Source organism: Bradyrhizobium nanningense (assembly GCF_004114535.1).
Taxonomy (GTDB): domain Bacteria; phylum Pseudomonadota; class Alphaproteobacteria; order Rhizobiales; family Xanthobacteraceae; genus Bradyrhizobium; species Bradyrhizobium nanningense.
Map to the genome: position 1 here is coordinate 624,998 of NZ_LBJC01000024.1, position 45,102 is coordinate 670,099.

Here is a 45,102-nt window from a genome sequence, read left to right on the forward strand (position 1 = left end):
GCCGGCGGCCACGAGCGCGCGGGGCGCGCCGAATCGTTCGCGGAAAAGTCTCAAGCCGACGTTCAACCGGTCGGCAGTCGAATCGAGCACGGTGGCCTGGAAGCTCGCGCAGAGATCGCGGATGTCCTGCGGCGTGATCTCAGCGAGCCGGCTCGCCTCGGTGCGCACCGCCGTCTTCAATCCCGACAGCGAGAAATTGGCGTCGGGGCGTCCTTGCATCGGCCGCGGGAATGCAAAGCGCGTGGCATCGCCGCTTGCCGCCGCGCGCTCGACCTGCGGTCCGCCCGGATAGGGCAGTCCCAGCATCTTCGCGACTTTGTCGAAGGCCTCGCCGATCGCATCGTCGACGGTGGTGCCGAGCCGCACATATTGGCCGACGCCGGTGACTGCGACGATCTGGGTATGGCCGCCGGAGGCGAGAAACAGGCAATAGGGAAATTCGATTCCGTCGGTGAGGCGCGGCGTCAGCGCATGCGCCTCCAGATGGTTCACTGCGACCAGCGGTGTGTCGTGCACCATCGCGATCGCCTTCGCGGTGGTGAGCCCGACGATGACGCCGCCGATCAGGCCCGGCCCCGCGGCGGCCGCGACGCCGCCCAGCTGGGCGAAGCCGATTCCGGCCTCGCGCATCGCGCGATCGACGATACCGTCGAGCAGGTCGACATGGGCGCGAGCGGCAATCTCCGGCACGACGCCGCCGAAGCGGGCGTGCTCCTCGATCTGCGACCTTACGATGTTGGACAGGATCTTGCCGCTGCCGTCCGATGCGCGCTCGATCACGGCCGCGGCGGTCTCGTCGCAGGTGGTTTCGATACCCAGCACCAGCATTGGCGAATTGTTATCCAATTTGCGCCCTTGCGCTCATCCGTAAAGCAGAGTTCTGGTACGTCCGGTAGCATTCCGGGGCCAGATTGCGCAATCGTCACGTAGCAATCCGTTCGGGTCATGCGTCACCGCCAATTGGTTCGGGAACACCAGCGATGTCCATTCTTGTCACACGGCCGCATCCCGACAATGAGGCGACGGCGGAAAGTCTGCGCGCGCGAGGGCATGCGGTGCTGCTTGCGCCGGCGCTCAAGTTCGAGCCGGTCGCCTTCCATGACAAAGCTGAAGCTCCCTACGGTGCCATCCTCGTCACTTCGGCCAACGCGATCCGTGCCGTCGCGCCGCAATCGCGCGACCTTGGTCTCCTGAAGCTGCCGTTGTTTGCGGTCGGCGAGCATACGGCCGCTGCGGCGCGCGACGCCGGCTTTGTCCGGGTGATCGTCGCCGGCGGCGATGCCGCGTCCTTGCGCGACACGGTGATGCAGAGCGCACGCGACAAGGTGCTGAAGAAGAAGAGCACGCTGCTGTATCTCGCGGGCGCGGATCTGTCGCGCGACCTCGGCGGCGAGCTCGACGCGGAGGGTTTTTCCGTGGTCACGCAGACGACCTATCGCATGGCGCCGGTCAAGCATCTGCCGCGCGAGGTCTGCGAAGGCTTTGCCGCCCACGGGGTCGAGGCGGTGCTGCACTACTCCAGGCGCAGCGCCCGCGCGTTCCTGGACGCGGCGCGGGACGAAGGCGTCGAAATCTCGGCGCTGGCCATACCGCAATGCTGCCTGTCCGAGGCGGTTGCGAGCGCGCTGCGCGATGCCGGCGCGTCGCAGGTTCTGGTCGCCGCGACGCCGGACGAAAATGCCCTGTTTGCCACCTTGGAGCGTGCGTTGCGCACCCGTTTGGCGTAAGAGGTCGGGCCCGAATCCGACACAATCTGGTCCACCCTGGTATGGAAGTGTGAGGAACCGTCACGATGGCCGACGACAAGCCTGAAGACGCAGGATTGGCGCCCGACAGCGGTCGTGCCAAGCGCACTCCGCCCACCATTGATCTCGAAGCCACCGAAGTCTCGACCCAGCCGCAGGAGACCGCGGTCGAGCCCGAGGCTCAGCCGGCGCCGGAGCACGCCGCGCCTGAACAGGCAGAATCCGACAAGCTTGACGCGGAGCCGGAGCGTATCGAAGCGCAGGCTCCGGCGTCGTCGATTTCGCCCTGGGTCATTGCGCCGTTCTCCGGCGCTGTCGCAGCTGCGGTCGTGATCGCGGTCGGCTGGATGCTGGGTTGGCCCGCGGTGCAGGCGCCGCCCGCCGCCCCGCAAGTCACCAGCGCGACGGTCGATGCGCTGAGCGGCCGCGTTGCGGCGGTCGAAGCCAGGGCCGGCAAGCCCGTCACCGATCCGGCCATGGCGGCGCGGATCGATGCGCTGGAGAAATCCGCAAACGGCTTGCGCGGCGACGTCGCCAATCTGCGTACGCAGTTCGACAAGACCGCGAACGCACTGAGCGGCACGAAATCCGCGCCAGGCCCCGCCGCGCCCGATCTTGCCGCGCTCACCGACCGCATCGCGCAGCTCGAGCGCGCCAGCAGGACGGAGCGGGCCGAGCTCGCGCAGCAGGGCGAAAAGATCGCCGATGCGAAGGCGAAGGATGACAAGCCGCTGCGCTTTGTGGTGGCGGCGGCCCTGCTCGACGTCGCCGTTCGCCACGGCGACCCCTATCAGTCGCAGCTGTCCGCGGCGCGGTCGCTCGCCGCCAAGCCCGACATGCTGAAGCCGCTCGACACGTTTGCATCGTCGGGCATCCCGACGCCGGTCGCGCTGAGCCGCGAGCTGCTCACCATCGTGCCGAAATTGTCGCCACCGGCGGAAGCCCCGGCCCCGAGTGCCGGCATCGTCGAGCGTCTTCAGGCGGGCGCGTCAAAACTCGTCCGCATCGAGCGCACCGACGGCGTCGGCAACGATCGCGGCGCGATCGTTGCGCGAGTGACGGCGGCGGCGCTTCGCAACGATTTCGTCGAAGCGCGGCGCGAGCTCAAGACGCTGGCGGAGGCTGATCGCGCTCCGGCACAGGCCTGGCTCGACAAGGCCGATGCCCGGGACGCTGCGCTCGCCGCGTCCCGCAAATTCGCCGACGATGCGATGGCGGATCTCGCCAAATCTGATCCGGCCAAGCCTGCTCAATAAGATTCGCGCAACAATCGGCGCGTATAGGGATCGTCATGCTTCGCATCGTCCTCTTCCTCGTCCTGATCGCGCTGGCGGCGGCCGGCGCGGCCTGGGTTGCCGACCAGCCTGGCGATCTGGTCCTAACCGCAGGTCCTTTCCGCCTCTCGACGACGTTTCCCAGATTCGTGTTCCTGCTCGGCCTCTTTGCCGCGGCCGTCGTGCTGGTCTGGAGCATTTTGACGATGATCTGGCGCACACCGGGGCGCCTGCGGCGGCGGCGCCACGACAAGCGCCACGCAAGGGGCCGCCACGCCATCACGCACGGTCTGCTCGCAGTCGGTCATGGCGACACGGCGCTCGCCCGCCGTCACGCCGAGGCGGCGCGGCGGCATGCGCCGAACGATCCGCTCGCGCTGCTCCTGCACGCGCAGTCGGCGCAGCTCGAAGGCAATCGCGACGAGGCGCGGCGCGTCTTCCGCGCCATGGCCGAGCGCGAGGACACGCGCCTGCTCGGCCTGCGCGGCCTGTTCATAGAGGCGCAGCGCGCGGACGATGCGGTCGGCGCGGTGATGATCGCGGAGGAAGCGATCAAGCTGTCGCCGTCCTCGACCTGGGCCTCGCATGCGGTGCTCGGCTTCCGTTGCGCGCGCGGCGACTGGGGCGGCGCGCTCGCGATCCTCGATTCGAATTTGTCCGCAGGCCTGATCGACAAGCCGGCCTATCGCCGCCAGCGCGGCGTGCTGCTCACGGCGCGCGCGCTGGAGCTGCAAACCATGGACCGCGACGTCGCGCGCGAGAGCGTGATGGAGGCGATCAAGCTTGCGCCGACCCTGGTGCCGGCCGCGGTGCTCGCCGCAAAGTTCGAAAGCGAGGCGCATCAGGTGCGCCGCGCCATGAAGCTGGTCGAGGCCGCCTGGCTCGCCAATCCGCATCCCGATCTCGCGGACGCCTATGCCCATGTGAAGCTCGGCGATTCCGCGCGGCAGCGCCTGCAGCGGGTCGAGACGCTCGCGGCCAAGACGCCGGCCGACAAGCCCGGCCATATCGAGGGTCAGCTCGCAATCGCGCGTGCTGCGATCGACGCCTCCGAGTTCGGCCGCGCCCGCGAAGTGCTGGCGCCCTATGTTGGCGACCCGACCCAGCGCGTCGCGCTGCTGATGGCCGAGATCGAGCGCGCCGAGCATGGCGATAGCGGCCGCGCCCGCGCCTGGACCTTGCGCGCGGTGCGCGCCCGTCACGATCCGGCCTGGACCGCGGACGGTTACGTCAGCGACCGCTGGCGCCCGGTCTCCCCGGTCACCGGCCGCCTCGACGCCTTCCAGTGGCAGACACCGGTTGCGAGCCTGCCCTCGGACAAGGGCACCACGATCGAATCTTCGGCCTTCGAGGAAGCCATGCTGGCGGCCCCACCGCCGAAGCGTGTGACGGTGGCTCCCAGCGAAAGCCCGGTGGAACCGCCCGCGGCTGAGCCAGTCCCGGTGCCGGCCGCTCAGGACAATTCGCCCCCGATCGCCAAAGAAGAGGAGCCGGCCGCTGTGACCGCCGAACCGGTCCAACCGGCCTCCGAGCCCGCCGAATCATCGCCTCCGCCGGCAACACCGGTGTTCCGGACCCGGGCCGATCTCGGCAAACCCGCGGCAGCCCCGATTCCCGCGGTCATCCCGATCATCCGGCCCCCCGACGACCCCGGGATCGATGACGACGAGGGTCCGAGCGATGAATTCACGGAACAAATCGGCACACCGAAGGCCCAGGCCGGGGGCTGGCGCGGATTCTGGTCCCGCTGGGGCGCGTGAGCCGCAATTCGAAGTCGGCTTGTCCTTGCCAATTCGGGCCATGCCCGATATCAGGAGCGCGCGTATCGGGGCCGGCATCGCCCGGGCCCCGGCAGGGTTCGCCGCAATAGCTCAGTTGGTAGAGCACGTCATTCGTAATGACGGGGTCGGGGGTTCGAATCCCTCTTGCGGCACCAGCCTTTCGATTGTCCATCCAGTCCTTGCAAGCCTGCGCTCTGTTCACTGAGGCCGGCTTGCGCGTGCGCTCCGCCCTTGTGTCACTACGATGCGTTGCCGATGAATGCGCGCAACGGGCAAGCGGTGGATGCGGAGACGACGGCCAGAACGGATTGGAACGCGTGGCTGCGAATTTCCGGCCTCGTCATTCTCGCCTGGAGCATTACCGCCGTCATCGCCGCAAGATCGCTCGAAGCCTCATAGCTGCACGGGCAGTTATCCGTTCCTCCGCTTTACGAGGACGTCTCCTATTTTCTGGACGCCGTCAGGTGGATGAATGCGGTCGACGACCGGAGCATTCGCCATCAGTGTCTGGGCATCTGCTGGTAAGCCGCTCGCCCAAAGCAAATGGCCGGGCACAAGCCCGGCCATGATGCAAGAGCTTGGATCTGATCGATGGCGTTTACTGCGACACCGTCTGCACCACGCTCGAGATCGGACGCGTATTCGTGCCCGCGGTCGGCACCTTCAGCTCCTTCAGCAGCGCCTCGTCATATTCCGGCAGCGTCTGCAGCGTGGTCTTGGCCTTCATCTGGACGACCTTGTAGCCACCGGCCTTCAGCCGCGCGAGCAGCGCCGGCAGCGCTTCGCCGGTGTGCTTCTGGAAGTCGTGCATCAGGATGATGCCCTTGCCGAGCTTGTCGAGCCTGTTCATGACGGTCTCGATGATCTTCTCCGGCGTTGCACCCTTGCGGAAGTCGAAGGAGTCGATGTCGGTCGAGAACATCGCGACGTTACGGGTGCCGAAATAGCTCACGATCGCCGGATTATGCTGGAGCTGCGGGAAGCGGAAGAACGGCGCCGGGTTGGCACCCAGAGCGAATCTCACCGCGCTGATGCCCTTTTCGACCTCGTCCTTGGCCATCTGCTCGGTCATCTTCTTGCCGTTCAGATTGACGTGGGACCAGGTATGGGTGCCGACCGTATGGCCCTGAGCCAGCACCTGGCGCAGGATTTCCGGATGATAGGTCGCATGCTTGCCGACCGAGAAGAACAGGCCCTTGGTGCATTCGTCCGCGAGCGCCTTCAGCACCGCGGGCGTGTTGACCGGCCAGGGGCCGTCATCGAAGGTCAGCACGACCTCCTTGTCGGTGAGGAAGTCGAATTGCTTGAAATGGTCGAAGCCGAAGCCGGGGCCGCCGGTGGTGTCGATCTCGACCACGCGGGAGACGCCCAGCGCGTTCGGATTGGCGCAGGCCTGCTTCGGCTGCGCCGGCATAGCCGGGGCGGGCGTGGGAGCCTGTGCCTGTGCAACTGCCGCCGGCTTGGCCGCGATCGCCGCGGTGGTCTCGACGTCATCCCTGGCAGCGAGCTTCGCCGGTGCCGGCAATGGATCGGCGGCACGGGCGGCAATTGTCTTGGGAGCGCCCTGATCGGCGCGTGCGGAATAATAAAACCAACCGCCGGCGGCGATCACGACCGCCGCAACTACACTGGCCAGCATCAGGCCCAACGCATTACGCATCGCTACTCTTTCCAATTACGCAACCAAACCTGCGGAATTTCCCGCGCGACGTGCCATTAATGCGAACCAACAGTTAACGTGACACCAACACGAATGCGGTTGTGGAGGAATTTCAGGGCGGTGCGCCAACGTGACCGAGATCACAGTCGGGGCAGGGCGCGTGACGGTCATCACGGTGGAAACTGTTTTGCTGGAACATCGTAGTTCCCATCAACAACGGGCCCGCTCCGCGCGGTGCCAATGGGAGCTTCAAATGACCAAGTCCTTTTCTGCCACTATCCGCGACACCAGCCTGGCTCTGGGCTTTGCCGCCATCGTCTCGATCGCTTCGACGAGCTCGAGTCTCGCCTTCTCGGCCGAGGCGCAGCAGATGTGCACCGGCGATGCCTTCCGCCTGTGCTCGTCGGAAATCCCCAACATCCCGAAGGTCACGGCGTGCATGATGAAGCATCGCTCGGACTTAAGCGCCGGCTGCCGCGCGGTGATGGACAAGGATCTCGCCAAGGGCGCCTCGCGCAAGGTCGCTGACGCCCAGGACAGTCAGTAAGAGCTCACAACGACATCGTTTGCGTCGGTTAGCTCCCTTCGCGATGTGCCCCGGCTTCGAGCCGGAGCCACGCGGCGATGTTGGTCCCGCTCGGCAATAAACCCGTTGCGGCTTCGGGATCGTCGCACTAGCTTCGCCCGCTCATATCAAGCGGTACGAGGCATTACGCGATGACCAGATTCCTTTTCATCATTCCTTTGCTTCTGTGCGCCTCGGTCGCATCCGCGCAGCAGCAACCCGGCCATGACGCCTGCGCGCGCGATGTCAGCCGTTTCTGCCGCGCCGTGATGAACAATGGCGACAGCGCCGTGCTCGCTTGCCTGAAGCAAAATCGCACGCGGCTGAGCAAAGGCTGCGACAAGGTGCTGACCGAGCACGGGCAGTAGCGATGTCGTCGTCGCCCGGATGAGCGAAGCGATATCCGGAACTCCTGACCCCGCATGTCGCTTCGCTCATGCGGGCTACTGCTCGCAAGAGCCTACGTGCTGCTTCCTGCCGCCGTCGCGACCACTGGCAGCACCTCGGCGCCGGCGCGATCCGGCGTCTCGTCCTTCCAGCGCACCGAGCCGAACGGGCGCTCCAGCATGCGGCGGATACGCACCGGCTCCGGGCCGAGATGGAAATCGATCGCCTGCTGATGCAGCGCGCGTTCCGACTGGGTCGAGCGGTTGCGCTGACGCAAGTAGTCGAACCAGGTCGGGCAGTGATAGCGCTCCGTCCACAATTCAGGATCGGCGATGTCGCGGGCGATCGACCAGCCGTAGGCGCCGTTGCGCTGGCGGGAGAGCTGCACGTCCTGCATCACGTTGTGGAAGGCGCGCGCGTTCTCCTGCGCGACGCGATATTCGATCTCGACCACCAGCGGCCCGCTGCGCCCCGTCAGGGACAGCTTCACCTCGGGATCGGCCAGCACATCGGCATCCTCATTGCGGGCACCGACGCGCGGCATCGTGAGCCAAATCCCGAGCAATGGCGAGATCAGCATCAGGCCGGCCGCGGTCAGCAGTGCGACCTCGACACCGGCGTAGTCGGTGAGATGGCCCCAGCCCCAGGCGCCGATGGCGATGCCGCCGGAAATCGAGGCCTGGAACGCCGCGAGCGAGCGGCCGGCGACCCAACGCGGCGCCGAGAGCTGCACGCCGATATTGAACAGCGCAATCGCAGCCATCCAGACCGCGCCGGCCAAGACCAGCGCCGCTGCCGTCAGCACCGGCTCCGTGCTGAGGGCGAGCGCAGCCATCGCGAACGCCATCGAGACGGTGCAGGCGCGGATCGCGGCTTCGCCGCTCATGCGCTTGCGCAGTTCGTGGATGTTGAGTGCGCCGATCACGGCGCCCATGCCGAAGGCGCCGAGCATGATGCCGTAGGTCTGCGCGCCGCCATGCAGCAAGTCGCGCGCGACCAGCGGCATCAGCGCCATGATGGCGCCGCCGATCAGGCCCATCACCAACGTGCGCAACAGCACGATCTTGATCGGTGGCGAATTGGTGATGTAGCGGAAGCCCGAGACCATGGCGCGGTTGAGCTTTTCCCGCGGCAGCCGTGAGGGCTCGACCGAGCGACGCCACAACAACAGCACCACCAGCAGCGGTATATAGAGAATCGCGTTGCAGGCGAAGGCAGCCACTGCGCCGAGCGCGGCGACGATGACGCCGCCGACTGCCGGGCCGAAGCTGCGCGCGATGTTGTAGCTGATGCCGTTCAGCGCGACGGCCGAAGGCAGCGCGTCGGGCGGCACCTGTTCGCTGACCGAAGATTGCCACGCCGGGCCGAACAGAGCGTTGCCGCTGCCGACCACGAAGCAGAAGGTCAGCAGCAATTCGGGGGTGATCAGGTTGAAGCCGGCCAGCACGGTGAGCGCGCTCGCGCCGATCAAGGCGATCGACAGCGAGACCAGCGTGACGATGCGACGGTCATACATGTCGGCGATGGCGCCGGCCGGCATCGAGATCAGCATGATCGGCAGCATCAGGGCGGTCTGCACCAGCGCCACCTTATCGGCCGATGCCGCCATTTGCGTCATCGCCCAGGCTGCGCCCACGCCCTGGATCAGCAGGCCGAGATTGGAGAGCAGGCTGGCGAGCCAGATGCGCCGGAACACGGTGTAACGCAGCGGCGCGGTGATGCCGTCGGCGGCCATTTTCTGACGGTTTGGCTGCTCGGTCATATCCCCTTCCATATGGGCTGGCAGAAGTGGTCTTGGAGCTCTCTTTGGGCGATTCCGGCAAATTCAGTGATGCCTGCGAAAGTCATTCGCTGTCCAGTGGTTAGGCCGCTATAAGCGGTGCAAAGAGGGCGGTTGCCGGGGAGGAACAGATGAAGCTGTCGCGACGGATGATTTTGTTGGGGGCCGGCAGCTTGCCCTTCGCAACTGCGAGCTTGCGGACGGCGGCGTTTGCCCAGGCCGCGCCGGCTACGCCGGGCAATGAGGTGCCGCCGATCTTGTTCGTGCACGGCAATGGCGACTATGACGCGCTCTGGATGACCACCTTGTGGCGGATGGAATCCAACGGCATCGCGCGCGATCGCATGATGGCGATCAATTTCACGGATCCCAATGCGCGCACCGACGACACGGTCGAGCAGGCGGGCCGCTCCTCGACCGAGGACCAGCGCCGCGAACTCGCTGCTGCCATCGCCGAGTTGAAGCGCCGCACCGGTGCGCCTCGCGTGGCGCTGGTCGGCAGCTCGCGCGGCGGCTATGCCATTCGCAACGTGATCAAGAATGGCGGCGCCGGCGACGTCAGCCACGCCGTGTTGTGCGGCACGCCCAATCACGGCGTGTTCGCGACTGACGACCAGCCCAATAGCGAGTTCAACGGCCGTGGCCCGTTTCTGCGCGGCCTGAACGAAGGCGGGAGCGAGGTGACGCCGGGCGTTGCCTTCCTGACGCTGCGCAGCGACGGCATGGACAAATACGCGCAGGCCGATGGCCGCTTCATCGGCAAGCCCGGCACGCCGACCGGCATCACCGCCGAGGGGCCGGAGCTGAAGGGCGCCACCAACCTCGTGCTCGGTGCGCTCGACCATCGCGAGGTGGCGTTCCATCCACGCGCGTTCCGGGAGATCTACAAGTTCATCGCCGGACGTGAGCCCGCGCGCATCGCGATCGTGCCGGAGGTGGCCGTCAAGCTCAGCGGCCTCGTCACGGGCACGCCCGGCGGGGTGTCGAGCAATCGCCCGGTGGCGGATGCAACCGTCGATATCTTCCGCGTCGATCCCGATACCGGAGAGCGCAAGGGAGGCGTTGTGCATAGCGCAAAAACCACCGCCGACGGCCGCTGGGGGCCGGCGCAGGTCGACCCCTCCTGGTCGCTCGAATTCGTTCTGACGTCGGCGGGCGCGCCGATCACACACATCTATCGCTCGCCGTTCCCGCGCTCGTCCGACGTCGTCCATTTGCGCGCCGCACGGCCGCTCGGGTCGGCCGACAAGGACGCCGGCGCGGTCGTCATCATGTCGCGGCCACGCGGCTATTTCGGTCTGCCGCGGGACGTGGTGTTGCTGGACGGCAAGGAGCCGGCCGACGTCAAACCGGGCGTCCCGACGGATTCGACGGCAACATTGCGGCTTGCGGCCGGCGAGGTTGGACGTAACATCGTGGCTCAATTCGGCGAAGAACGGATTGTGGCGCGGGCCTGGCCCGCTTCCGAGAACAGGATTGCGATTGCCGAGCTGACTTATTAGCTGTTTGCCTGCGTACCTCTGCGGGAGAGAGCCATGAATATCGCCAGCGTACGTCGGCCCATCATCCCTCCGGCTCCCCCGCGTGCGCCCGACGACATGTCGTTCTTCGGCCGGCTTGCCGTGATCCGGCACAACATGATCGCGACCTGGGGACAGCGCGCCTATGAGGAAGACGTCATCAAGGGGCGCTTCTTCCTCCGCAACAGTTTCATCCTGAACCAGCCGGACGCGATCCGGCATGTCCTGCTCACCAATTACGAGAACTATACGCGCACGCCGGCGGGCATCCGCATGCTGCGTCCCGTGCTGGGTGACGGCCTTCTGATCGCCGAAGGTCATTCCTGGACGTTTCAGCGCCGCACCCTTGCGCCGGCCTTCACGCCGCGCGCCACCGCCAATCTCGTTCCGCACATGACGGCGGTGCTCGACGAGACCATCGCCAAGCTGGATGCGCGCTCGGGGGAAGAGGTCGACCTGCGCGAGATCATGCAGCGCATGACGCTGGAGATCGCCGGGCGCACGATGTTTTCGTTCGGCATGGACCGGCATGGTGCGACCTTGCGCAACTTCATCATGGAATATGCCGCCCGGCTGGGACGGCCGTACTTTCTCGACATGCTGCTGCCGGTGTCGTGGCCGAGCCCGATGGATTTTGCCCGCGCCCGTTTCCGCAAGCGCTGGACCGAGTTCGTTGCCATGCTGATCGCCGAGCGGCGCGCGGCCGGCAAGAAGGACGGCGCGCCGCCGCGGGACCTGTTCGATCTCATGGACGCAGCGCGCGATCCTGAAACCGGCAAAGGCTTTTCCGACGAGCAGCTTGTTGACGAGGTCGCGACCATGATCCTTGCGGGTCACGAGACCACGGCGACGGCGCTGTTCTGGGCGCTGTATCTGCTCGCGCTCGATCCGGACACGCAGGAAGAGGTCGCCTCCGAAACGCGCGGTGAACATCTCGACAGCATCGCCGACATCGACCGGCAGAAGTTCACCCGCGCGGTGATCGAGGAGACGATGCGGCTCTATCCGCCGGCGTTCCTGGTCGCGCGTGCCGCGCGCGAGAAGGACAATGCGGCCGGTATCGAGATCGGCAAGGGCGACATCATCATGATCGCGCCCTGGCTGCTGCACCGGCACGAGAAGCTGTGGGATCAGCCGAACGCCTTCATTCCAAAGCGCTTCATGACGAAAGAGGCGCCCGACCGGTTCGCCTATTTGCCGTTCGGCGCGGGTCCGCGCGTCTGCGTCGGCGCGCCGTTCGCGCAAGCCGAATCCGTGCTGGCGCTGGCCCGGTTGATCGGAGCCTTCCGTGTCGAGCTCGCCGATCAGGCAAATTCCGTGGTCCCGCTCGGCGTCGTCACGACCCAGCCGGACCACTCGCCCATGTTCCGCATCACGCGTCGGTGAGGGCCTTTCGTCTGGCCGATGACGTGATCCACCCTAGATAGAGTCTCGTCATGAGCGACATCCAGGCCCAGTTTTCCGTACTGAAGCAGACCGCTGATCCCGTCGTCGTCGAGGCCATCGCGCAGCTGATCGCCAACGGTCACGATCGCGATCTGAATCGCATCAATGCGCTCGATTTTGCCAATCGTACCGGGCTCGATCAGGAGAAGGTCATTTCCGGATTCCTGCATGCCTCCCGGCTCGGCCTGTTCGACATGAGCTGGAACGTGCTGTGTCCCGGTTGCGGAGGAGTGCTGGGTGCGCATGCAACGTTGAAGTCGTTGAAGCACGAAGACTACAATTGCGCGCTCTGTGCAGCCGGATATGAGGCGTCCGTCGACGAAATGGTCGAGGTGGCCTTTACCGTGAGTCCGCGGGTCCGCCGCATCGGTGCTCATGATCCCGACACGCTGCCGATCTGGGAGTATGTGCGGCAGATGTTCTGGAGCTCCGGAGTCGATCTCAACGAGGAATCCTTTTCCCGCCTGATCGACGAAGTGACGCTCGAAGCGCTCGAATTGCCTGCCGGCGAGAAGGCGATCCTCTCGCTCAACCTGCCCAGCCAGTTCATCATCGTCTTCGAGCCAGTGACCCATTCCGCTCATTTCCTGGATGTTCAGGGCGAGCCGACGAGCGAACGTCAGCAGCTCTCGATCATGTTCAACAGGCTGGAGGCCCCGACGGGGACCACCGTGATGCGTCCCGGACCGTTGCGTCTCACGCTCGAGAACCAATCGGACAATCGCGTGCTGCCTTCAGTCTGGATCGCCGCCGACGCGTTGCATGAGATGATCGGCAAGCGCAAGCCGATCCTGACCGCCAAGCGAATGCTGTCCAATCAGACGTTCCGCGACGTCTTCAAGGCCGATAATCTCAATGTCGACCAGCGACTGAAGATCACGTCCTTGACGTTCCTGTTCACCGACCTGAAGGGATCGACGGCGCTGTATGAGCGGGTCGGCGATCTCACTGCCTTCGATCTCGTGCGAGCGCATTTTCGTGCGCTGCTGGAGATCATCGCCGCCGAGAAGGGCGCCGTTGTGAAGACGATCGGCGATGCTGTGATGGCGACCTTCGTCAAACCGGAGCACGCCATCACCGCGGGACTGCGCATGCGTGCAGCCATGGACGAATTGAACAAGCAGCGCGGCGCCAACGACCTCGTTCTCAAGATCGGCATCCATGAGGGTCCTTGCCTCGCGGTGATGCTCAACGAGCGGCAGGATTATTTCGGCCAGACCGTCAACATCGCCTCCCGCGTGCAGAGCCTGTCGACCGCGCAGGAGATTCACATCACCGGCCCGGTGCTGGACGCGCCGGCGGTTGCGGAAATACTCCAGCAGCGCGAGATCAAGCCGATCCAGAAACAGGCGGCGCTGCGTGGCATCGCCGACAAGATGGTGGTGTACGAGATCCCGTGAGGGAAGGTCGTCGGCCGCTCCAAACCCCCGTCATTGCGAGGAGCCCTTGCGACGAAGCAATCCAGACTGCGTCTGCGGAAAGATTCTGGATTGCTTCGCTACGCTCGCAATGACGGCGTGGAGGCGGATGCGCGCCACACTCCCCGTCATGCCCGGGCTTGTCCCGGCCATGACGCCGCCCCCAATATTGCCGAAACGTAATGCGGCGCGCGGAACTGACGCACGTTGCGCCGGTTGAGTTTCCTGCTCATATAATGCTGGCAACAGCCGCGCTCCTCGCGGCTGCATCGATTTCGGTAGGATCTTATGCTCGACGGCCTGCGCCAATTCATCGCCGACATTGTCGCCCCGCAAGATCAGCACCGCACGTTCGGTGACAGCGATTATCGGTTGGCGGCCACCGCGCTGCTGGTCCACGTGGTCTCGTTGGATGGCCAGCCGACGGCGGCCGAGCGGCGCAAGCTGCACGGCCTGATCGAAAGCCATTTTGGGCTCGATCACGGCACTGCGGATCGTCTGATCGCGGACGCCACCGAGGTCGAGGGCGAGGCGGTGGACCTCTATCACTTCACCAGCGTCATCATGCGCTCGCTCGACGAAGAGGGTCGCAAGCGCATCGTTCGGATGATGTGGGAGCTGGTCTTTGCCGACGGCCAGGTCAGCGAGTTCGAGGACAACGTGGTCTGGCGCGCCTCCGATCTGCTCGGGATTTCCCAGCGGGACCGGATCGAGCTGAAGCATATTGTGGCGGAGCGCGTCGGTGGTCAGGTGAAGGATGACGCCGTCGGCGGCTGACCCGTCCGGCCCGGTGATTGCCGGACCTGCGAACCACATGACGAAACTTTAATGTAATCCCGGGCCGCCCCCGCTTTGGCGGATTCGCCTGCAAATACCTGTCCTTCCTGTCCCCCTGTCGCCCGCTCAAGGCGCCATTCCGCCAGTGCCGCTTGCCTGTCGCGCACGGCTTATGCTCTCGTTCCGCCATTGCGGGGCCAAAGACTTCAATTCAAGAGACTTGGATCAAGAGACTTGGATCGTGACTGAGCGCGTAACGTTGATCACCGGTGCCTCGGCGGGCATAGGCACGGAGTTGGCGCGTGTATTTGCCGCCAACGGACATCGCCTGGCATTGACGGCGCGGCGCGCGGATCGATTGGAGGCGCTCGCGCGCGAGCTCGCTGCCAAGGGCGGCAAGAAGCCGATCGTGATCGCCTGCGATCTCGAGGACCCCGCCGCCGGCGAGACGATCGCAGCGGCGCTCGCCGCCGAAGGCGTCGAGCTCGATCACCTCGTCAACAATGCCGGCTTCGGCGTATTCGGCGATGCAATCGAGCGCGATCGCGACGAGCAGATCGGCATCGTCGACGTCAACGTGCGGGCCCTGACGGATCTGTCGCTGCGCTTTGCCGATCAGCTGATCAGGAACAAGGGCGGTCTTCTCAATGTGGGCTCGGTCGCGGGCTTCCTGCCTGGTCCCGGCATGGCCGTCTATTATGCGTCCAAGGCCTATGTGATTTCCTTCACCGAAGCGCTCCGGGCGGAGCTTGCGCCGCGCGGCGTTCGTGTCACCGTGCTTTGCCCGGGCCCCGTGCCCACCGAATTTCAGGCGCGCGCCGGCGTCGGGTCCCAGCACGATACGGCCCTTCTGAATGTTTCAGCCGCCGATGTCGCGCAGGAGGCCTATCGTGGCCTGATGGCCAACAAACGGGCAGTGCTGCCGGGTCTTGGCATCAAGATTGTGCCGCTTGCGCTGCGCTTTTTCCCGCGCGGCTTCATCCTGGCCGCTACGAGCCGGTTCCAGAGGCGCAGGCAATAGAGAAATCCTGGAGCTCCCGTAGTGGCCCGGAGCTTGCTTCACGTTCGATGTGTGCGCGAACTCACACGATGTTAACCATCGCTTAGCTATGCTGGCGGTCTGAACCGATAGCACTCGCAGAGGCCATGTCGTTCCGGTCGGACAGGTTTGGTGGCGCAGAATTGGTGCCCTTCCGAAGGAAGGCGCCGAGCACTGCCGCCTCCGAAAGCCGGTTGCCGGTCTTGATCGTCCTGCATCAGGAATGCTCGACCCCGGGCCGCGTCGGCAACGCGCTCCGCGCGCTTGGCCACGCCTTGGACATTCGCCGTCCCCGCTTCGGCGATCCGCTGCCGGAGACGCTCGATGAGCATGCCGGCGCCGTATTCTTCGGCGGTCCGATGAGCGCCAACGATCCCGACGACTATATCCGGCGCGAGATCGACTGGATCGAAATTCCGCTCCGCGAACAGCGGCCGTTCCTCGGCATCTGCCTTGGCGCCCAGATGCTCGCGATGCAGCTCGGTGCGCGCGTCGCGCCGCATGCCGATGCGCTGACCCAGATCGGCTACTACCCGATCCGTCCGACCGCCGCGGGCCACGCGCTCTGCCCGGCCTGGCCGGCCCAGGTCTATCACTGGCATCGCGAGGGCTTCGAGCTGCCTGTCGGCGCCGAATTGCTTGCGGAAGGTGACGATTTTCCGGTGCAGGCATTCCGTGTCGGCAATGCTTTCGGCGTGCAGTTTCATCCTGACGTGACCTACGCGATGATGCATCGCTGGACCACGCGCGGCTATGACGGTTTCAGCGCGCCCGGTGCGCGGCAGCGGCACCATCATTTCGCAGATCGCGCCGTCTACGATGCCGCAGAGCGCGCCTGGCTCGACCACTTCATCAACGGCTGGCTGGCGCGCCGGCCGCTGCTGGCGCAAGCCGCCGAGTGATCGCGCCGTTGCGCAGGTCCTTGGCGCAGGTTCTTGGCGCAAGTCCTCGCGCCTCCCCCTGATATGCTAGGCTCTCCGCCAACGAGCGCGCACCAATGCGTGCCGGCAGACAAGGGAGAGCGTCATGGCCTACGAGCACATTCTCTACGACGTCAGCGACAAGATCGCGACCATCACGCTCAACCGCCCCGATCGCATGAATGCGTGGACGCCGACCATGGAGCGCGACGTGCGTCAGGCGATGGAAGCGTCAAGCGCCGATGACAATGTCCGCGTCATCGTGCTCACCGGCGCGGGCCGCGCGTTTTGCGCCGGCGCCGACATGGATGCGTTGAAGGGGCTCGATCCCGATGACGTCAGGCGCGCGTCGAACCTGCCGCCCTTCGACATGAACCGCCGTCCGGACTGGCAGACGCGCTACGGCTATTATCCGTCGATCAAGAAGCCGGTCATCGCCATGCTCAATGGCGCCACCGCGGGCATCGGCCTCGTCCACGCGCTCTATTGCGACCTGCGCTTTGCCGCCGACAACACGGTATTCACCACAGCCTTCGCGCGGCGCGGTCTGATCGCCGAGCACGGCATTTCCTGGATGCTGCCGCGCATCGTCGGTCATGCCAATGCGATGGATCTGTTGCTCTCGGCGAGACGTGTGTCGAGCGACGAGGCTCTCCGGATGGGCTTGGTGAACCGGCTCTGCGCGCCGGAGAAGCTGCGTGAAGAAACCTATGCCTACGCGCGCGATCTCGCCGATTTCGTCTCGCCGAGCGCGATGGCCGTGATCAAGCGCCAGCTCTACGAGGTGCCGTTCCAGACTCTGGCCGAGGCGACGATCGAGGCCAACCACGAGATGATGGTGGCGCTGGCCGGCAGCGATTTCCGCGAGGGGGTGGCGAGCTTCATGGAGAAGCGGCCGCCAAGGTTTACGGGGAGGTAGGGGGAGAATTCGGAGGAAGCCCGCCGTCGCCCTTCGGGCGATGGCGCGGCAGCCTTCGCTCGCTTCGCTACGAGAGACTTCCCAAGGTTTGCCTAGCCGTAGCTCGCGAACTGCATGTTTGTGGATGAAGCCCGTCTTCGCCCTGCGGGCTACGCCGAGGCAGCCTTCGCTACGCGAGGGCTTGCCCAGCCGAAGCAGGCGCAGCCTGCGAAGGCTGGTGGAGCCAGGCGGGATCGAACCGCCGACCTCGTCATTGCGAACGACGCGCTCTCCCAGCTGAGCTATGGCCCCTTTGCTGACCGCTCTGGTAAACGCGGCCGACAACCGGGCGCCATTTAAGTCCCCGCCAAGGTCAAGTCAAGGACGGGTGTTACCCGGTTTTAGCCATTGGGGGCGCCGACTTCCCTTGTTTGGGAGCGGGGGAACCGATATCTAGCGGAAGGCGTCACTTCCCACCGCAGCCAGTCTTCAAAAGCCAGAGTCTTCAAAAGCCATGCGTGCCGTTCTCGACATCGTCATCATCGTGCTCGACCTCTACGTCTGGCTGCTGATCGCCTCCGCGATCCTGTCCTGGCTGATCGCCTTCAACGTCGTGAACACCCGCAACCAGTTCGTGTCGGCGGTGGCGGAGTTCCTGTACCGGATCACCGAGCCGGTGCTGGCGCCGATTCGCAATCTCCTGCCCAGTCTCGGCGGCCTCGACATCTCGCCGATCATCCTGATCCTGCTCATCATGTTCATCGAGCGGGTGATCCTGTACTACGTCTACCCGAACGTGATCTGAGCGGGCTGGAGCGCCTTGGTCGCGAAAGAGGCCTCTAGGGAACCCTGGCGTTATTCGGCCGCAGGACTCAGCATTGCGTTGCGCGTGACGCCGCGTGGCGGCCGCGACGACATCGACGGAATCGAGCAACTGGCCGATGGCCGCAGCGTGCTCAAGGTGCGGGTGCGCGCGATCGCCGATGGCGGCGAGGCCAACAAGGCCGTCTTGGTCCTGTTGGCGAAATCGCTTGGCGTCCCCAAGGCCAGCGTGAGGCTCCTGTCCGGAGCCACCTCGCGGCTGAAGCAGATCGCGGTCGACGGCGATCCCGCACGGCTCGGCGAAGCCCTGCGCCAGCTCGTCTCGGCCAAATCGGGAGACTGAGGGAACTGACATGACCGCCAAAATCATCGATGGAAAAGTCATCGCCGCGGAGCTTCGGGCGCGCGTCACTGAGGAGGTCGCCCGGGTCAAGCGCGAGCACAATCTGGTACCGGGGCTTGCAGTGGTCCTGGTCGGCAACGACCCGGCCAGCGAGGTCTATGTCCGCTCCAAGCACACCCAGACGCAAGGCGCCGGCATGGCCTCGTTCGAGCACAAGCTGCCCGCCGACGTCTCGCAGGCAGATCTCCTGGCGCTGGTCGCAAAGCTCAACCGCGACCCGGCCGTGCATGGCATCCTGGTGCAGCTGCCGCTGCCGAAGGGGCTGAACACGGAAGCCGTCATCAACGCCATCGATCCCGCCAAGGACGTCGACGGCCTGCATCCGAACAATGCCGGCCGGCTCGCCGGCGGATTCCAGGCGCTGTCGCCCTGCACGCCGCTCGGCTGCATCATCCTGACCAAGAGCGTGCACGCTTCGCTGGAAGGCATGAACGCGATCGTCATCGGTCGCTCCAATCTGGTCGGCCGCCCTTTGGTGCAATTGCTGCTGAACGAGAACGCCACGGTGACGATCGCGCATTCGCGCTCGCGCGACCTGCCCGGCCTCGTGAGGAAGGCCGATCTCGTCTATGCCGCGGTCGGCAAGCCGGAGATGGTACGCGGCGACTGGCTGAAGCCGGGTGCGACCGTGATCGATGTCGGCATCAACCGTATCCCCAAAGAAGACGGCAAGACGCGCCTCGTCGGCGACGTCGCCTATCAGGAAGCGCTTGGGGTGGCCGGCGCCATCACGCCGGTGCCGGGTGGCGTCGGTCAGATGACGGTGGCCTGCCTGCTGGTGAACACGCTGCGTGCGGCCTGCGCGATCGCGGGGCTGCCGAAGCCGGCGGTGTAGGTGAGCTCTCGTGTCCCGGACGCGGCGCGGCATGAAATGACGCGACGCTGAGCCGGGACCCAGGGCGCCATTGTACTGGGCCCCGGCTCAGCAGCGCATCGTTTCACGCTGCGCTGCGTCCGGGGCACGGAAGCCTAGTCCTTCTTCTTCTTCGCGCGGTCCATGCCTTCCAGGATCAGCTTGTGCGCCTCCTCCGGGCCGCCCCAGCGCAGGATCTTCACCCATTTGCCCTTCTCGAGATCCTTGTAGTGCTCGAAGAAGTGCTGGATCTGCTGCAGCGTGATGTCGGGCAGGTCGGAGTACGATTTCACCTTGTCGTAGCGCTGCGTGAGCTTCGACGACGGCACCGCCAGAATCTTCTCGTCGCCGCCGGCTTCGTCCTCCATGAACAGCACGCCGACCGGGCGCACGCTCATGACCGCGCCGGGAATGATGGCGCGGGTGTTGACGATCAGGACGTCGCAGGGGTCGCCGTCATCGGACAAGGTGTGCGGAATGAAGCCGTAGTTACCGGGGTAACGCATCGGCGTGTAGAGGAAGCGGTCGACCACCAGCGTGCCGGCCTCCTTGTCCATCTCGTATTTGATCGGTTCGCCGCCCACGGGGACTTCGATGAGGACGTTGACTTCGTGTGGTACGTTTTTCCCGATCGAGATCGCATCGATACGCATTCAAGGCTCCGTTGTTGCCGAGGTAAAATCGCGCCCGGCAGCCGATTTTGGCGCTGTCATACGCGGGCTTGGCCCGCTGATCCATCGCGTTTTTGTGAAATAATGAATCCGGAAATCACCGGCTCAAAGGCAACGGTATCGACGGATGGGAAACGCTGCCGCTTCAGCTTTCAGCAGCTTAATTGGTCCAGGCGAAGGCAACCTTGTCGAGCGACTTCGGTCCGAACCGCTCCGACGAGCGCGCCACCATACGGCCCCCGAGCGCCCGGTAGAACTCGGTCGCCGGGTCGTTGTCCGAGAGCGCCCACACCACCATGCTCTTCAGCCCGCTCTGCATCAGGTCGCGGCGGGCAGAGGCAAAAAGGCGACGGCCGAAGCCGAGGCCCTGGAATTCCGGGCGCAGATAAAGCTCGTAGATCTCGCCGTCGAAATGCAGGCTGCGGGCGCGGTTGCGACCGTAGTTGGCGTAGCCCGCGATCTTGTCGCCGAACACCAGCACGCTGACGCGGCTGCCCTTGCGGATCGCGCTGTCCCACCATTGCGGGCCGCGGCGGTTGATGAGCTTTTCCAACTCGGCGCCGGGAATGATGCCCTGATAGGCCGAGCGCCAGGCTTCGTCATGAGTGGACGCCACTGCAGTTGCATCTGCAGTTTTGGCCGGCCGGACCTCGATCAGGGTTGTGCTCATGGATGCAATCAAATCAAGTCGCCGCCTCGGCGGCAAGACCTATCGTTAATTATCGGTTAACGTGTGGACTTTGTGCATCAGTATCTTGACCAGATTGTACCGAAAAAAGACAGGACGCCAACTCAAACAGCACCGGCATGCCGTGCGTCAGTGCAAAACTCTCGTCGCGGCAATGAATGAACGGCAATGGCAGCGCAGAAAGTCCGCCCATAGTGATTCGTTCCTCTAATGTGACGGTCGCTGTTCATGTTGGTCCTCGGCCAGTCATGCGATTCCTCAACACCATCGCGCTCCTGTCTCTGCTGGCCTTGCTGACCGCGCCGCCTCTGTACGCACAGGTCAGGTTTGGCCCATCGGGCGAGGAGGGCGAACCGCTTCGCCGACAAGAATGGCTGGTGCCGTCGCCGGATACCGATGTTGCCTCGCATGCCGTGCTGTTTCGCCCCGCCGGCGCAGGTCCGTTCCGGCTTGCAATCGTCGCGCACGCCTCGACGCAGAACGTATTGCGTCGTGCGCAAATGCCGCAGCCGGAATACCGTCCACTCGCCGCCTTTCTCGTCTCGCGCGGCTATGCCGTGCTGGTGCCGGAGCGGCTCGGCCATGGTGCGACCGGCGGCCGCTATGTCGAGGACCAGGGCGGATGCGACGAGGCCGACTATGCGCGTTCGGGCCGTGCAACGGCCGAGCAAATCCAGCTCGCGCTGGACCATTTGCGAAAGCAGGATTTCATTCGCAAGGAGGCCGCCATCGTGATCGGCCATTCCGCCGGCGGCTGGGGTGCGCTGGCGCTCGCCAATGCCGATCCGAAGACGATCTCGGCGATCACAGTGTTTGCACCGGGGCGCGGCGGCCATGCCAATGACGAGCCGAACCGGATCTGCGCGCCACACGCGCTGCTTGCCGCTGCTGCAGAGTTCGGCAGGGGCGCGCGTATCCCCGTCACATGGCTCGTCGCGGCCAATGAGAGCTACTTCTCGCCGGCATTTTCGAAGAGGCTGGCTGCGGCGTTTCGCGGCGGTGGCGGCAAGGCCGACTTTCACGCCTTGCCGGCCGTCGGCAGCGAGGGGCATTGGCTGATCGAGAGCGAGGCCGGCGTCAAAGCCGCAAGCAGCGAGCTCGCGCGTGTGCCGAACCTGTCCGGGCCAGCGCCTGCCAAGAAGCCACGGGATGATCGCTAGTGAACAAATGGCCCGACGATGACGTGATCCTGTTCGACGGCGTCTGCATTTTTTGCTCGCGCTGGGTCCGCTTCGTCGCCAAGCGCGATAGCGCAAAGCGGTTTCTGTTCACGCCGATCCAGTCGGATTACGGCGCCCGGCTTGCGCGCGCGTTCGGCATCGACCCCGCTGACCCCGATACTAACGCCGTGGTCCATGGCGGCGAGGTGTTCATGAAGTCCGACGCTGCACTGACTGTGCTGTCGCAGCTTCCTGGCTGGGGGTGGGTACGCGCGTTGTTTGTCGTACCGAAGCCGCTCCGAGATTCCGTCTACAGCATGGTCGCACGCAACCGCTATCGCATCTTCGGGAAGTACGACGCTTGCTTCGTCCCCGATGATGATTTGCGGGCGCGGGTGATCGAGTAGCCACGTCATTGCGAGGAGCCCGCGACAAAATTGCGAAACAATTTTGCGCTGGTGCGACGAAGCAATCCAGACTGCCTCCGCGGATGGTTTCTGGATTGCTTCGCTGCCCTCGCAATGACGGAGTGTGCGGCTAGCGCTTCCCCAAAGCCGCCAGCACTTCCCCCGCCGCGCGCTCCCCGCTGTCCCGCGCTCCATGCGCCGTCGTGAAGAAGGTTGGCGACGTCGCCTCGCCGGCAAAGAACAGCCGCCCGTCAACCGGTGCCGCCAGCACGGCGCGGTCGCCGGCGTGGCCGGGCAGCGCGTGCGAATAGGAGCCGCGCGCAAACGGATCGTGCGCCCAGCGCGACTCGTAGAGCGGCTTCAGCTTGCGCCTGATATCGTTGCCGAGGAAGCCCGCGATCTCGCTGATAGCTTGCGCGGCGATGGCGCCTTCGCCGGATTCTTCCAGCGTGCGGGCGAAGCTGCCGCCGAAAAAACCTTCGATGCAGGGCTGGCCGAACGGGCGGATGTGGTAGGTGCCCATCTCGGTGCGCATGGTGGCGCCGCGCAAATTGCCGTCCTTCGGGAAGGCTTCGGCGCCGTCGAGCGCCAGAGTCACCTTGTCGTCGACGCCGAGCGGCAGGCCGGCGGCAGCGTCGACCTTGGACGGCAACGGCGGTGAAAAACGGATCGTCCCATCGGCGATCAGATTGGTCGGCACGGTGACGATCGCCTTGTCTGAAGTCAGCGTGCCCTGCGATGTCTCGATGCGGATGCGCTTGTCCGAATGATCGATCAGCGCGACGTTGCAGTTCAGCGCCACCGGGCAGGGCGCGCCATAGGCTGAAACAAGCGCGCCATAGCCGCGGCGGACGCGCCAGTTGAGGTCCGTGTCCTCATAGGCGTCCCAGTCCAGCGTGGACATGTCCTTCAGCTCGCAGCCGTTGATGTAGGTCGAGATCGCGTCGATCATGGGATTCCAGCGATTGCCCATCTCGAGGCTGAGGCTCGCGGGTTCATCCCTGCCCTTTTGCGCGGCCTGCCAGAGGCGCTGATAGAACGCGTCCATCGCGCGCATGAATTCGTCGCGCTCGCTTTGCGGAAACGCGTTGCCATAAACGCGCTCGCGCCAGGGCGGCAGGTCCTTGTTGAGCTCGAAACCGAGCTGCTGCGCGATCGCGACGAAGGAGTTCGTGTCCGCCGAATGCAGCCAGCCGCAACCGACGTCGAAGGTCACCTCGGGCGAGGCCCGCACCGTCCAGGCGCGGCCGCCGAGCCTGTTCCGCGCCTCCAGCACGATCGCCGCGAGGCCGCAGCCCCCGAGGGCATGCGCGGCGCCGAGGCCGGCGGCACCGGCGCCGATGATCGCGACGTCGACGGAAGAGGGAAGGGAGGTCATGGCCGGGCTCTAGCACGTTCGTGGAGAGTGCTGAAGCCGGCCAGATATGCAGCTCTCGTGTCCCGGACGCGCTGCAGCGCTCTTGCGCTGCTGCGCAGAGCCGGGACCCAAGGCGGAAGGGCACAAGAGGCGAGATGGGCCCCGGCTCAGCAGCGCATCACTGCGTGCTGCGCTGCGTCCGGGGCACCAGAGAGCGGCAGCTTACGCCACCGCTTCCTTGGCCTTTTCCGCGCGCTTGCGCTCGTTCGGGTCGAGGTGCTTCTTGCGCAGGCGGATCGACTTCGGGGTGACCTCGACCAGCTCGTCGTCCTCGATATAGGCGAGCGCCTTCTCCAGCGTCATGCGGATCGGCGGGGTCAGGCGCACGGCCTCGTCCTTCGAGGTCGTGCGGATGTTGGTGAGCTGCTTGCCCTTGAGCACGTTGATCTCGAGATCGTTGTCGCGGGTGTGCTCGCCGACGATCATGCCTTTGTAGACCTTCCAGCCCGGCTCGATCATCATCGGGCCGCGATCTTCCAGCTTGAACATGGCGTAAGCCACCGCTTCGCCCTGGTCGTTGGAGATCAGCACGCCGTTGCGGCGGCCCTGGATCTCGCCCTTGTACGGGGCGTAGCCGTGGAACAGGCGGTTCATGATCGCGGTGCCGCGGGTATCGGTGAGCAATTCGCCCTGGTAGCCGATCAGGCCACGGGTCGGCGCGTAGAACACCAGGCGCTGACGATTGCCGCCCGAGGGTTTCATCTCGATCAGCTCGGACTTGCGCTCGCTCATCTTCTGCACGACGACGCCGGAATGCTCCTCGTCGACGTCGATCACGACTTCCTCGATCGGCTCCAAGGTGGCACCGGTGGCCTCGTCCTTCTGGAACACGACGCGCGGCCGCGACACCGAGAGCTCGAAGCCCTCGCGGCGCATGGTCTCGATCAGGATCGCGAGCTGCAATTCGCCGCGGCCCGAGACTTCCATCGCGTCCTTGTCCGCGGCTTCGACCACGCGCAGCGCGACATTGCCTTCGGCTTCGCGCAGCAGGCGGTCGCGGATCATGCGGCTCGTCACCTTGTCGCCTTCGGTGCCGGCGAGCGGGGAGTTGTTGACGATGAAGGACATCGACACGGTCGGCGGATCGATCGGCTGCGCCGGCAGCGGCACCTCGACGGTCGGATCGCAGAAGGTGTCGGCGACGGTGCCCTTGGTCAGGCCCGCAATGGCGACGATGTCGCCGGCTTCGGCCTCATCGAGCGGCGTGCGCTCCAGGCCGCGGAAGGCCAGGATCTTGGTGATGCGCCCGGACTCGACCAGCTTGCCCTCGGCGTTCAGCACCTTGACCTGCTGGTTCGGCTTGAGCACGCCCGACGAGATGCGGCCGGTGATGATGCGGCCGAGATAGGGGTTGGCTTCCAGGATGGTGCCGATCATCCGGAACGGACCTTCCTCGACCTTCGGTGGCGCGACGTGGCGCAGGATCAGGTCGAACAGCGGCTCCATGCCCTTGTCCTTCGGACCCTCGGGGCTGTCGGCCATCCAGCCCTGCTTGGCCGACCCGTAGAGGATCGGAAAGTCGAGCTGCTCCTCGCTGGCATCGAGCGCCGCGAACAGGTCGAACACCTCGTTGATGACCTCGGTCGGGCGCGCGTCGGGGCGGTCGACCTTGTTGATGACGACGATCGGCTTGAGGCCGACCTTGAGCGCCTTGGAGACCACGAACTTGGTCTGCGGCAGCGGGCCTTCGGCGGCGTCGACCAGCACCAGGGCGCCGTCCACCATGTTCAGGATGCGCTCGACCTCACCGCCGAAATCGGCGTGGCCGGGCGTGTCCACGATGTTGATGCGGGTGTCCTTCCACTGCACCGAGGCCGCCTTGGCCAGGATGGTGATGCCGCGCTCGCGCTCCAAATCGTTGGAGTCCATGGCGCGATCCGTCACCTTCTGGTTCTCGCGGAACGTGCCGGACTGCTGGAGGAGCTTGTCGACCAGGGTCGTCTTGCCGTGGTCGACGTGGGCGATGATGGCGACGTTACGAAGATTCATGGATGAGCTTCTTTGCGGTCGAACAATGGGTTAAGCGCGATCTCGCCGGTCAGACCGGGACCTCTTCTCGAAACAACGCTGGAAGACTGGAAACGGGGCGCTTTCCGCCCAAAAAGGAAGCCCGGCCATATCAGACCGGGCACCCTACGCGTTGCGGCGCAATATATGCAAAAACCGCCAAAAAACAATGTGTTCTTTGGGCCTTGGTTGACTGAATTTTGCCCGGGAATCTCCGGGGCTTAGCTCCCGTTCCGGGCCGGCGGGGCCTTTCGCCCCACGATGGCCGCCCAGATCAGGACGACGCCTCCGATGCCGATGAGGAGTCCCAAAAAGACCAGCGAGGCGATGTCGGAGGGGATCCGGCCACCCTCGACCACCGACATTCCGCCGAACAGGAGCGCGCAGAGGCCCGGCAGCAGCATGAAGATCCCGGCGATCGCCATCAGCGCGGTCAGGCAGCCGCTGCGCTTTTCCGCCAGGGCAGGAGGCGGTCCCGGAGGGGGTGGGTCGCTGATGCTCATGCCTGCATGACTCCTTCGGTCGCCTGCGTCGCCAGCGCCGCGCGGATGCCCTCGATCTTGCCGTTGCGGTAGAACAGATTGTAGGTGTCGAACGGAATGATCGCGCCCTGCTCGGTCACGAAATGGATGCAGCTTCGCTTGACGTTGCCGACGCAGAAATTGAAGCGGTCGAGAAACTGCACGATGGTGACGCGGAAGACGTTCTCGTAAGAGAGTCCTTCGGGCACCTGAAAGCTCGGCAGGCAGCACAAGAGTTCGCAGACGCGTTCGGAGGTGTTGAGCGGACCCGACGACAGCGAGAACAGATCGACGAACTTTTCCCGCAGCATCGGATATTTTTCCGGGCTGATCGTATTGGGCATCACCGCAACCAGCTGCTCCTGCGGAATCAGCGAGGTCAGCGGCAGCACCTTTTCGCCATTGCGCAGGCCGTAACCGATCGAGATGCTCTCGGGATTGCAGGGCAGCGGGATCATGTCCTTGTCGCCGAACACGCCGGTTTCGACGACGCGTTTGCGGATCTCCGACAGCATGATGCGGTCGGTCTTGTCATCGAAATTGTCGTTGCGGCCGGCGTCCTGCACCGGCTGCAGCGTGACGCCGCGCACGCATGTCCAGGTGAGTGCGTGGCGGACGATGTCGCCGATCTCGTCATCGTTGACGCCGCGCTTGATGGTCGCGACCAGCGTGGTCGACACGCCAAAATGTTCGAGATTTTCCAGCGCCTGCTGACGGATCTTACGCAAATCCGCGCCGCGCAGATTGATCAGCGCCTCGCGCTGCAGGGAATCGAACTGGAGATAGACCTCCAGCCCGCGCTTGTTCTCGGCGAGCCGCGCCACGAAATCCTTTTCGCGCGCGATGCGCAGGCCGTTGGTGTTGATCATGACGTGGCGGATCGGGCGGGCGCGCACCGCGTCCAGGATCTCGAAGAAATCCGGATGCAGCGTCGGCTCGCCGCCGGAGATCTGCACGAGATCGGGCTCGCCCTCGCTTGCGACCAGCGCGTCCAACATCTTCTCGATCGTTGCGAGCGGGGTGAATTTCGTTCGTGCCGGGGAGGATTCCGCGAAGCAGACCGGACAGGTCAGGTTGCAATGCTCGGTGATCTCGATCAGCGCCAGGCAGGAATGCTGCTCGTGGTCGGCGCACAGGCCGCAATCATAGGGGCAGCCGAATTCCGTGCGCTGCTGGAATTGCAGCGGCCGGTCGCCCGGTTTGATGAAATCCTTGCATAGGCGCCAATAGGCGGCATCCGTCGAGACCAGCGTCGACTGGACACCGTGCTCTCTGCAGCGCTTTTCGTACCAGACCTCGTTGTCCAGGATCTGGATCTTGGCCGGCACCAGCTTCAAGCAGGTTTCGCAGAGAGATTGGGTCTGGCCCCAGAAAATATAGGGACGCGACTTACGCAACGGCGCGTTCATGCAGGGGTCTCGCTTTGGGCGCCGTCGCCAGCATGAATGCGGCGTAGAGCAGGATGGACAGCGACAGCAGGTGAAACAGGGTGAAGGGACCGATCAGCGTGCCGTAAGGCTTGAGGAATTCCCACAGGAAGCGTTGCGCCCCGTAATAGGCGAGCGCCAGGTAGAAACCATTGGTGATTACAAAGGCGTTCCGGTTCACGACCGCCAGCACATAGATGAGCGCGAACACGGCCATGGCCGCGCTTTCGTACAGCTGCACGGGATGGCGCAGAACGCCATCGCCGAAATCATGGCCGAAGGGCAACCCCGTCGGCGTGCCATAGGTGAAGTCGTCGAGGCCTGCGAAATAGCAGCCGAGCCGGCCGATCGCGATGCCGACCGCCAGCGGCAGCGCAAACCGCGCGCCGGTGCGTAAGGAGATGCCGGCCGTCCATTTGTAGAGCTCGATCGCCACGATGCCGCCGGCCAGCGCGCCTTCGACCGAGCGCGCAATGCCGCTCTGACCCGACAGCCACAGATTGGCGGAGCCGAACAAATAGGCGCCGAGGCCGGCACCGAACACCAGCGCAGCGATATAGGGCAGCTCGAAGGATTGCGCCGGAAACCGTAAACCCTGTCGCGCCAGCCCGTAGACGGACGCGGCCGCCGCCAGCCACGCCAAGACGTCGAAGATGGTATGAAGCAAAGCCCCGCTCATGCGGAGAAGAGTATACCACGCTCACGACCAGAAAAGCGCGCCGCGCGTGATTGTGCCCTCTCCCCTCGCGGGAGAGGGCATCACCGCTACCCCGCCTCCCGCTCCTCGGTCGGATAGACGCCGCGCAGTACCTCTTCGAAGTGCATCTTCACCGCGTCGTTGCACAGGCAGGCACGAAGCCTCAGGCCGTCGCGGCTGCGAACCAGGATCGAGCCGCGCCGCGTGTCGAGAATCCGTTCTGCCTTGAACGACTGCAGCACGCGGCTGGCATAGCTGCGTCCCACCCCGAGCAGCGTCGCAAGCTGTTCGTGGGTCAGCGGCACGCTGCTCTCGTCGCCGGTCCGCTCCATCGCCGCCAAAATCCATTTGGCCGTGCGTTGCTCGATCGAATGGATCGCGTTGCAGGCGGTCGACTGGAAGATCTGTGCCAGCATGCAATCGGCATAGCGGGCAAAGATGTTGCGCATTGACGCCGAACGCAGCTTGGCCGCTTCCAGCTTGGCGACATGGACGCGCGCGAACGGCCCGCCGAATTTCACGCAAATCCGGCTATAGGCCGGCAGGTATCCCTCGCTGACGATACCGCCCACCGCGCCTTCGCGGCCGACCAGGATGGTTTCGACGTCGCGGCCGTCCTCGTTGGGAACGAGAAAGGTCGCGAGCGCGGGCCCGCAGGGGAAGTGGACGACCTGGACGTCATCGCCGGGATTGTAGAGCAGCTCGCTCGCGGCGCAGTTCTCGACGGTCACATGCGGCGCGAGGAGAGCGTAGTCGGCCTGGCTCAAACGTCTCAGCAGATTGTTGGCCGGCCGGCTCTCGACCTCGATTGTCTTGCTGATGCGCGCATCCATGGTGAACCCCCTTCCTCCTCCCAGCTTAGCGAGTTCCGTGCACTTCCTATGTGCACAAGTGGACAGACTGGAGAACGGCAATGTGGTGGTTTCGTTCCGGGAACCCCCCGATGCGCTGCGCGCAGGCATCGTGTCGCGGCAGTCCTGATCCGAAAAACCCCACACCCCAAGATCTGATCATGGCACCCGTAGTTCCCAATGGCACAGGCTGGCCGGCTGACGTCCTGATTGTCGAAGACGACCCGATCATCGCGATCGATTTCGAGGACCGCCTGCTTGGATTTGGTGTGACGGAAGTGCGGACCGTCGGGTCGGTGATCCAGGCGCTGGCCGCCATTGCCGAGCGCGCGCCCGACTTCGCCTTGCTCGATGTCGAGCTGATCCGCGAGACGAGCTTTGCGGTCGCCGAGCGGCTGGTCGCGCTGAAGATCCCGTTCGTCTTCGTCACCGGCTATGGCGCCGAGGCGCGCATTCCGACCGAATTCTCCGGCCAGCCGCGGTTGCAGAAGCCGTGCTCGAGCGACGCGTTGGAGGCGGCACTAAAGCTGCGCGCCACCGATTAGAGCGCTCTTCAACGAAGGAAGAAGCTGCAATTGTCAGCTCTGCTTCGGATCGAGCGTGGTCGACCACAGCGCGACGTCGGCGCGGTCGCGCAAGGTCACAATCATCTGGCCGGAGGCGCCATCGATCTTGACGTGACCGAAGAACTGCATGCCGGCGGAGGGCGGCAGGTTCTGGCTGTCCTTGCCCGGCGCCTTGACGAAACGCACCTCGGGTCCAAAGGTGTTGTCGAGCGCGTTCGGACCGAATGTGCCGGCATGCAGCGGTCCCGACACGAATTCCCAGAACGGCTCGAACTCCTGGAATTGCGCCTTGTTCGGATCGTAATAATGCGCGGCGGCGTAGTGCACGTCGGCGGTCAGCCACACCGTGTTGTGGATCGGTGCCATCTTGATGAAGCGCAGGATGTCGGCAATCTCGAACTCGCGGCCGCGCACCGGACCGTCGCCTTGCGCGAAGGCTTCCGAGCCGCCCTTCGGGGTGTCCGATACGACGAGACTGAGCGGCATGTCGGAGGCGATCACCTTCCAGGTCGCGCGCGAATTGAGCAGTCCGCGCTTGAGCCAGGCGATCTGGTCCGGGCCGAGGAAATAGCTGGCGGGCCCGTAGGCGGTTTCGAGATTTGGGCCGTTCGGGCCGCGATAGCTGCGCTCGTCGAGCATGAACACGTCGAGATGCGGGCCGTAGGAGATCTGGCGATAGACCCGGCCGGGCTCGTTGATGCTCTCGCGCAGCGGATACATCTCGTGGAAGGCGCGCGCGCCGCGCGCGGCGAGCAGCGCGATGTCGCGCTCCTTGTAGGCGGCCGGCAATTCCTTCGACAGCGACCAGTTGTTGGTCACCTCGTGGTCGTCCCACTGCACGAAGATCGGCACCTCGGCATTGAAGGCGCGTAAGTTGTCGTCGGTGAGATTGTATTTGTGCGCGGCGCGGTACTCGTCCAGCGTTTCGGCGACCTTGGCCTTCTCGGGGATGGTGAGGTTCTTCCAGATCTTGCCGTCGGCGAGCTTCACCTCGGACGCAATCGGGCCGTCGGCGTAGATGGTGTCGCCGGAATGCAGGAAGAAGTCCGGCCGGTGCCTGCGCATGGCCGAGAAAGTGAACATGCCACCGTCGTCAGGATTGATGCCCCAGCCCTGGCCGGCGACATCGCCGCCCCAGACGAAGCTGACGTCGCGGCGGTCGGCCGGCGCTGTGCGGAAGCGGCCCACGACCGCCTCGCCCTCGACCGCGCTATGCGAGAGATCGCGGAAGCGGACGCGGTAAAAGATGTCCTGGCCGCCCGGCAGGTTTTCGATCAGCATCTTTGCGGTGAAGTCGCTCTCGGGGAGCGCGGCGATCGGCGGCAGCGCACGGGCATCCCTGAACGTATCCGTCGTCGCCACCTCGACCAGCATCTGCGCGGGCCGGTCGGTGCGCGCCCACACCACGCCGCCATCGACCGTAACGTCACCGGACTGGACGCCGTGAGTGACCAACGGCCGATCGGCCGCGCGCGAGAGATAGGGCATTGCGATAGTGCCGAGCGCACCCGCGCCGGCGGTAAGGAAGCGGCGGCGGGAGAATGGGAAGTTCATGGAGGTTGGTTCCAAACCCGAGCTTGCAGGAAAGTCCGTCATTCCGGGGCGCGCCGTCAGGCGCGAGCCCGGAAACCGTGTCTCCTCGCGAATGCGGCGCGATGGATTCCGGGTTCGATGCTTCGCATCGCCCCGGAATGACATGAGGAGCTATATTGAGGCAATGTGACGCAGCGATTACGCGCGCAGCTGCTTACGCGTTGCCGGCGGCCCGGAACTGCGCGCCCGCGCGCTGCAGGTTCTGCGGCAGGCTGAACAGCACCGCCTTGCGGTCGGCGACGGCGGCGTGGAACTGATCCAGCGCGATGTTGAAGGCGGTGAGCGAGCCCTCCTCGATCGCGCCGTGATCGAAGCAGCGCAGCGTATCGCGCAGAATCACGTCGGCCTCGGCCTGCATCTGGTCGAGTTCGTCGGTCGTCTCGCACTTGCGCGCGGCCGCGATCATGTCCAGCAGCCGTTCGCGCAGATGGCTGTTGTTGTCGCGCTCGTCCTTCTTCAGATAGCCCGCGAACCAGGCGCCGATCGAGCCCATGGCGGAGAGCGCCATCAGGGTCCACCAGATGTAATCGCTGTATTTGTCGAGGAAGGTCTTTTCCTCGCCGTCGACGAAGGCGGCCGCGCCGGGATGCACCGGAATCACCGCATCCTTGTCGGTGTCGGGCGTCTCGATCTTGGCCGCGAGCGGGAATTCCGTCACCAATTGCTGGCGCACGGCGAACAGCTGGCGCGTGAACGCCGCGATGGTGGTTTCGGAGACGCCTTTGCGCGCCACGATGTGGTGCGAGAAGCTGATGGTCTTGACCTCGTCCTCCGGGCGGGCGGGCGAGCCGCCATAGGTGCCGGCGGGAATCTCGGACGCTTCATAGATCGGATGGTTCTGCGCGATCGCATCCGCCGACTCGATCGCGAGGAAGCTGGGCGCGCCGAAATCCTTGGTGGAGGCGGCGATCGCATCCGCCGTGATCTTGCTGTTGACCGGGCCGGCCGCGAGATAGACGTCGGCCTTCTCAGCCTTGATCGCCTCGGCGGCTTCGTTGGCCGGGAATTGCACGATCTCGACCTTGGCGGGATCGACGCCGTATTGCTGGAGGATCACCTTGAGCAGATTGACGTTGGCCTGGGTGCGGCCGACCACGCCGACGCGATGGCCGGCGAGCTGCGAGATCTTGGTGATCTTCGCGCCCCGCTTCTTGCCTTTGCCCGGGACGGACCACAGCACCACGACGTTCTTGCGCAGGGTCGCAACCGCTTGCGCGTTCTTGGGCACATCGAGATCGCCGCGCACGATGGCGAGATCGACCTTGCCTTCCGCGAGCGCATTGGCGCTGGCCGTGGCGCCGTCGGTCTGGATCGGCCGCAGCCGCACCTGGCCCTTGGTCTGCGTGAAAGCCTGCGTCAGCGCCTGCACGACCTTGACGTCGTCGCTGTTGGCGGGACCGACCGCGATCTTCAGCGTTACCGGCCGCATCGCGAAGTAATAGCCGCCGACCAGCGCGCCGACGATCGCAAGCACGAATGCGAGAGACACCAGCGCCGTCTTCCGCGCCGCGGATCGCGGCGAAGGCGGAGGGGGCGCTTCGGCCAGGTCCAATCCCCCGGTCATCGATCTCCCAAACGGGCGCTTGAGGCTCAGTTTCATCTTGGCCGGCGATTTACGCCCGCAATTGTAGCAAATTTCTTGTCCGGCGGAGTTACATCTCCGTCATGGTTAGCGGATGGCGGAAATCTCCGTATGAACCCGGGCGTCAGCTCGGTGTTAGGGTAAAGTTCCCCTGAAGGACGGAGATGATCATGGCAGAACGGCTCTCGGCGGAGGCGCGCAAGCAGGCGCTCGGCGGACTCCCCGGCTGGAACGAGGTTCAAGGCCGGGATGCCATCGGGAAGACCTTTATCTTCAAGGATTTCAACGAGGCGTTCGGCTTCATGACCCGCGCCGCGCTGGCTGCCGAGAAGATGGACCACCACCCCGAATGGCGCAACGTCTACAAGACGGTGGAGGTGGTGCTGTCGACCCACGACGCCGGCGGCGTCACGGCGCTCGACGTCGCGCTGGCCAGGACGATGAACGCGATCGCAGGCTGAGCGCGGCTGACATCTTGCGGGGGGCCGCCACATCCCCATTTTGTGATCAGCCGGAATGCGGCGATCCGCCGCCTGGGGCTGAACCGGAGTTTATCGAACATGGCTGCCGAACACAGCGTCGGCTTCGAGCCGGCCGATCGGCTCGCGGAAGATCGCGAGAGCGTGCGCCGCCGCTTCTGGCGCAAGCTGAAGCGTGTCGCCGCGCATCTGCCATTCGCGGAAGACTTGCTTGCGGCTTACTACTGCGCGTTCGACCGGCAGACGCCGCGCCACGTCCAGGCCGCGCTCTTGGGTGCGATCGCCTATTTCATCCTGCCGTTCGACTTCGTCGCCGACGTGATGCCGGTCCTCGGATTCGCCGATGACGCCGCCGTGCTCGCCACCGCCATCCGCATGGTCGCCGGCCACATCACGAATGAGCATCGCGAAGCCGCCCGTGCCGTGCTGAAGCGTGGGGTGGATGAGGCGGAGATGGACGCGGCGTAGGACTGCGTCTTTGCGGGTGAGCGTGGAGGCGAGGCCCGCGCTACTTCCTCTCCGCTTGCGCCCGCGCCTTCTCGGCGTCCCACGCCTGGAATTGCCGGAACAGCGTCTCCTTGTCGGTGTCGGACACCGCCGTGGGATTCTGCTTCAAGAAGGCCTCGAAGCGCTGCCGCGTCACCGGCTCGACGCCGTGTTTGTCGAGCCATTGCTGCGCCACCGGCAATCTGTTCCAGCCCGCAAGCGGTGCCGCGAGTGAGACCTCCTTCCACTTGGGATGGAAGGGCGGGTTCTGCAGCGTCGGGAATTTCGTGAAGAATGCGTCCACGAACAGCGCGAGCTTGCGATAGCGCTCGGTGTTGGGCGTCCAATTATAGGCCGCGAGCACCGCAGGCACCGCGATCGTGTCCACGCTCTCGCCCTCCTTGATCAGGTTCGGATAGTCCTTCGCGGTCAGCGTTGCCGGCAGATAGTCGCTCTGGAGCGGCTTGGCGTAATCGACCCGCGCGAGGTGGAAGCGGCCGTCATTGCCGAAGGTCGAGACCGATTTGTACGGCTTGCCGCCGACCACGATGACGGCGTCGATCTCGCCGGCCTTCAGCTTCTCCATCGCGATGCGCTGCTCGACATAGACGAATTTCGTCTTGATCCCGAGCCGTTCGAACACGGTGAGGGCGGTGACGAAGGTGCCGCCGTTGGGCAGATCCACGCTGACCGTCTTGCCTTCGAGGTCTTTGAGGGTCGCGACCGATTTCGGCGCGATCACCTGCATCTCCTCGTTGTACAGCTTCGTCACGTAAGTGAACTGCCGCTTGATGTCCTTGGCGAAGCCTTTGCGCTCGAGATAGTCGAGCGTGTCGGCGCGCACGATGCCGAGATCGACGCCTTGCAGGAACAGGATGTCGGCAACACTCTGCACCGAGCCGCGACCGACGATCGGCAGCACGCGGATCTTGTTGCCGTCGTCGAGAACGGAGGCGAGGTCGGCACCAAACTGCACATAGGTGCCGCCGATCGTGCCGGTGATCAGCGTGACGGTGTTGGCGTTCAGAGCCTGCTTGGTCGAGGTCGAGCCGAACTGGAAAATCGCCTTCAGGCTGTCCGAGACCTTGGCTGGATCGTATTCGGTCTGCTCGGCGCGCGCCGCGAAGGCGCAGATGGTCATGATGGCGGCCAGCGCCATTCCGAAAGCGTTACGCATGATGTCCCCTGAAATGATCTAGTTCGAGAGCTGGGCGAGGCGCTGTCGCGCCTCCGCCGATCCAAGGCTTGCGGCACGCTGATACCAGTCAAGTGCGGCCGCCACGTCGGCAATGACGCTCCGCGCGTCGCTGGTGCCCAGCACCGCGGGATCATAGGTCTGTGCCAGCAGGAGCGCGGCCGTCGCGTCTTTCGCATTGGCCGCCCGTTCGAGCAGCAGGCGCGCCGCGGCAATGTCGCCAACGCCGATCAGGCTTCTTGCGCGCGTCATCAGCCCGGCCAGCGTTTCGGCGTCGAGCGTCCTGACAGGCTCGGGCGGCGCAGGCTGTGCCGCGGGAGCTGGTGCTGGAGTTTGGACCGGCACTTGTGCTTGAGTTTGTACCTGGGCCTGCAGCGCAGTCTGGTAGGCGGTCGCGATCGCTTCGCGACTTGGCATTGTCGGAGCCGGCAGATCCTGCTTGTCGGCGCTCGCCAGCATCGTGTCGGTCACGCGGGCCGGATCCTTGAGCGGGATCTGGCGTATGGCCGGCGGGTTGGCCTGAGCTACGCCTGCTGCGCTGCCGGCATTGTCGGCAATGAAGCTACGCAGGTCCGACGGAAACAGCACGGCCGCGATCCCCGCGGCGGAGATCGCAAGCCCTGCGGCGACAAGACGAGGCGCGACCCTGGTTCTGGGGCGCAGCGCCAGCGGCACATATTCCCGCGGCTCCGGTGCTCCGCGCGGATCGGACAGAAACAGTGGAATTGGATCGTCCTGTGGAAGCTCGGCGCGCCTGGCGCGCGCCCGGATGTAGTCCGCCGTGGACGAATGTGATGCAGATCGATCGGAGTCGAGCGCGTACGACTCCTTCGACGGACGGTAGGCCGTCGTCTCCATGGTGTGATGCTCCCCATTACTGACGCAACGCAGGGGCAGTCCCGGTTTCAGTCTTCTTGTTTTTGTCCAGAAGCGCCCCGCAAACTGGAACCGGTAAATCGCCGTCCGATTCAGCCCAAAAAGCGACGGCGGTTTGCGCGAATCGGGAGATATTTGGGTTTGATTGGGGCGAGGACGCGGAATGCACCGCGATTTTACCGGCGATGGTTGAGGGGGATTTTACTCGGCGAGGGCGTGCGCAACTTTACGATGCTGCGGTCATCGAGGCTGCGCGCCACACCCTCCGCTGTCATGCCCCGGCTTGACCGGGGCATCCAGTATACTGCGGCTTCTCGGCTAAATCGCTGATGTCTCTGGAATACTGGATCGCCCGGTCCCGGCTCCGCCAAGGCTTCGCCGAGGCCCACACCTGCGCTCGGCGCGCCGAAGCTTCAGCGAAGGCGGCAAGCCGGGCGATGACAGTTGTGTATGCTGAAACAGCGTCGCGATAACATCGCGATCACGGATGCAAGATCACCTTGCCCATGGCCTGGCGTCCAGCGAGCACCTTCAGCGCGTCCGCGGTCTGGGCCAGCGGGAAGGTGCGGTCGACATGCGATGAAATCTTTCCTTCCGCGGTCCACTTCACCAGCTTCTCGAGATTGGCGCGGTTCTTGGCCGGGTTGAGCCGGGTCCAGGCGCCCCAGAACACGCCGCGGATGTCGCAGCCCTTCAGCAGCGCGAGGTTCAGCGGCATCTTCGGAATGTCGCCCGCGGCAAAGCCGATGACGAGGAAGCGGCCTTCCCACGCGATCGAGCGCAGCGCCTGTTCGGCGTACGCGCCGCCCACGGGATCGAAGATGATATCGACGCCCTTGCCGTCCGTGAGCTTGCGCAGGCCTTCCTTCAAATCTTCCTTGGCGTAGTTCAGCGTCAGCTCGGCGCCATGCGCTTTTGCGAATTCGAGCTTCTCGTCCGACGAGGCGCAGGCGATCACCTTCAATCCCATCAGCTTGCCGAGCTCGCAGGCGGCAAGGCCGGTGCCGCCGGCCGCACCGAGCACCGCGAGCGTCTCGCCCGGCTTCGGGCTGGCACGATCCTCCAGCGCATGCAGCGCGGTGCCGTAGATGATGATGATGCCGGCCGCGCGGTCGTAATCGAGATTGTCGGGGATCTTCACGATGGAGGCCGCCGGCAGCGCGATCTTCTCGCGCGCGCCGTTATGTCCGCAGGACGCGACGACGCGATCGCCGACCTTCAGGTCGGTGACGCCAGCGCCGATGCTCTCGATCACGCCGGCAACTTCGGCGGCCGGCGAGAACGGGAACGGCGGCTTGATCTGGTACTTGCCCTGAATCATCAGGATGTCGAAGAAGTTGAGCGCCGCCGCCTTGATCGCGATCACGGCTTCGCCGGGACCTGCCACCGGATCCGGCACCTCGGCGAGCACGAGATCGTCGGGCTGGCAATATTGCGAGCAGAGGATGGCTTTCATGAAGGCACCTTGGGCGTTTCGGGTGGAATTATAGTTTGGCCGTTTCTGCCGGATTTAGGCACGGGCGACAATCCGGTTTCTTTGCCAAAGCGACGCGCCGGCCTATCCTCGCGTCATTGCGAGCGCAGCGAAGCAATCCAGAGCCCGCACCGCGGAAATAGCCTGAATTGCTTCGCTGCGCTTGCAATGACGAAATCCGCGGAGAAGAGGATTCAAACGATGTTTGAAACAAGCCTGCTCAGGGACAAGCGCATTCTCATCACCGGCGGCGGCTCGGGCCTTGGCGCCGCGATGGGGAGCCGCTTCCTGACGCTTGGCGCCGAGCTCGTGATCTGCGGCCGCAAGCTCGACCGGTTGGAAGCGACGGCTGCGCAGATGCGCGCACAGAGCGGCGGCAAGGTCACGACGATCGCCTGCGACATCCGCGAGGGTGGCGCCGTCGACGACATGATGGATCGGATTTGGCGTGAGGCGCCGCTCGATATTCTCGTCAACAATGCTGCCGCGACCTTCATCGCACAGAGTGAGCATCTGTCGTTCCGCGCGGCCGATGCGATCCTGGCGCCGACGCTGCATGGCGCGATGTATTGCACGCTCGCGGCCGGCAGGCGCTGGATCGAGGGTAAGCACGGCGGCGTCGTGCTCTCGATCCTCTCGACCTCGACCATCACCGGCCGCGCCTTCACGGTACCGTCGGCGATGGCGAAGTCGGCGCTGCTGGCGATGACCAAGAGTCTCGCCGTGGAATGGGGGCCGAAAGGCATCCGCACCGTCGCCATTGCGCCGGGTCCGTTCCCGACCGCGGGCGCGTCGGGGCAGCTCCGCCCCGAAGGCCGTGACGAAGGCTGGACCGCGCGCAACCCGCTTGGCCGGACCGGAGAGCACAACGAGCTTGCCGATCTCGCCAGCTTCCTGGTCTCGGATCGCGCCGGTTACATTAACGGCGAGATGGTCGTGATCGACGGTGGCGCCCATCTGCGCAGTTCCGGCGCCGAGGATTTGCTCGGCTGGACCGAGACGCAATGGGCCGACCAGCGCGCCGCGCGATCCAAGACCTAAGTCGGCGTCGATACCCGCTAACTGCCTTCCCAAATTGGACTTTCCCGGCTATCCCTGCCACGGGGACAAAGCGCGGCCGGGCCATCTTCCAGTCACAATATTGAGGGAACCACTCCAGCATGTGGCGGGTGCTGATCTTAGCTTTGATGACTGGCGTGGCGGCCGGGGGAATCGCTGTATCTGCGCGGGCGCAGACGGCGCAACCGACGCCCAAATCTGCTCCAAAAGAGGCTGCACCGAAATCGGCTGCGCCAGCGGCCCATACCACTGCGAAGTCGGCCGCAAAGCCGGAGAGCAAATCGGCGGCTCCGCCCGCTTCAGTTGCGGGTGGCGCGGAGCCGGCCTTGATCGGCCAGTTCGGCACCTGGGGGGCCTATTCGGCGACGCCCAACGGCAAGAAGGTCTGCTTCGCGCTGGCCAAGCCGTCGTCGTCGAAGACCAATCCGCCGAACCGGCCGCGCGATCCCGCTTATGCCTTCGTCTCGACCCGGCCGGCGGAGAAAGTGAACAACGAAGTCTCGGTCATGATCGGCTACGCGCTGAAGCCGGGCTCGGAATCGACGGTCGAGGTCGGCGGCGCCGCCTTCGCCATGTACACGCAGGGCGACGGCCTCTGGATCAAGAACGCGGCCGAGGAGGAGCGGATGGTCGAAGCGATGCGCAAATCCGCCGAGCTCGTCGTCAAGGGTGTCTCGGCCAAGGGCACCGAGACCACCGACACCTTCTCGCTGAAGGGCCTCGCCCAGGCGCTCGACAAGATCGCCCAGGATTGCCGGCGTTAGCGCTGCGGGTGGGTATCACGGTCGCAATCGGCGGCGCCCGTTGCTATATAGGGGCGGTTCCAGATTTTCTTCCGTCATTCCGGGGCGATGCGCAGCATCGAACCCGGAATCTTGAGGTTCCGGGTCTGGTCTTCAAGGTCGCTTCGCGATCCCCTTCGGACCATCCCGGAACGACCACCTAGTTAGGTCTATTCATGCAACCGACGACCGAGCCGCACAACGCAATCCTGGTGGAGAAGACGCCACTCGAAACCTATGTGCCGCCGGCAAAGCCGTCGCTGATCGGTCTGTCGCGCAGCGAGCTTGCCGACCGCCTCGGCGAAATCGGCGTCGCGCCGACGCAGCGCAAGATGCGGGTGCAGCAGCTGTGGCACTGGCTCTATTTCCGCGGCGCCCAAAGCTTCGACGAGATGACCTCGATCTCGAAGGGCATTCGCGCCGAACTCGCGCAGCATTTCACCGTCGATCGTCCCGAGGTCGTGGCCGAGCAGATCTCCAACGACGGCACCCGCAAATGGCTGCTGCGGCTGCCGAGCGGCGACAACGTTCAGAAGGCGCATGAAGTCGAGTGCGTCTACATTCCCGAGACCGATCGCGGCACGCTTTGCGTCTCCTCGCAGGTCGGCTGCACGCTGAATTGTTCCTTCTGCCACACCGGTACGCAGCGCCTCGTGCGCAACCTCACCGCCGGCGAGATCGTGGGACAGGTGATGGTCGCGCGCGATCGCCTGAACGACTGGGCGGATCGCGAGGACGGCACGCGCCGCGTCACCAACATCGTGATGATGGGGATGGGCGAGCCGCTCTACAATTTCGACGCGGTGCGCGATGCGCTTCTGATCGTCGGCGACAACGAGGGCATCGGCATCTCCCGCCGCCGCATCACGCTGTCGACCTCGGGTGTGGTGCCGAACATCGTGCGCGCCGGCGAGGAGATCGGCGTCATGCTCGCGATCTCGCTACATGCGGTGCGCGACGAGCTGCGCAACGAGCTGGTGCCGCTCAATCGGAAATATCCGATCAAGGAGCTGCTGCAGGCCTGCCGCGACTATCCCGGTGCCTCGAATGCGCGCCGCATCACCTTCGAATATGTGATGCTCAAGGGCGTCAACGATTCGCTCGACGATGCCAAACTGCTGGTCAAGATGCTCAAGGGCATTCCGGCCAAGATCAACCTGATCCCGTTCAATCCCTGGCCCGGCACTGCTTATGAATGTTCGGACTGGGACCAGATCGAAAAATTCTCCGAATACGTCTTCAACGCCGGCTATTCCTCGCCGGTCCGCACCCCGCGCGGCCGCGACATCCTCGCCGCCTGCGGCCAGCTCAAGTCGGAGACCGAGAAGCTCAGCGCACGCGAACGTCAGGCGCTGCGCGCCATGGCGATGACGGATTAGCTAGCCATGCGCGCGCTCCCGCCTCCTCGTCATTGCGAGCGAAGCGAAGCAATCCGGAATGTCACCGCGGAAGCAGTCTTGATTGCTTCGTCGCACCAGCGCAAAATTGCTTCGCAATTTTGTCGCGGGCTCCTCGCAATGACGGCAGTGGTGGTTTCGGCGTCATGTCCCTGATCGGCCGCCTCATCGTCATCTTCATCGGCTTCCTCGCCGCCTGCTTCGTCGGCGGCATGATCGTCGTCGTCGCGCTATTGTTTCCGGAATTCGCCGATCTCGGCGCCGGTCCCGTCGATCAGGGCACGATCGACATCCTGCTCGGCTTCGGCTTCATCTTCGTTTCGGGCTTTGCGCTGGTGCCGGCGGCGGTGATCGTCGCGATCACGGAGGCGCTCTACATCCGCAGTGCGCTCGCCTATGCCGTCGGCGGCGGCCTCGTCGGGCTCGCCTGCTATCTCGGTCTGGTCCCGTTCCACTCCGAGACGCTGCAGTTCGAAGGCATCGTGCGACGGCACCTCGAGATCATGACCGGTGCGGGCATCGTCGCCGGAATCGTCTACTGGCTGATCGCCGGCCGCAACGCCGGCGCCTGGCGCATCCCACCGCCGCCGCGCATGCCGCCGCCGCCGTTGCCATCGAATTCAAGGCCGGACGCAAGGTGACAGTGGGGAGTGGCGCGATGCAGCGCGCTCCACCCTCAGTGTCGTCCCGGATCTGCGCTTCGCTTGTCCGGGACGACACTGTTGAGGCATCGCATTTTGACCAATTCACGCTCGCTTGCTGCGACGGAATCCGGGGTTTCCATCCCCGCCCCGCTCCGCTAAACCGCGCGCCATGAACCGTACCGGACTTTTCATCGCCCTGGCGCTGTGGCTCGTGATCGGCGTCGTTTTCGGGCTCTATCCCGAGCTCGATCTCAAGCTCGCGTCGCTGTTCTTCGATCCCCGGACGAAAAGCTTTCCGCTCAAGTTGAACGACTGGGCGGGCTTTGCGCGTGACGCGGCGATGTGGGTGGCCTGGGCCTTCGTGCTGCCGTCGCTGGTGGCGCTCGTGGTCAAGATGATCAGGCCCGACCGGCCGCTGCTGGTGTCGGGGCGCGCGATCGCGTTCCTGCTGGTCACGATCATCCTGTCGGCCGGTATTCTGACCAATCTTGCCTTCAAGTCATACTGGGGCCGGCCGCGCCCGGTGGTGGTGACCGAGTTCGCCGGCGACCAGCAATTCGTGCCGTGGTGGGATCCACGCGGCGGCTGCGCGCGCAACTGCTCGTTCTTCTCGGGCGAAGGTGCCACCGCGTTCTGGACCCTGGCGCCGGCCGCGTTGGCACCGCCGGCGTGGCGGCCGCTCGCCTATACCGCCGCCGTGGTGTTCGGCGCCGTCACCAGCGGGCTGCGCATGGCCTTCGGGGGGCACTTCTTCACCGACGTCTCGATCGCCGGCCTCGTGACCTTTCTGGTGATCTGGTTTGCCTACGCGCTGATTTACCGCTGGCCACGGACGCGATTTACGGACGAAGCGGTTGATGCCGCCCTGACCCGGCTGAACATGCCCGCCTACCGGCTCCGCCAGCGCCTGTTCGGCCGCAAGACCGGTCCCGCGCCGTCGGTTTGAGCCATTATAATGGGTGCCGAGCCCTGCGAAATTTGATATTCGCGCGGTCAAGTTCGAAACCCTCATCAGCCCCTTGAGACCCGATTGGAAGCCCCATGACCACGATCCTGAAAAGCCTGCCCAAGGGTGAGAAAGTCGGCATCGCTTTTTCGGGCGGCCTCGACACCTCTGCGGCGCTGCTCTGGATGAAGCAGAAGGGCGCGCGCTGCTACGCCTACACCGCCAATCTCGGCCAGCCCGACGAGGCCGACTACAACGAGATCCCGCGCAAGGCGATGGAGTTCGGCGCCGAGAAGGCCCGCCTCGTCGATTGCCGCACGCAGCTCGTCCATGAAGGCATCGCCGCGATCCAGTCGGGCGCCTTCCATATCTCGACCGGTGGCATCACCTATTTCAACACCACGCCGCTGGGACGTGCCGTCACCGGCACGATGCTGGTCGCGGCCATGAAGGAGGACGGCGTCAACATCTGGGGCGACGGTTCGACCTTCAAGGGCAACGACATCGAGCGCTTCTACCGTTACGGCCTGCTCACCAATCCGGGTCTGAAGATCTACAAGCCCTGGCTCGACCAGCAGTTCATCGACGAGCTCGGCGGCCGCGCCGAGATGTCGGCGTTCATGACCGCGCAGGGTTTCGCCTACAAGATGAGCGCCGAGAAGGCCTATTCGACCGACAGTAATCTGCTCGGCGCCACGCACGAAGCCAAGGATCTCGAAAGCCTCGACAGCGGCATCAAGATCGTCAACCCGATCATGGGCGTCCCGTTCTGGCGCGACGATTGCGCCGTCAAGGCCGAGAAGGTCGTGGTGCGTTTCGAGGAAGGCCAGCCGACCGCGCTGAACGGTCAGACCTTCTCTGATCCCGTCGCGCTGTTCCTCGAAGCCAACGTCATCGGCGGCCGTCACGGCCTCGGCATGAGCGATCAGATCGAGAATCGCATCATCGAGGCCAAGAGCCGCGGCATCTATGAAGCGCCGGGCATGGCGCTGTTGCACATCGCCTATGAGCGCCTCGTCACCGGCATCCACAACGAGGACACCATCGAGCAATACCGCATCAGCGGCATGCGCCTGGGCCGCCTGCTCTATCAGGGCCGCTGGTTCGACTCGCAGGCCCTGATGCTGCGGGAGACCGCGCAGCGCTGGGTCGCGCGCGCGGTCACCGGCGAGGTGACGCTCGAGCTGCGCCGCGGCAACGATTATTCGATCCTCAACACCGAGAGTCCAAACCTCACTTATGCGCCTGAAAGGCTCAGCATGGAGAAGGTCGAGGACGCCGCGTTCTCGCCCGCGGACCGCATCGGTCAGCTCACCATGCGCAACCTCGATATCGCCGACACGCGGACGAAGCTGAAGCTGTACAGCGACACCGGCCTGCTCTCAGGCAGCGAAGGCTCGCAGATCTTCCGGCTGGAGAGCGATAAGGGCTGAGGCTCTCGCTCTCGCAGGGTGGGCAAAGCAAAGCGTGCCCACCATCTTCTACGATGAGAGGGACCGTGGGCACGGCGCAAACGCGCCTTGCCCACCCTACGAGTTCTCTGAAATTCTCGTGTCCCGGACGCGATGCAGCGCGGAGCGGTGCGTCGCAGAGCCGGGACCCAGATCTTAATTGAGTTGCGGCGACGGTTTGTGGGCCCCGGCTCAGCAGCGCATCACTACGTGCTGCGCTGCGTCCGGGGCACGAGACTATACAAAACAGAAATGGCCGGGATCGCTCCCGGCCATTTGCGTTTGTATGTGCCGTTACCGCGGCGGCGCGGTGCCGGGCGGGGGTGGCGGCAACGAGGCCTGACCGCCGTTGAGCAGCGGCGTGATGTTGCGGATGGTGACGCGACGGTTGATCGCGCTCGGCCCCTGCGTCTGCTCCTTCAGGTACTGCTCGCCATAACCCTGCGACGTCAGATTCTCGGCGGGGACGCCGAACTGCTGCGTGAGCAATTCGGCCGCGGCCTGCGCACGACGATCCGACAGCGACAGATTGTCGACCTCGTTGCCGACCGCGTCGGTGTGTCCCTCGATCAGGAAGACCGCGCGCGGGTTGCGCTGGATCGCCTGGTTGAGGCCGTCGGCGATCACCTGCAGCCGGGCCGCCTGGTCCGGCGGGATGGTCCACGATCCCGTCTCGAAGTTGATCGTGTTGACGTCGATGCTCGGCATCTGCATGCGAACATTGGGGCTGTAGCGGATCTCGTCGAGCGAGTAGCGCCGCTCGATCCGCTGCACCGGCGGTGCCACCATGGTCTGGTAGATCACGTCCGGTGGCGCTTCCTGGGCATCGACGATGTAGCGATCGTAGGGGATGTTCACGACCGGGGGCGGCACGTCGACATAGAAGCCGCCGACCGCCTGGGGATCGCGATAGGTGTTGTCGATGATGATGAGCTCGCCCCCGCGGGGATCCCTGCGGATGCGCCGCATCAGCCGGCCGTCGGCGCCGACGACGGTGATGATCTCGCTGCCATCGGGACGAATCACGACCGTGCGGGTTTCGCCGCCGACGGTGTCGGTGCGGATGTCGCGGGCGCCATAGCGGAAGCGATAGAGATCGTTGCCGCGGACATAGGCCTGGCCGCCCGGATCGCGGATGATGATGCGGTCCGGCTCGGTATAGACGGTGCGGCCGCCTTCGATCGTCTCGCGTCGCTGGTTGTGGAGGTCAGCGATGGTGGCGCCGATCACGGCGCCGGCCACCACGCCTGCACCGATCGCGAGCGGCGTCAGGTCACGCTGTGGCGGACGCGGCGCCGGCGGCAACGGCGCGGCGACTGTCGGCGCGGCCCGGAAGGCGGGCGCAACCGTCGGCGGAGCGTATTGCGCCCGGTTCGGCGGTGGCGCTGCGGCCGGCGTGCCAGGGACGACGGTCGGTGCAGCCGCGCCGGCGGGAGGC

General features: G+C 65.0%; 45 protein-coding genes and 2 tRNA genes (1 of these 47 running past the window's edge). 28 read left to right on the forward strand and 19 right to left on the reverse strand.

Annotated elements, in window-relative coordinates:
* Nucleotides 1-828: the 5' portion of a tRNA (adenosine(37)-N6)-threonylcarbamoyltransferase complex transferase subunit TsaD gene (gene tsaD, locus XH84_RS20540; protein WP_128921034.1), read on the reverse strand. The gene continues 246 nt to the left of window position 1, outside the view; 828 of the gene's 1,074 nt are visible here — the first part of the coding sequence; the start codon lies at nt 826-828; its stop codon lies beyond the left edge, outside the window.
* Between the two features lie 152 nt (nt 829-980).
* On the opposite strand from tsaD, the gene XH84_RS20545 reads away from it, so the two are divergent.
* The 5 genes from XH84_RS20545 (at nt 981) to XH84_RS40385 (ending at nt 5,199) form a co-directional block, all read left to right on the forward strand.
* Complete coding sequence (locus tag XH84_RS20545) at nt 981-1,727, forward strand: uroporphyrinogen-III synthase (RefSeq protein ID WP_128921033.1); 747 nt, start codon at nt 981-983, stop codon at nt 1,725-1,727.
* A gap of 65 nt (nt 1,728-1,792) precedes the next feature.
* Nucleotides 1,793-3,001 carry a COG4223 family protein gene (locus tag XH84_RS20550; RefSeq protein WP_128921032.1) on the forward strand — a complete coding sequence of 403 codons (1,209 nt, stop codon included), beginning with the start codon at nt 1,793-1,795 and terminating at the stop codon, nt 2,999-3,001.
* Between the two features lie 35 nt (nt 3,002-3,036).
* The gene (locus tag XH84_RS20555) at nt 3,037-4,779 is read left to right on the forward strand and encodes a heme biosynthesis protein HemY (RefSeq protein WP_128921031.1); all 1,743 of its coding nucleotides are present in this window, start codon (nt 3,037-3,039) and stop codon (nt 4,777-4,779) included.
* A 100-nt stretch (nt 4,780-4,879) separates the two neighbouring features.
* Nucleotides 4,880-4,955, forward strand: a tRNA-Thr gene (locus XH84_RS20560).
* A 100-nt stretch (nt 4,956-5,055) separates the two neighbouring features.
* Nucleotides 5,056-5,199 carry a hypothetical protein gene (locus XH84_RS40385; protein WP_206734156.1) on the forward strand — a complete coding sequence of 48 codons (144 nt, stop codon included), beginning with the start codon at nt 5,056-5,058 and terminating at the stop codon, nt 5,197-5,199.
* A 199-nt stretch (nt 5,200-5,398) separates the two neighbouring features.
* On the opposite strand, the gene XH84_RS20570 is transcribed toward XH84_RS40385, so the two are convergent.
* Nucleotides 5,399-6,460, reverse strand: coding sequence for a polysaccharide deacetylase family protein (locus XH84_RS20570; protein ID WP_128921030.1), 1,062 nt, complete (start codon nt 6,458-6,460; stop codon nt 5,399-5,401).
* 253 nt (nt 6,461-6,713) lie between these two features.
* Here XH84_RS20570 and XH84_RS20575 point away from each other — a divergent pair, with 253 nt between their 5' ends.
* Together XH84_RS20575 and XH84_RS20580 are read left to right on the forward strand one after the other, a co-directional pair.
* Nucleotides 6,714-7,007 (forward strand): hypothetical protein, encoded by a 294-nt coding sequence (locus XH84_RS20575; protein WP_128921029.1) that lies wholly within the window; start codon nt 6,714-6,716, stop codon nt 7,005-7,007.
* A gap of 170 nt (nt 7,008-7,177) precedes the next feature.
* Entirely contained in the window at nt 7,178-7,393 is a 216-nt protein-coding gene (locus XH84_RS20580; RefSeq protein ID WP_128921028.1) for a hypothetical protein, read from the forward strand.
* 92 nt (nt 7,394-7,485) lie between these two features.
* On the opposite strand, the gene XH84_RS20585 is transcribed toward XH84_RS20580, so the two are convergent.
* Complete coding sequence (locus XH84_RS20585; protein ID WP_128921027.1) at nt 7,486-9,174, reverse strand: MFS transporter; 1,689 nt, start codon at nt 9,172-9,174, stop codon at nt 7,486-7,488.
* A 149-nt stretch (nt 9,175-9,323) separates the two neighbouring features.
* Here XH84_RS20585 and XH84_RS20590 point away from each other — a divergent pair, with 149 nt between their 5' ends.
* From XH84_RS20590 to XH84_RS20600, 3 genes are read left to right on the forward strand one after another with little or no spacing between them, the layout of a single operon-like run.
* A complete protein-coding gene (locus tag XH84_RS20590; protein WP_128921026.1) occupies nt 9,324-10,694 on the forward strand; it encodes a hydrolase in 1,371 nt (456 codons plus the stop codon).
* Nucleotides 10,695-10,727: 33 nt separating this feature from the next.
* On the forward strand, nt 10,728-12,098 hold the full coding sequence (locus tag XH84_RS20595) for a cytochrome P450 (protein WP_128921025.1): 1,371 nt from the start codon (nt 10,728-10,730) through the stop codon (nt 12,096-12,098).
* Between the two features lie 50 nt (nt 12,099-12,148).
* A complete protein-coding gene (locus XH84_RS20600; protein WP_128921024.1) occupies nt 12,149-13,558 on the forward strand; it encodes an adenylate/guanylate cyclase domain-containing protein in 1,410 nt (469 codons plus the stop codon).
* Between the two features lie 30 nt (nt 13,559-13,588).
* Here the strand turns inward: XH84_RS20600 and XH84_RS39895 are convergent, their stop codons facing one another.
* Nucleotides 13,589-13,975 (reverse strand): hypothetical protein, encoded by a 387-nt coding sequence (locus tag XH84_RS39895; protein ID WP_164936458.1) that lies wholly within the window; start codon nt 13,973-13,975, stop codon nt 13,589-13,591.
* Between XH84_RS39895 and XH84_RS20605 the strand changes: the two genes are divergently transcribed.
* From XH84_RS20605 to XH84_RS20620, 4 genes are all read left to right on the forward strand, one after another.
* Nucleotides 13,865-14,353: a tellurite resistance TerB family protein gene (locus tag XH84_RS20605; RefSeq protein ID WP_128921023.1), complete on the forward strand. Its 489-nt coding sequence runs from the start codon at nt 13,865-13,867 to the stop codon at nt 14,351-14,353. The genes XH84_RS39895 and XH84_RS20605 overlap by 111 nt on opposite strands.
* Nucleotides 14,354-14,594: 241 nt before the next feature.
* Entirely contained in the window at nt 14,595-15,374 is a 780-nt protein-coding gene (locus XH84_RS20610; RefSeq protein WP_128921022.1) for an SDR family NAD(P)-dependent oxidoreductase, read from the forward strand.
* A gap of 125 nt (nt 15,375-15,499) precedes the next feature.
* Nucleotides 15,500-16,294, forward strand: a complete 795-nt coding sequence (locus XH84_RS20615; RefSeq protein WP_128921021.1) for a glutamine amidotransferase — start codon at nt 15,500-15,502, stop codon at nt 16,292-16,294.
* A gap of 124 nt (nt 16,295-16,418) precedes the next feature.
* The gene (locus XH84_RS20620) at nt 16,419-17,231 is read left to right on the forward strand and encodes an enoyl-CoA hydratase (protein WP_128921020.1); all 813 of its coding nucleotides are present in this window, start codon (nt 16,419-16,421) and stop codon (nt 17,229-17,231) included.
* A gap of 215 nt (nt 17,232-17,446) precedes the next feature.
* Here XH84_RS20620 and XH84_RS20625 read toward each other — a convergent pair.
* Nucleotides 17,447-17,522: transfer RNA gene (locus XH84_RS20625), tRNA-Ala, on the reverse strand.
* 202 nt (nt 17,523-17,724) lie between these two features.
* On the opposite strand from XH84_RS20625, the gene XH84_RS20630 reads away from it, so the two are divergent.
* Genes XH84_RS20630 through folD form a run of 3 tightly spaced genes read left to right on the forward strand, consistent with a single transcriptional unit; the run spans nt 17,725 to nt 19,270 of the window.
* Complete coding sequence (locus tag XH84_RS20630; protein ID WP_128921019.1) at nt 17,725-18,015, forward strand: YggT family protein; 291 nt, start codon at nt 17,725-17,727, stop codon at nt 18,013-18,015.
* Between the two features lie 15 nt (nt 18,016-18,030).
* Nucleotides 18,031-18,375 carry a DUF167 domain-containing protein gene (locus tag XH84_RS20635; RefSeq protein ID WP_128921018.1) on the forward strand — a complete coding sequence of 115 codons (345 nt, stop codon included), beginning with the start codon at nt 18,031-18,033 and terminating at the stop codon, nt 18,373-18,375.
* Nucleotides 18,376-18,385: 10 nt separating this feature from the next.
* Nucleotides 18,386-19,270, forward strand: coding sequence for a bifunctional methylenetetrahydrofolate dehydrogenase/methenyltetrahydrofolate cyclohydrolase FolD (gene folD, locus XH84_RS20640; protein ID WP_128921017.1), 885 nt, complete (start codon nt 18,386-18,388; stop codon nt 19,268-19,270).
* 134 nt (nt 19,271-19,404) lie between these two features.
* Here folD and ppa read toward each other — a convergent pair whose 3' ends face one another.
* Together ppa and XH84_RS20650 are read right to left on the reverse strand one after the other, a co-directional pair.
* Nucleotides 19,405-19,941 (reverse strand): inorganic diphosphatase, encoded by a 537-nt coding sequence (ppa, locus tag XH84_RS20645; RefSeq protein ID WP_128921016.1) that lies wholly within the window; start codon nt 19,939-19,941, stop codon nt 19,405-19,407.
* A gap of 178 nt (nt 19,942-20,119) precedes the next feature.
* Nucleotides 20,120-20,629 carry a GNAT family N-acetyltransferase gene (locus XH84_RS20650; RefSeq protein ID WP_128921015.1) on the reverse strand — a complete coding sequence of 170 codons (510 nt, stop codon included), beginning with the start codon at nt 20,627-20,629 and terminating at the stop codon, nt 20,120-20,122.
* A 266-nt stretch (nt 20,630-20,895) separates the two neighbouring features.
* On the opposite strand from XH84_RS20650, the gene XH84_RS20655 reads away from it, so the two are divergent.
* Both XH84_RS20655 and XH84_RS20660 read left to right on the forward strand, forming a co-directional pair.
* Nucleotides 20,896-21,807, forward strand: coding sequence for a dienelactone hydrolase family protein (locus XH84_RS20655; RefSeq protein WP_128921014.1), 912 nt, complete (start codon nt 20,896-20,898; stop codon nt 21,805-21,807).
* Nucleotides 21,807-22,214 (forward strand): thiol-disulfide oxidoreductase DCC family protein, encoded by a 408-nt coding sequence (locus XH84_RS20660; RefSeq protein WP_128921013.1) that lies wholly within the window; start codon nt 21,807-21,809, stop codon nt 22,212-22,214. The genes XH84_RS20655 and XH84_RS20660 overlap by 1 nt, the downstream gene beginning before the upstream one ends.
* Before the next feature lie 130 nt (nt 22,215-22,344).
* On the opposite strand, the gene XH84_RS20665 is transcribed toward XH84_RS20660, so the two are convergent.
* From XH84_RS20665 to XH84_RS20690, 6 genes are all read right to left on the reverse strand, one after another.
* The gene (locus XH84_RS20665; protein WP_128921012.1) at nt 22,345-23,592 is read right to left on the reverse strand and encodes a flavin monoamine oxidase family protein; all 1,248 of its coding nucleotides are present in this window, start codon (nt 23,590-23,592) and stop codon (nt 22,345-22,347) included.
* Between the two features lie 201 nt (nt 23,593-23,793).
* On the reverse strand, nt 23,794-25,620 hold the full coding sequence (gene typA / locus XH84_RS20670; protein WP_128921011.1) for a translational GTPase TypA: 1,827 nt from the start codon (nt 25,618-25,620) through the stop codon (nt 23,794-23,796).
* Nucleotides 25,621-25,859: 239 nt separating this feature from the next.
* Nucleotides 25,860-26,141: a hypothetical protein gene (locus XH84_RS20675; RefSeq protein WP_128921010.1), complete on the reverse strand. Its 282-nt coding sequence runs from the start codon at nt 26,139-26,141 to the stop codon at nt 25,860-25,862.
* Nucleotides 26,138-27,568, reverse strand: a complete 1,431-nt coding sequence (locus XH84_RS20680) for a radical SAM protein (RefSeq protein WP_128921009.1) — start codon at nt 27,566-27,568, stop codon at nt 26,138-26,140. The genes XH84_RS20675 and XH84_RS20680 overlap by 4 nt, the downstream gene beginning before the upstream one ends.
* Nucleotides 27,549-28,265: a prolipoprotein diacylglyceryl transferase family protein gene (locus XH84_RS20685; protein WP_128921008.1), complete on the reverse strand. Its 717-nt coding sequence runs from the start codon at nt 28,263-28,265 to the stop codon at nt 27,549-27,551. The genes XH84_RS20680 and XH84_RS20685 overlap by 20 nt, the downstream gene beginning before the upstream one ends.
* A gap of 86 nt (nt 28,266-28,351) precedes the next feature.
* Nucleotides 28,352-29,116 carry a Crp/Fnr family transcriptional regulator gene (locus XH84_RS20690; RefSeq protein WP_128921007.1) on the reverse strand — a complete coding sequence of 255 codons (765 nt, stop codon included), beginning with the start codon at nt 29,114-29,116 and terminating at the stop codon, nt 28,352-28,354.
* Nucleotides 29,117-29,295: 179 nt separating this feature from the next.
* Here XH84_RS20690 and XH84_RS20695 point away from each other — a divergent pair, with 179 nt between their 5' ends.
* Nucleotides 29,296-29,679 (forward strand): response regulator, encoded by a 384-nt coding sequence (locus tag XH84_RS20695; RefSeq protein ID WP_245471778.1) that lies wholly within the window; start codon nt 29,296-29,298, stop codon nt 29,677-29,679.
* A 33-nt stretch (nt 29,680-29,712) separates the two neighbouring features.
* Here XH84_RS20695 and XH84_RS20700 read toward each other — a convergent pair whose 3' ends face one another.
* Nucleotides 29,713-31,254, reverse strand: a complete 1,542-nt coding sequence (locus tag XH84_RS20700; protein ID WP_164936459.1) for an alkaline phosphatase D family protein — start codon at nt 31,252-31,254, stop codon at nt 29,713-29,715.
* Between the two features lie 193 nt (nt 31,255-31,447).
* The gene (locus XH84_RS20705; protein WP_128921004.1) at nt 31,448-32,893 is read right to left on the reverse strand and encodes a TAXI family TRAP transporter solute-binding subunit; all 1,446 of its coding nucleotides are present in this window, start codon (nt 32,891-32,893) and stop codon (nt 31,448-31,450) included.
* A 152-nt stretch (nt 32,894-33,045) separates the two neighbouring features.
* Between XH84_RS20705 and XH84_RS20710 the strand changes: the two genes are divergently transcribed.
* Nucleotides 33,046-33,336 carry a 4a-hydroxytetrahydrobiopterin dehydratase gene (locus XH84_RS20710; RefSeq protein WP_128921003.1) on the forward strand — a complete coding sequence of 97 codons (291 nt, stop codon included), beginning with the start codon at nt 33,046-33,048 and terminating at the stop codon, nt 33,334-33,336.
* A gap of 99 nt (nt 33,337-33,435) precedes the next feature.
* Complete coding sequence (locus XH84_RS20715) at nt 33,436-33,822, forward strand: YkvA family protein (protein ID WP_128921002.1); 387 nt, start codon at nt 33,436-33,438, stop codon at nt 33,820-33,822.
* Between the two features lie 40 nt (nt 33,823-33,862).
* Here XH84_RS20715 and XH84_RS20720 read toward each other — a convergent pair whose 3' ends face one another.
* The 3 genes from XH84_RS20720 to XH84_RS20730 all read right to left on the reverse strand — a co-directional run bounded on the left by XH84_RS20720 (nt 33,863) and on the right by XH84_RS20730 (nt 37,367).
* Nucleotides 33,863-35,017 carry a TAXI family TRAP transporter solute-binding subunit gene (locus XH84_RS20720; RefSeq protein WP_128921001.1) on the reverse strand — a complete coding sequence of 385 codons (1,155 nt, stop codon included), beginning with the start codon at nt 35,015-35,017 and terminating at the stop codon, nt 33,863-33,865.
* 18 nt (nt 35,018-35,035) lie between these two features.
* A complete protein-coding gene (locus XH84_RS20725) occupies nt 35,036-35,893 on the reverse strand; it encodes a hypothetical protein (protein WP_128921000.1) in 858 nt (285 codons plus the stop codon).
* Nucleotides 35,894-36,392: 499 nt separating this feature from the next.
* The gene (locus XH84_RS20730; RefSeq protein ID WP_128920999.1) at nt 36,393-37,367 is read right to left on the reverse strand and encodes an NADPH:quinone oxidoreductase family protein; all 975 of its coding nucleotides are present in this window, start codon (nt 37,365-37,367) and stop codon (nt 36,393-36,395) included.
* 219 nt (nt 37,368-37,586) lie between these two features.
* Here XH84_RS20730 and XH84_RS20735 point away from each other — a divergent pair, with 219 nt between their 5' ends.
* From XH84_RS20735 to argG, 6 genes are all read left to right on the forward strand, one after another.
* Nucleotides 37,587-38,426, forward strand: coding sequence for an SDR family oxidoreductase (locus tag XH84_RS20735; protein WP_128920998.1), 840 nt, complete (start codon nt 37,587-37,589; stop codon nt 38,424-38,426).
* Between the two features lie 119 nt (nt 38,427-38,545).
* Nucleotides 38,546-39,208 carry an invasion associated locus B family protein gene (locus XH84_RS20740; protein WP_128920997.1) on the forward strand — a complete coding sequence of 221 codons (663 nt, stop codon included), beginning with the start codon at nt 38,546-38,548 and terminating at the stop codon, nt 39,206-39,208.
* A 194-nt stretch (nt 39,209-39,402) separates the two neighbouring features.
* Nucleotides 39,403-40,605 (forward strand): dual-specificity RNA methyltransferase RlmN, encoded by a 1,203-nt coding sequence (gene rlmN, locus XH84_RS20745; protein ID WP_128920996.1) that lies wholly within the window; start codon nt 39,403-39,405, stop codon nt 40,603-40,605.
* A 164-nt stretch (nt 40,606-40,769) separates the two neighbouring features.
* Nucleotides 40,770-41,264 carry a hypothetical protein gene (locus XH84_RS20750; protein ID WP_128920995.1) on the forward strand — a complete coding sequence of 165 codons (495 nt, stop codon included), beginning with the start codon at nt 40,770-40,772 and terminating at the stop codon, nt 41,262-41,264.
* 172 nt (nt 41,265-41,436) lie between these two features.
* The gene (locus XH84_RS20755) at nt 41,437-42,213 is read left to right on the forward strand and encodes a phosphatase PAP2 family protein (protein WP_128920994.1); all 777 of its coding nucleotides are present in this window, start codon (nt 41,437-41,439) and stop codon (nt 42,211-42,213) included.
* Nucleotides 42,214-42,308: 95 nt separating this feature from the next.
* On the forward strand, nt 42,309-43,646 hold the full coding sequence (gene argG / locus XH84_RS20760) for an argininosuccinate synthase (protein ID WP_128920993.1): 1,338 nt from the start codon (nt 42,309-42,311) through the stop codon (nt 43,644-43,646).
* Nucleotides 43,647-43,958: 312 nt separating this feature from the next.
* Here the strand turns inward: argG and XH84_RS20765 are convergent.
* Nucleotides 43,959-45,102, reverse strand: a 1,144-nt coding sequence (locus XH84_RS20765; protein WP_245471779.1) for an OmpA family protein, incomplete at its 5' end; no start/stop codon positions are given.

Bases quoted from the DNA above. Each gene is read 5' to 3' on its own strand.
- XH84_RS20545 (WP_128921033.1), top strand. From the start codon at position 981: ATGTCCATTCTTGTCACACGGCCGCATCCCGACAATGAGGCGACGGCG.
- XH84_RS20550 (WP_128921032.1), top strand. From the start codon at position 1,793: ATGGCCGACGACAAGCCTGAAGACGCAGGATTGGCGCCCGACAGCGGT.
- XH84_RS20555 (WP_128921031.1), top strand. From the start codon at position 3,037: ATGCTTCGCATCGTCCTCTTCCTCGTCCTGATCGCGCTGGCGGCGGCC.
- XH84_RS40385 (WP_206734156.1), top strand. From the start codon at position 5,056: ATGAATGCGCGCAACGGGCAAGCGGTGGATGCGGAGACGACGGCCAGA.
- XH84_RS20570 (WP_128921030.1), bottom strand. From the start codon at position 6,460: ATGCGTAATGCGTTGGGCCTGATGCTGGCCAGTGTAGTTGCGGCGGTC.
- XH84_RS20575 (WP_128921029.1), top strand. From the start codon at position 6,714: ATGACCAAGTCCTTTTCTGCCACTATCCGCGACACCAGCCTGGCTCTG.
- XH84_RS20580 (WP_128921028.1), top strand. From the start codon at position 7,178: ATGACCAGATTCCTTTTCATCATTCCTTTGCTTCTGTGCGCCTCGGTC.
- XH84_RS20585 (WP_128921027.1), bottom strand. From the start codon at position 9,174: ATGACCGAGCAGCCAAACCGTCAGAAAATGGCCGCCGACGGCATCACC.
- XH84_RS20590 (WP_128921026.1), top strand. From the start codon at position 9,324: ATGAAGCTGTCGCGACGGATGATTTTGTTGGGGGCCGGCAGCTTGCCC.
- XH84_RS20595 (WP_128921025.1), top strand. From the start codon at position 10,728: ATGAATATCGCCAGCGTACGTCGGCCCATCATCCCTCCGGCTCCCCCG.
- XH84_RS20600 (WP_128921024.1), top strand. From the start codon at position 12,149: ATGAGCGACATCCAGGCCCAGTTTTCCGTACTGAAGCAGACCGCTGAT.
- XH84_RS20605 (WP_128921023.1), top strand. From the start codon at position 13,865: ATGCTCGACGGCCTGCGCCAATTCATCGCCGACATTGTCGCCCCGCAA.
- XH84_RS20615 (WP_128921021.1), top strand. From the start codon at position 15,500: ATGTCGTTCCGGTCGGACAGGTTTGGTGGCGCAGAATTGGTGCCCTTC.
- XH84_RS20620 (WP_128921020.1), top strand. From the start codon at position 16,419: ATGGCCTACGAGCACATTCTCTACGACGTCAGCGACAAGATCGCGACC.
- XH84_RS20630 (WP_128921019.1), top strand. From the start codon at position 17,725: ATGCGTGCCGTTCTCGACATCGTCATCATCGTGCTCGACCTCTACGTC.
- folD (WP_128921017.1), top strand. From the start codon at position 18,386: ATGACCGCCAAAATCATCGATGGAAAAGTCATCGCCGCGGAGCTTCGG.
- ppa (WP_128921016.1), bottom strand. From the start codon at position 19,941: ATGCGTATCGATGCGATCTCGATCGGGAAAAACGTACCACACGAAGTC.
- XH84_RS20650 (WP_128921015.1), bottom strand. From the start codon at position 20,629: ATGAGCACAACCCTGATCGAGGTCCGGCCGGCCAAAACTGCAGATGCA.
- XH84_RS20655 (WP_128921014.1), top strand. From the start codon at position 20,896: ATGCGATTCCTCAACACCATCGCGCTCCTGTCTCTGCTGGCCTTGCTG.
- XH84_RS20665 (WP_128921012.1), bottom strand. From the start codon at position 23,592: ATGACCTCCCTTCCCTCTTCCGTCGACGTCGCGATCATCGGCGCCGGT.
- typA (WP_128921011.1), bottom strand. From the start codon at position 25,620: ATGAATCTTCGTAACGTCGCCATCATCGCCCACGTCGACCACGGCAAG.
- XH84_RS20675 (WP_128921010.1), bottom strand. From the start codon at position 26,141: ATGAGCATCAGCGACCCACCCCCTCCGGGACCGCCTCCTGCCCTGGCG.
- XH84_RS20680 (WP_128921009.1), bottom strand. From the start codon at position 27,568: ATGAACGCGCCGTTGCGTAAGTCGCGTCCCTATATTTTCTGGGGCCAG.
- XH84_RS20685 (WP_128921008.1), bottom strand. From the start codon at position 28,265: ATGAGCGGGGCTTTGCTTCATACCATCTTCGACGTCTTGGCGTGGCTG.
- XH84_RS20690 (WP_128921007.1), bottom strand. From the start codon at position 29,116: ATGGATGCGCGCATCAGCAAGACAATCGAGGTCGAGAGCCGGCCGGCC.
- XH84_RS20695 (WP_245471778.1), top strand. From the start codon at position 29,296: ATGGCACCCGTAGTTCCCAATGGCACAGGCTGGCCGGCTGACGTCCTG.
- XH84_RS20700 (WP_164936459.1), bottom strand. From the start codon at position 31,254: ATGAACTTCCCATTCTCCCGCCGCCGCTTCCTTACCGCCGGCGCGGGT.
- XH84_RS20705 (WP_128921004.1), bottom strand. From the start codon at position 32,893: ATGAAACTGAGCCTCAAGCGCCCGTTTGGGAGATCGATGACCGGGGGA.
- XH84_RS20710 (WP_128921003.1), top strand. From the start codon at position 33,046: ATGGCAGAACGGCTCTCGGCGGAGGCGCGCAAGCAGGCGCTCGGCGGA.
- XH84_RS20715 (WP_128921002.1), top strand. From the start codon at position 33,436: ATGGCTGCCGAACACAGCGTCGGCTTCGAGCCGGCCGATCGGCTCGCG.
- XH84_RS20720 (WP_128921001.1), bottom strand. From the start codon at position 35,017: ATGCGTAACGCTTTCGGAATGGCGCTGGCCGCCATCATGACCATCTGC.
- XH84_RS20725 (WP_128921000.1), bottom strand. From the start codon at position 35,893: ATGGAGACGACGGCCTACCGTCCGTCGAAGGAGTCGTACGCGCTCGAC.
- XH84_RS20730 (WP_128920999.1), bottom strand. From the start codon at position 37,367: ATGAAAGCCATCCTCTGCTCGCAATATTGCCAGCCCGACGATCTCGTG.
- XH84_RS20735 (WP_128920998.1), top strand. From the start codon at position 37,587: ATGTTTGAAACAAGCCTGCTCAGGGACAAGCGCATTCTCATCACCGGC.
- XH84_RS20740 (WP_128920997.1), top strand. From the start codon at position 38,546: ATGTGGCGGGTGCTGATCTTAGCTTTGATGACTGGCGTGGCGGCCGGG.
- rlmN (WP_128920996.1), top strand. From the start codon at position 39,403: ATGCAACCGACGACCGAGCCGCACAACGCAATCCTGGTGGAGAAGACG.
- XH84_RS20750 (WP_128920995.1), top strand. From the start codon at position 40,770: ATGTCCCTGATCGGCCGCCTCATCGTCATCTTCATCGGCTTCCTCGCC.
- XH84_RS20755 (WP_128920994.1), top strand. From the start codon at position 41,437: ATGAACCGTACCGGACTTTTCATCGCCCTGGCGCTGTGGCTCGTGATC.
- argG (WP_128920993.1), top strand. From the start codon at position 42,309: ATGACCACGATCCTGAAAAGCCTGCCCAAGGGTGAGAAAGTCGGCATC.